Raw genomic sequence first — 57671 nt, forward strand, 5'->3', positions numbered from 1 at the left:
TTGGCAGTATGAGCTGTACCTCCGATGGCAATAAGCTGTGTTTTGGTCTCAACGAGGATTTGTCAGGCCGTATCCATATGGATATGTCCAACGGTTATACAGGGTTCGAAGCGTACTTCAGTGCGAAGCCGCATTGTATGATTATGGAGGTTTCGACTGCAAGTGGAGTGGTCCAGAAGCTGTATGAGGATCAGCTGTGGTTAGGTCATATCAATACCTCCCCCACGCAGCCGAACCTGCTTACCTTTTGCCATGAAGGTCCATGGGATATGATTGATCATCGCATCTGGGTGTTCGATATGAATTCCGGTCGTCATTGGAAGGTAAGGGACACAAAGCCTAATGAATATGTGGGCCATGAGTATTGGATGAAAGATGGTATCCATATCGGGTATCATGGCTATACGGGATCGCTGACGGATCATAACGGTAAAATTATCGGTTCGGTCCACTATGATAATAGTCATGTTGAGGAATACAGCTTTCCATTTCAAAATATGCATGTCCATTCGAATGACTTGAACCTCGTCGTTGGGGATGGACAACAAACAAATGCTTATCATGGGCAGCAGCTTCAGGATACGCTGCAGCTATGGAAACATGATGGTTCCGGCTTTCAGGGACCCCGTATTCTTTGCAAGCATCGTGGCAGCTTTCATACACAGAGTCTGCATGTGCATCCGAGATTAAGCCCAGATGGGCAGCGTGTGCTCTTCACGAGCGATATGTCAGGCTATGGCAATTTGTATATGGTTGATGTGCCTGAATTTGAGACACTGCCTGAACATAAGTTAGACTAGACGGTAAAAAACTGTATGACGAATGATTATGGTGACACCGCGGTTGTACAGCAGGACAATTTATGATAGTATGGTAATAATTTCAATTCGCCAGGGGAAGCACCTCTCTTACATCTCATGTAGGAGGGTGCTTTTTTTGCGTTTGAAATAACTTGTATAGGAGGGCTGTCGAATGAACTTATTATTTTTAAACAGCTTGGAGAAGCGGGTTTCGGAGGATCGTAGCGTAAGTGCACAGGTATCGATAGGTGAGAGTCAGGGAAGCTGGTACGTAGGCTGGCAGGAAACGAAACCTGATGGTCGTCAGGTACAGGAATCATGGTTTGAAGGGCACAGCTGGGAAGATATGCTGGCAGCATTTCGTCACAATATTTTCACCAAGCAGTGTGACGGTTTTCAGCCGTTGCTGGAAGTAGCGATGCTGCCGGAAATTACAGCGCTTGACCGCAAGACAGCACGAATTCAATTGCTCGCCTATTATAGCGAAATTCACGCCAATGAGGAGCTGTATGAAAAGCTGCGGCAGTGGCGGCTCAAGCAAGCCAGCAGAGAAAGCAAGGCGCCATTTCTGGTTGCAACGAACAGGCTGCTGCGAATGGTCAGTGTCTATTTGCCGCGCACAATGGAAGAGCTTAAGCAGCTGCCGGGCATGGGCGTTAATAAATCGAATGCCTATGGGACCGAGCTGCTCAGTATAATCCAGGATCAAGAGCGGTCAACACCATTCCCGCTGGATTGGGTTGAAGAGCAAGTGAATCCTGCCGAATTCAACAGTTGGCTGGAGCAGGAGAAGGGACGTAAACGCAAGCTGCAGGAGAATAAGCAGGAGATCCGCAGCAAGCTATTGGAAGCGATTACCCGAGGTGACGGCCTGGATGCATTAAGGGAGCAGACCCAGCTGGAGCGACGCGATTTGCTGCTGTGGATTGAGGAGTTGGACAAGGAGGGTTATGATATGGAGCCTTATATCGAGGCTATTCTTCATGATGTGCCTGCTGAAGAGCAATCACTGGCATGGACCGCTTTTGAACAAAAAGGCGATCGTTATTTGAAGCCTATTCTGCAAGCGGTATATGTACCGGAGGCGCTGCAAGGCAAGGAATTAGACCGGATGTATGAGTGGCTGAGAGTGCTTCGTATGAAATTTCGCCGCGTACATGCGGAGCAAGCGATTGAGGCTGGTTAAGGCTTACAGTATAATTAACCATGACTCTACTTGACATACAAAAAGAGGTCTTCTCCATGGAGATGGCCTCTGGTTTCTTAAGCTTGTACCTATTCGATATCGGAGCCCGCCTACTTAACAACCAGCACCGGTATTTTCGCATGATGGAGAATTTCCGAGCTGACACTACCGAGTAGGATTTCTTTAAAGGTGCCAAACCCTCGGCTGCCAACAATAATCAGGTCAGCATGATTAGCTTCCGCATAATCCAGAATGACTCTTGCCGGTGCCCCTCCATCCAATAAAGTAGCGGAGGTCTTGTCCAGATTCGAGATCAGCAGCTTTGCTTCATCTACGAGTTCATTTGCTGCTTGATACAATTCTGTTTGGACAACGGCAGGACCGGTAATGACGGCATCATTCAGCACCAGATTGGAGACTTGGAATACGTGAACAACCTCCAATTCTGAATCCGCAAATACTGATTTCATCTCGATTGCTTTATTTAATGCAATTTTTGCCGTTTCCGAACCGTCATATGCCACGATAATTTTATTGAACATAGAAGCTCACCTCTGTTAGTAGTATACCCACCTATTACCCTTAAAATCAGGATGTGAAGCGAGTGCAATCCAAATCATCCAAAACGGTTACTTATATGTATGAGAAACTCCTGTGCATTGGAATGAAGGTTCCAGGCACAGGAGTCAATTTGAGAACAACAAGTCGTTTCAACTCACAGCCATTCCTTTTTGCGAAACAAAACGAACATGGACATACCTACGATAAACATGAAAATAACGGCTGCAATCCCGCCATATTCCCAGTGAAGACCAGGGACATATTCGAAATTCATTCCATAAATACCGGTAATAAACGTCAGTGGCATAAATATGGTCGTCAGCGCAGTAAATATACGCATAATTTCATTTGCTCGGTTGGAAAGACTTGACTGATAAGCCTCACGTAAGTTACCCATCAGATCGCGAAAGGTGTCGAACGTTTCAGAAATTTTGACGGCATTTTCGTAAATATCGCCAAAATATTTTTTGAGCGGATCGCTGATCAGCTTCAGTTCTTTTTTATTCAGGGTTGAGATCACATCACGCTGTGGGCCGAGCACCTTTTTCAACCACAGGATTTCGCTTCGCAGACCAATAATCTCGTTCAAATGGGATTTCTTTGTATGCATCAAGATATCTTCTTCAAGCTTCTCGATCTTCGCTTCGATACGATCGCCTACATTGGTATAATTATCCACAACCAGATCTATTAAGTGATATAAAAAAGTGTCCGCAGAGGCAACCTCTTCTTCCCATAGTACAGGCTTCAGGGCACGCAGCTCATTAATCTTTTGACGGGTTACCGTTATAATATAATGCTTGCCAAGAAAAATATTCAAAGCCCGCAGGAAAATTTCTTCATCATCAAAACGAATGCTGTTGACCACGATAAAATAATTGGAGTCGTACAGCTCAATTTTGGGGCGCTGTTCCTCTTCCGTCAAGCAGTCCTCGACGGCCAGCTCATGAAGGTGATACAGCGGTTGTAAAATTTCCAAATCCTCGACATCTGCGTCGATCCAGTAGAACCCGTGTTCCGGCGCTTCCATGGCTGTCGTAATATCCTCCACCAAAGTGAAAATGCCGTCCTGCACCAAGCGTGTTTTCATTCTGATTCACCTCTTCACATGATTTACTTGAGAGGAAATACAGGCGGAAGAAACGACGCTAACTTCATGCGGACAGCTTTATACCGGGCAGACAAGGTTTTATATAGAGTGGATTTAGGTCCACGTCAAATACGCTTGTGTTGGCAAAGTATTGCTGGGCGCATGAGAATCAGCGGCGTAAGCCAACTGCATTCCTAACGATCTATTCGGTTGGTTGTGAACGTAGATACTACTCGTCGGGTCTCCGTCCATTCGTTGGTTGCACCCCTTTGCTATTGGTGTCGAATACTTGTCTAGTATAAACCTACATGCCTTGCACAGCAAGGTGGAAACGATAAAATTAATATGTTTTTTTGAGCCCTTGATACAGTATGCAAAATGCTGGCGGAGGTGCTCCTTCTATCCAATTGCATGAAATGTGAAAATGAAATTTATACGGCGCTCTTGACTTTAATGAGGTTGTAGTAAATAATATAAAGAAAAATATAAAATTACTTTTCTTATCAAGAGCAGGTGGAGGGACTAGCCCGATGACACCCGGCAACCGACAAACCGTTGGCATATCGCGTAAGCGTATGACAGTGGAATGCACGGTGCTAATTCTTGCGGAAGCGAACATAGCTTCTGAGAGATGAGAGAGGACATTGTTATTGATAACAAGGCCTTTCTCGTTCGCGCGAAAAGGTCTTTTTAGCGTCCTTTTGCGTAAAAAACGATTACTTACTCAAGAAGGAGTGAATTACCATGCCTATCAAAATCCCTGATCACTTGCCAGCCAAAGAAATTTTATTGAACGAAAATATATTTGTGATGAGCGAGACCGAAGCCTTTCATCAGGATATTCGTCCTCTGCGTATCGCTATTTTGAACTTGATGCCGACGAAGGAGACGACCGAGACCCAAATTTTGCGTCTGATCGGCAACACACCCGTACAATTGGAATTTGTACTGCTGCACCCGGGTTCGCATACCTCGAAGAATACATCTGCTGAGCATCTGGAGCAATTTTACAAAACCTTTAACGATGTTCGCAAAGAAAGATTTGACGGCTTGATCATTACCGGAGCGCCTGTCGAGCAGTTGGAATTTGAAGATGTGAATTATTGGGAAGAGCTGAAGCAAATTATGGATTGGAGCACGGAAAATGTGACTTCGACCTTGCATATTTGTTGGGCCGCTCAGGCAGGCTTGTACCATCATTTTGGAGTTCCCAAATATCCATTGGACAGCAAAATGTTCGGGGTATTCCCACACGTAACGAGCAAGCAAAATGTAAAGCTGCTGCGCGGCTTCGATGAGCTGTTCTGGGTGCCTCAATCCCGTCATACGGAGGTTCGCAGAGAGGATATCGAGAAGATTGCAGCCTTGGAGATTTTGTCCGAATCACCGGAGGCAGGCGTGTACATCGCGGCTACGCAGGACGGCAAGCATATCTTCGTCACGGGACATTCCGAATATGATGCGTGTACGCTGAAGTATGAATATGACCGTGATATTAATAAAGGCATGGAAGTGGCGGTTCCTAAAAACTACTATCCCAATGATGATCCGACCAAGGAACCGCTCGTTTCGTGGAGGGCACACGCCAATTTGTTATTTTCCAACTGGTTGAACTATTATGTATATCAAGAGACACCATACGATTTGTATAAAGGGGAGTATAGTATATGAGCAACGGGCAAGATCAAGATAAGCTATTGAAAATAGAAAGCAGATTAGCACAAATCGGTTCACAGGAGGAGCCGGTAACGGGAGCTGTCAGCTTCCCGGTATACCAAGCTACGGCGTTTCGTCATCCGAAGCTGGGACAAAGCACGGGGTTCGATTACTCCCGAACCAAAAACCCGACACGCAAAGTACTTGAGGATGCGATTGCCGAGCTGGAATCCGGAGACGCGGGTTTTGCCTGCAGCTCCGGTATGGCGGCCCTGCAAACGATATTTGCTCTATTCAGTCAAGGTGATCATCTGATCGTATCCCTGGATCTGTACGGTGGCACGTATCGGTTGCTGGAAAAAATTATGTCACGGTTTGGTGTAACTGCCTCTTATGTAGATACCAATGATCTGGATGCATTGGAGTCGCACTTTACCGCGAATACGAAGGCAATCGTGATCGAAACGCCGACCAACCCCTTAATGATGATTACGGATCTTGAGCTCGTATGTAGCTGGGCGAAGAAGAAAAATGTACTGACAATCGTTGATAATACGCTATTAACCCCGTTCTTCCAGCGTCCGATTGAGCTTGGGGCGGATATTATTATTCACAGCGCGACCAAATATCTGGGTGGACATAACGATGTGCTGGCGGGTTTGATCGTAACCAAAGGCCAACAATTATCTGAGCAAATGGCGTTCTTACATAATTCAATAGGCGCTGTATTAGGTCCCCAGGACAGCTGGTTACTGATGAGAGGTATGAAAACATTGGCTCTTCGTATGGAGCGCCATCAATATAATGCGACACGGATCGCTGAGTTTCTATTGACGCATCCTTGTGTAGACTCTGTATATTACCCGGCACTCACCAGCCATCCGGGATATGAAATACAGAAGAAGCAGTCCTCAGGTAACGCTGGAATTTTCTCCTTTAAGCTAAAGGATGCCAGATACGTCGAACCGATTCTTCGCCATATCAAGCTGATTGCTTTTGCCGAAAGCCTTGGTGGCGTGGAGTCGTTGATGACCTACCCTGCTGTACAGACGCATGCTGATATTCCGGTAGAGATCCGTGAAAGAATTGGATTGGACGACCGTTTACTGCGTTATTCTGTAGGTATAGAGCATGTTGAGGATCTAATTGCGGATTTATCCAGAGCGATTGATTTGGCCCAAGCAGAAATCGAAGGGGCTTGATAGCAGAGAAGTTAAGCAGCAGCCGTTAATAAAGAAGTTCTTATTCTTTGTCGAATAATGACAATTCATGTAGCCGATGGAATGACAGTTGACATTCATTGGCTATTTTTTTAATATTTGCAAAGAAACGCTTTCATTTTTTGCTTTTTTGTATTCACTCCGTGTTCATTCATGATATGATCAAAACTAGATAATTGAAATGATTTCAACCTTAGTCAGAGGGGGAGAACAATGCAGTCTGCCTTACAGAAGTGGAAAGAAAGATTGAAATACCTGTACCTTCTTCCTTTATCCAACGAGTCTTTGAAATATTTCCCCCCAGACTTTACTATCCGTGATCCCATTGTATCGATGATTAAGCAGTACCGTCGAAAAGGGCAGCCCATCGGTATGATTTTATTTTATATGGAGGAGTTTCACCACTTATTTGCTACTCATCCATACCCCTATATTCAAAATCTGCAGAAGCTTGTACGTGAAAAGCTGCTCGAAATACTACCCCGTTACTTCAAAAGCTCGAACCTTCTAGGCATTAAACAGTTCGCAAGCGATGATTTCTGCATGTTTATTAAGGAGTATCCTGGCTTTAGCTTTGACGATTTGCAGCGCAAAGCACTTTTAATGCGGCAGGAGCTGGAGCAAAGCCTGCGTATTCCGATGAGACCCAATGAGGATACGATCTATTCCTTTCAAACCGGATGCCATATCATAGGAATGGATATTGAAAATACGGAAGCCGCTATTCGCAGTTCTTATCATTATGCATTAGCGATTGCGACAAAGAAGCTGCCTTCACACTTTTCCAAGTCCAGACAAGAGCTGCTTGATATTATTGAGCTGGAAAAAATCACTGTGCTGGCTCAACCGATAATGAGTTTGAACAGCGGTGAAATTTTTGGATGGGAGATATTGACGCGCGGCCCATTGAATTCGGTTTTTCATACGCCTACAGAGCTTTTTGATTTTGCCTATCAAGCTGACTTATTGTCTAAAATGGAATTTATTGTAATGAAAAAAGCGTTCGAGGAAATAAGCAAACGTGGCATCCGTGAACAAGTATTCATTAATGTAACTCCTGTGACGTTATGTCATCCTTTATTTTTGAATCAACTTCTAATGGTTTTGTCGGCTTACGATAATATATCGGCTTCGCAGATTATATTGGAGATTACGGAGCGGCATTCAATTCGCGATTTTGCTTACATGGGCGCTTTGATGGCGAACTACCGCTCGCATGGCTTCCGATTCGCTGTGGATGATGCAGGAGCGGGTTACTCCAGCTTGCAATCGATATCCGAGCTTATACCCGATATCATCAAGATCGATAAATCCGTTATTCAAAATATAGATCAACTCGTGGTGAAGCAGTATCTGCTTCGTGCGCTGCTGTTATTCGCCGAGAATATAAACTGCCAGGTTATTGCCGAAGGTATAGAAAGTCAAGGAGAAGCGGATATTTTATATGAAATGCATGTACATATGGGACAAGGGTTTTATTTTGCAAGACCTGAACCGATCGTTGCTTATCAGGAACGTATGCTGCAATGCCGTTCTATTACGGAAAAAATCCAGCAAAACCGCCAAATATGCAGCGTAATCGCATAACCATGACTATGAAAAGTTTGTGAATGGTAAGCACTGCTTGCTCGTTCACAGGCTCTTTTTTAATGACGGGGCTTTTTTATTGTGATACGATAGTTATATGATAAACTTCAAAAGGAGTGAGCAGAGAATGAGTTCCATAGACCACATCCTTGATCGTGCTGTCGCGGGAAACAGAATCAGTCTGGAAGACTGTGTAAGCTTATATGAATCCGATCAGATCGAAAAGATGGGCCATGCCGCCAATCAGATCATGTTAAAGCACCATCCAGATCCAATCACTACTTTTGTTATTGGTCGAAATATTAATTACACGAACATCTGTGATGTATACTGCCGTTTCTGTGCTTTCTACCGTGCGCCTGGCTCCAAGGAAGGCTACGTGCTGCCGGATGAAACGATTTTCCAAAAGATACAGGAAACGCTAGATGTCAGAGGTACAGAAATATTGATGCAGGGTGGAACAAATCCGAATTTGCCTTTCACTTACTATACAAATCTGCTTCGTGAGATCAAGAAACGTTTCGATATTACGATGCACTCCTTCTCACCAGCCGAAATTATGAAAATGAAGGATGTCTCGGACGGTCTGACGCTTGAAGAGGTCATTCGTGAGCTTCATGCGGCTGGTCTGGACTCCCTGCCAGGCGGCGGAGCTGAAATCCTCGATGATCGTACCCGTAGAAAAATCAGTCGGCTTAAGGGCTCCTGGCGTGATTGGATGGACGTCATGGAAACTGCACATCGCATCGGGATGCATTCCACGGCTACTATGGTTATTGGCTTCGGTGAAACGTCTGAGGAGCGTGCTACGCACTTGCTGCGCGTTCGTGACGGACAAGATCTCTGTATCTCCAATGGTTGGAATACACCAGGCTTCCTGGCCTTTATCTCCTGGACATTCCAGCCAGATAACACCAACATGAAGGGTGAGAAGCTGGGTCCCGAGGCTTACCTGAAAAATCTCGCGATCAGCCGAATCATGCTCGATAATATCCCGAATTTCCAATCGTCATGGGTGACGATGGGGCCGGAGGTCGGCAAGCAATCGCTCCATTATGGATGTAACGACTTCGGAAGCACGATGATTGAAGAAAATGTCGTATCCGCCGCAGGCACCACACACAAGGTTAACATCGGATCGACGCTAGACCTTATTCGTCAGGCAGGCAAAATCCCTGCGCAGCGCAATACGAAATATGAGATTCTGCGTATGTTCGATGATGTCAACGAAAAGATCGATTTTGATTTTGTGATGCAGAACTAGACGCTTGATAAGGGAAGTACGGACGCAATAGGGTAGAAACTTCATCACGTGAAATACGTGTTCAAATTAGAACGCTTATCTATATGAATCCACTGGAGGGATGGTATATGGATAAGCGTTCTTTGTCGTTTGGCCAGAGGTGTTCGTGGCGACAATCCAGATGATACAATAGGAAAAACTCAAGGAGAAGCTGTCCATTATATATGTGACGGACAAATTGGCATATGCGGATGCAAAATCAGACTTCGTTCATTGTATGATGCAGAAACTTGGATTTGAAAACTGAACAAGTGAATAATGTGTACCACTTGTTAAACTGGATTTTATTAACTAAAGTTATTTAAATTTACGTCAAATTGCAGGGATATCACTTATTGTGTAGAATCTTGTAAAAAATAGCATACATATATTGTAGACAGGATTCATGGTTGCTATAACAGCGTTTATGCCAAGGAGACGAGATAAAAATGATCGTTCTGTATTTCATTTTTGCACTTATCTCATTCTACATATGTTATCGTTGCTACGAGACTATGCAAGTCGCGTTATTTTTATTTGGTTTTTATTCATGTGTCGCATGGCTGGTTGCTGTTACTAATGAGGTTGTTCAGTATTATAGATGATACAAGCAGGCCTGTAGTGAACAAAAAAGTAGGCAACGATCTCCAGCGATTACTGGACCGTTGCCTTTTTGTGACCTGTACAAATAATTGTTTGATTGCGACCGCTTCTTTTGGCTTCATACAGGGCCTCGTCCGTGCCCTTGAACAGCATTTCTTTCGTAATTCCCTTTTGAAAATCATAGACACCGATACTAATCGTTACAGCTTGTCCATTCAGCTCCTCATGAGGCTGTGCAGCGATTTGTTTGCGAATGTTCTCTAAGTTTAAAGTAGCCTCCTGCAGATCCATATCGGTAAAAATAATAGCGAATTCCTCACCACCATAGCGGGCAGGAAAATCGTTTAGGGAAACCATCGTTTTTATGGTGAGTGCTACCTTTTTTAACACGGCATCTCCTGCCCGGTGACCAAAGGTATCATTTACTTTTTTAAAGTGATCGATATCCAACAAGGCTAGCTGAAAGGAAAAGTTATACCTTTCTCCCTGTTCGATCAGTTTGTCCAGATATTCATGAAACGACATATGATTATACAGATCAGTCAGTGCATCGGTTTTGGCCAGCTTGTCCATAATCACGTTGCGAACTAGCAGGTCCTGTCCCGATTCCAACGAGGATTGAAGATGCTTCAGCAGTTCCTTGCCGCGGCTCATAATCCCAAGTGCTACTACTAGGCCCCCCAATAATACTCCTGTAACCGCGATTATATCCGATATGATCCATGTGGTTTGTTTATCCAATACTCCATATAGCACATAAAAGCATGACAAACTGAGCAAATAAGAAAATACCACTTTGCTGGTTTGGAAATAAAAGATGGATACGAGAATGGGAAGAAACAAGGTAGTCAATAAGGTATTGACGTGGGGAAATGAGTAGATCAGTCCGCTGGAAATAAAGGCAGCTCCGATAATAACGATGTAGTCTTTACCTCTCTTTGCCCATTTGTGAACGGCTTCAATGACTAGCAAGCCAAGGCACAGCCATAAGGTATTCAGAGTAATAATGGGGACGATAGCGAGGGTGGTGGTAAACCAGGCAATGACATCGTATACACACGTTGATAAGATAGCTAAAGCGATAATTAGCCAAAATCCGGTTAATAATTTTCGATTCCATCGTGGTAGATCAATTAATTGGAATAAATCAAAACCCATGTTTTCCAGTCACTCCATTAATTACACTTTTCTGATTTCTTAACTATACCATGGGAAATTGTTGTTTGTATATATGCCTGCTAGGGACCATATACTTTAACATGAGAAGTGTGAAAGAAAGGAGTGGATGAGATGAAGCTATTCGCCTTTACTCTTATGCAAACCCCCGATTCATCCATAAATCAGATAGAAAATCGGTTAGCGGCGGCTTTGAGAAAAACATACAAGGAGGATGCTTCGGTTAAGCTTTCGAGCTATCGTGAGTATACAGTAATCGAAGCAGCTGGGAACAGGACTCGTTTTTCCACAAAGCAACAAATAGATGCATTGTACCAATTAGCTGCGGAGACCGCGGCGGATTGGGTCATTCAGGATGTGGAAGAGAAACGGATTCGACAGCTTATTATCGATGAATTCCATTACGGAAAAGAAGAGGATATCAGGGATATTCTGAGTTATCTGAAGCCAGAGCTCAGTGAAGATAATCCGGAGCAGCAGGAAATGCGGACACGCCGTAAGCTTAAGGTTAGTCAGCAGCTATTCTCCTTGCTGAAGGATTGCAGCGATTTGAATCTGGATGGTTTTATGCGTTTCCGCTTCAATGACTATATGCAGGAGTTACGTGAAATTGTGGAATATGCCGTAGATGAGTTTTTGATGGATCGGCAGTACAAGGAGTTTATTTCACTGCTGCAATATTTTGTATACATCCAGGAAGCAAAAATTCCATTTGCACACCTGATACATAAAGGCGGCAATGAATTTGAACTGCTTAATGACCATATGGAAGCCATAGATACCAGTGATACGAATGCTACCTTGACAATGGAGTTGCTGGAGAAAGATGTTAATTTTGAAGATTTGATCGTAAGTACGCTCATTTCCGTATCACCGCAATTGATCTACATCCATACGAGAGAACCGGACCTGCAAATTATTCAAACGATCTCGCAGATTTTTGAAAATCGTGTTGAACTGTGCGAATATTGCGGATTATGTCATAATCTTGACCGTTTTGCGGTATCGGATTATAATAAGAGCTAAGACTAGAATCAAAGACAACGATGTATGGCGTGCTGTACAGAGATAGGAGACATTGGCTGCAAGCTCCTTCGGTTAACGACATTCATTTACCCCTTTGTAGTTGCGATATGGAACACGGATTGAACGATTAATGGACGATTCGTAAGTAAATATGGCCGGCTCATTCCCGTTATTGGATGCTTATGAGGATTCGTTCGGTTGGGTTTATACCTATGGACGAATTGAACTAGGGTGGAACCACGAGACCAAGCGCTCTCGTCCCTTACGGGATATGATGCGCTTTTTTTGTTGTCTAAAAACGGTAGATGCTTACGAAGTAAGTTTTCTACGAAAACCAGGTAGATGCTTACGAAGTAAGTTTTCTACGAAAACAGAGCAGATGCTTACGAAGCGAGTTTTCTGCGAAAACTTTTAGGAGGTCAAATCAATGGCGGTAAAGGTTACATTTCCTGACGGAGCGGTTAGGGAGTATGAGCAAGGGACTACGATTGAAGAGGTAGCAGGCTCGATCAGCTCGGGTTTGAAGAAAAATGCAGTGATTGGTAAAATTGATGGCAAATCGGTTGACTTGAACACACCTATCACACAGGATGCTGCATTGGAAATTATCGTATTGGACAGCGAGAGTGGTCTAGAGGTATACCGGCATAGTACAGCGCATCTGATGGCGCAGGCGATCAAACGTATTTATGGTGAAAAGGTTGTTAAACTGGGTATCGGTCCTGTAATTGAGGATGGCTTTTACTATGATATTGATTTGGAAACGCCGCTTACCCCAGAGGATCTGACTAAGATCGAAAAGGAAATGGAAAAGGTAGCTCAGGAGAACTTCCCGATTCGTCGTCGCGAAGTCAGTCGTGAGGAAGCCATTCGTATATTTACTGAAATGGAAGATCCTTTAAAGCTGGAATTGATCCGTGATTTGCCTGAGGACTCTGTGCTGACTATTTATGATCAAGGTGAGTTTTTTGACTTGTGCCGCGGCCCACATTTGCCTTCAACTGGACGTATTAAAGCGTTCAAGCTGCTTAGCGTTGCTGGTGCTTATTGGCGTGGTGATGCAAAGAATAAAATGCTGCAACGTATTTACGGAACAGCCTTTTTGAAAAAATCCGATCTGGATGAGCATTTGCATCTGCTGGAGGAAGCCAAGAAACGCGACCACCGAAAGCTGGGTAAAGAGCTGAAAATGTTCACTTTTTCCCGTGAGGTTGGACAAGGCTTGCCATTATGGCTGCCTCATGGAGCCAAGCTGCGTCGCACTATGGAACGCTATATCGTCGATCTGGAAGAGCGTCTTGGCTACCAGCACGTATACACGCCAGTACTAGCCAATGTGGAGCTGTACAAAACCTCCGGACACTGGGAGCATTACCAGGAAGACATGTTCCCCAAAATGATTATGGACAATGAAGAGCTGGTGCTTCGTCCTATGAACTGTCCGCATCATATGATGATCTATAAGAGCGATATGCGCAGCTATCGCGACCTGCCTGTTCGTGTGGCCGAGCTTGGGATGATGCATCGTTATGAGATGTCGGGGGCTCTGACGGGCTTGCACCGTGTGCGTGCAATGAATTTGAATGATGCTCACATTTTCTGTCGTCCCGACCAGATCAAGGAAGAGTTCAGCCGGGTTATTACTTTGATCCGTCAGGTGTATGAGGATTTTGGTATTAAGGAATATCGTTTCCGCTTGTCCTATCGTGATCCTAAAGATACCGAAAAATATTTTAACGACGATGCCATGTGGGAAATGTCTCAGCGTATGCTGAAAGAGGTTGTTGAGGAGTTGAATATTCCTTACTTTGAAGCAGAAGGCGAAGCGGCTTTCTACGGACCGAAAGTGGATGTGCAGATCAAGACTGCATTGAAAAAAGAAGAAACGCTCGGAACCGTTCAGCTTGACTTCCTGCTGCCTGAGCGCTTCCAGCTCGAATATGTGGGTGAGGATGGTCAAAAGCATCGTCCTGTCGTTATCCACCGTGGCGTAATTTCCACTATGGAGCGGATGACAGCATTCCTGCTTGAGAACTTTGCCGGTGCACTGCCGACTTGGCTTTCTCCGGTTCAGGCTAAGGTTATTCCTGTTTCTACGGCATTTGAAGATTATGCCAAGAAAGTCGAAGAAAAGCTTCAACTGGCTGGTGTTCGTGTTGAATCTGATTTGCGTAATGAAAAGCTGGGTTATAAAATCCGTGAGGCGCAGCTGGAGAAAATCCCTTATATGCTCGTTGTAGGTGAAAATGAAATGAACAACTCCAGTGTATCTGTCCGTAAACGCGGCGAAGGTGATCTGGGTGTTCAGAGCTTGGATAGTGTAGTAGCGATGATCGAGGAAGCTATTCGCAACAAGGTTATTGATTAATAAAGCTCAACGGACCAATCCTTCAGGGGGCTGGTCCGTTTTGTATTTCTGCTGGTGCTTGTATATGTTTAAACGCTAACACTTGCCAAATGCTTTATTCGCTGATTGATATGGTTTCCTTGATGTAGCCCGCCATGGTAGCAAATGACGTTCTGAATATCAAATGATTCCAGCTTCTGCAGCGATTGTATGGCTTGCCTGATATCCAGAGCATGCTCAGGAGTCGGTCCCTGCAATTGTCCATCAATAACGACCAGCGCATCGGCTGCAATTAAGGTTTTACTTGCTTTGTGATACAGGCTAATATGTCCCGGGGTGTGGCCGGGAGTATCGATAATGATAATACCCTCACAGTAAGGCAGCTCCTGCTCATTTTGAATGATATTATCGACCTGAGCTTTTGGTGGATTTTCAAGAGCTGATCTGAATGCTTTGCGCCATTCTAAGGGTACCTCCGCTGGCAAGGATGCGACAGCAAGCTCGATAGCTTCCGGTGTAATCTTTAATAATTGCTTTTCGCCTTGGATGTACGGCTGTTCCAGCTTGTTGGCTGAGACTGTAATGGTTTGAGGGCTGTCTGCTAATATATTGGCTAAACTGCCGATATGATCTATGTCCTGATGCGTAATAATAATATGATTGAGCCGATCCCAGGACACATCCTCTTGTTCCAAAGCTTCACGAAATTTGGGCAGCTGTCCCGGATAACCTGTATCAACCAATATGGCTGATTGATGGTCCCATAATAGTGTCGGATATATGGTGTCGAGCTTCCCCATTACAACTGCTGAAATTTCGAGCATCGCTATTCCTGCTGCTATTTTCATAGTATCCCTCCAACCATTTAATGAAGAACTAAGAACTATGTGTCTTGTAATCGGACAGAAATTTTGTGGCACAGAAACGATGCTGCGAACCCGGATACGGAATCCAGTTGGACGCGAATATGTTCGCCCTCGTATGCGAAGCTCAGCTGCAAACAAATATTGCATTCCTCGGCGGGGGATATGTTCTCCTGCTGGATGTCTTCGAAATAAAGATCAAAATGCTGTTCCAGCCCGCCTGTGGATGTATGCCTGATCGTCACGGACAGATTCTTCGGTATGTTACGCCGTTCCTCGGCTTCCATACATACCTTCGTAATTTCATCGTAATGAAACGAGGGGAATAAGCCAAACCTATCGATAACATTCTGAGCTCCTTTTATGGACATGAGCGGTGAGAACGTGCGTTCAAACCGACGTGCGCTCAATAGATGGGACTCATATTGGGGGCTCGTATACAGCAGGATGGAATCAGGACCGCACGCTACTGCCGTTCCGATAAAAGCTGCCCAGATGGGCTTATCCCATTCACCAACGGTTATCATAATCTGATCTTGAGCACGTAGATTTGGCAGATCCGTGTTGAAATGTAGTCGGAAGCATTGTGCCTGCACCTGCCAATCGGTGTTTGGGACAAAACAGATTTCTTCCCGTTCCACGGTTCGAACGCTAACGTTCCACACCCATTCATTTCTCATTCGTTCACCTCCAAGTTGTGTCGCGAAGACCATGAACTCTATGTATCATAATAGTGAACTGAATGAGAGTAGTCAATAATAAAATATTATATTATAACATAAAAATAATTATTTGTCAATAAGTAAAAATGCTTATTTGTGGAAGTTTTTAGTCGATTTGACGAAATGGTATATTTTTTTTCCATTTTGGAGAACCTCCTGTAGTAAGGGGTGGTATATTCAAGTATGTTACCTAAAGCGGTAAATCATGCAAAATGGATCTGCGTAGCAACGATTATGATGCTACTAATCATGATTTTTGAGAAGGAAGAACAAATGACAGTTTCAAGTTGGAGTATTATGGAGTCGGCTGTCATACAACAGCCGCATTCGGAGCCTGCCAGTGTTGCAGCTGTGGAGGTAAGAGATTCGGGGCCTGTGAAGGCGAAACCGGAACCAGTCGGGATTCAAACGTCTGAGATTAATTACTCACGTACGAACAACTATAGCAAATTGCCTAACTTGAATCAGGATTTGTCCAAATACACAGCGACAGAGGTTATTGCTACAGGCTATTTTGCGGGGAAGGAATCGACCGGGAAAAATCCGGGACATCCCGAATACGGGGTCACGTTCTCTGGCCTAAAGGTGCAGCGCAACAAAAATTCACTCTCAACCATCGCGGCCGATCCGACCGTATTCCCGATAGGTTCTGTGCTCTACATACCTGGTTACGGATATGGGGTTGTTGCGGATACAGGGAGTGCGATCAAAGGAAACAGGATCGATCTTTATTTTGAAACAAAGGATCAGGTCTATAAAGAATGGGGTAAAAAAACGCTGCATGTATTTGTCGTGAAAAAGGGTGAGGGCAAAATAACGACAGTGATGTGGAATCAATTAGAGGACGAATTATTGCTATGAGTTACCAAAAAATGATAACATAAAAAATTACCTCGCTACCCATACTATGTTTGTACGGGAGGTGATCATCCATGGCAAAAAACAAAAATAAGAAGCAACAAAATGATACCGAGTTTTCTCAAGAAATTCTAGCCAAAAACGGCAATAGTACAGCTGCAGGTTCTCAGAACGGAACCACTAATACGAAGCCAAATATGAATAGTAGTAAGTAAAGTTTACAGGAATAGCGGAATAACAAGGAGTCGGCAGGGAAAGCTTGCCGGCTTTTTTGTTGTTTTTAGATGATAAGGGCTATTTTCCGAGGATGGATTTCAAAAAAAGAGGTTTTCAAAGCTGAAAATTTAGTGTAAAATAACAATATTGTAATGAAAGTTCACATGGAAAGATAGGTGATGTTCCATGATTAATGCTATATTAACAGGGAGTTCGATTCCAGTGATTCAACGAAAAGCAGCCGAAGTATACCCCTTTTTAGAGTCATATATCGCTCGTAAGGAAACTCAAATTGCCGAGATTGAACAAATCATTGATCGATATGAGAAAAAAAGGCTAATGGAAGAAAGGAGCTATCAGTCTATGTCATCTTTACGCCGGATGTTTACAGGGAAAAAGCCTGATCATCATGCGGCGGTAGAGTATATCCATTACGTAAAAAGACCGATGGCTCAGATTCGACAGCTGCGTGTAGAGTTAGAACAAGCAAAAGCGATTATGACAAGCAGTAATCCGGGTGACTTGATTGCGATCAGTTATGATCTGGACAAGGAATTGCAATAGGTTATTATACTTGCATTCATATCGTTTGTTATAGTTAAGGGGATTTCCCAAAGTCACTTGGGAAATCCCCTTTTTATGATGATAGATTCTGTTATCCGCGGCTGTTTTTCAGCTTGGTTAGCTCGATGAAGTCGTCATCCTGGCTGTAGGCGGGAACGCCATGAATACCGACATCCAAACCTACTAGCTCTTCATCGCGGCTGACACGCACCGGAACAATCTTTTTGATTAGTTTGAAAGCAAGCCAGGTGAGGCCGAAGCCCCATACAGAGACCGTAATAAGGCCGAGAGTCTGGACACCGAGCAGGCTCCATCCGCCTCCGTAAAATAAACCGCTATAGCCTTGTCCGTATCCTGCTGTAAGCTCAGGCTTGGCGAAGAGTCCGATTGCAAGTGTTCCAATGCTGCCACTGACTCCGTGGACGGCAAAAGCGCCAACAGGATCATCGATTCGCTTGGACTCCAGGAATTCGGTTGCGAATACCATGGCAATGCCGCATACAGCGCCAATCAGAATTGCAACGATGTCGCTGACGAACGCACAGCCAGCCGTGATTCCGACGAGACCTGCTAACGAACCGTTAATGACCATAGGTGGATCTGCTTTGCGATAACGGAACATAGTGAACAGAATGCAGGTTGCGCCGCCGGCTGCAGCCGATAACATGGTTGTCACAGCGATGTGACCTATCGTTGCGTTTGTGGCGCTTAATGTGCTCCCTGAGTTGAAGCCGAACCAACCGAACCAAAGAATGAATGCGCCAACGGAGGCTAACGGTAAGTTGGAGGGTGGAACAATATTCGGAGTTCCATTATCGGCAAACTTGCCAATACGCGGTCCTATGAACAATGCCGCAGCTAAAGCAGCGAAGCCGCCGAGCGCATGAATGACGGCCGAGCCGGCAAAATCGATCATTCCGAGCTTCCCGAGCCATCCGCCAGTGCTCCATACCCAGTGTCCGGCGATTGGATAAATCAGTCCGGTCATCGCAATCGTGTATAAGATATAGGCGTGGAAGTTGATACGTTCCGCTACAGCTCCAGATACAATAGAGATAACTGCGATAACGAAAGCGCATTGGAATAACCAAAACGTATCATGTGAGATTGTGAGATCAATGTGAGAAAGATCACCGCCGAGCATAAAACCGCTAGTTCCGATAAGTCCGGATATATCCTTGCCGTGCATGAAAGCGAAGCCAATAAAGAAAAATACAAGGGCGCCAAAAGCGATGTCGACAAATACCTTCATGATGATGCTGACTGCATTTTTTTGTCTGACAAATCCGGCTTCCAGCAAGGCGAAACCGCCTTCCATCAGCAAAATCATTGCAGCGGTAAGAACAACCCAAATGGTGTCCAATCCACTGGCTAAAGTGGATAAATCCATATCGTTTCATCTCCTTATTACGTACATTCTAACCGTTCATCGCCCATAATTATACGTTTCTAATGATAGTTATGTCAACGGATTACGTAAGATAAAATGACATGTATAAGTGATTATTCGATGTTATGTAAGAAGGCTGCAGAGCGTACATATTTTGTCGGATTATTGCGTAGTCTAACATAAAATGCGTCTGGACTATAACTACGACTACTACTAGGAGTGAGCAGATGATACCGATAAAATCCGTTCTGACCAATTATGAGGAACCCTTTGATGAAGTAAGTCGACAATTACACCAATTTGAGTTCACGCTTGGTGGAAACTGGGATTATGATCATGGTTATTTTGACCGCTATTTGGATGACGCACATCAAGTATGGCTTCGTATCCCTTTTGAAGTCACCCACGGTACTCTGGATGGTGACACAGGTGCAACAGATGCGATCATTTGCATGGGTACACCTTTCGTATTGAAGCATATCTATAATGATGGTTTGGATAAGGAAGCGCATCTGAATGTATCCGGAGCATTAATTGATCAATTTCAGGAGCCAATCGATAAGGATGCTCCTGTCGAGGATAAGTGGGTAGCGGCAGCCAAGGATATGCTGGGTAAGGTGGAACGGGTCTGGAATGTACATTAGAACAACTAAACTGGTAAGCTACTGAGAACTTGAAAGTAGACTTTCAGAGTGCTTGCAATCATTTGTAAAGAAGATTGGCTGTGCCTCCTATCCGAAATCACGGATCAGGAGGTTTTTTTGCAATTTCATTTAGGCTCTTTTTATTTTTCCTTAAGGTTTCTTTAAGGTTTCGGGTCCAATATAAGAGCAAGAGAAGCAAACACATAACAATCTTAGAACCTTACCAAGGAGGGTTTTACAATGGAAGATAACAACAACAATAATGAATTTTTGCGCCGCCCCAGTGGCGAGTCCACGAATGCTTCATCCAATGATGGAGTTGAAGCGGACCAAGCAGGTTCTAACCAAATAAAGCAAGACCGTCCGTCCCACTACTATTCTTACGGGCCTTATAAATCAACTATGGGACATGACGAAATAGCTGCATCTGATACAACTGCCAATTCGAACGAAGGAACGACTCCAGTCGAAGTGACACCACCGCGTCCGGTTCGCCCTTTTTCCTACAATGGCTTCGAACCAAGCCAGGAGCATCCGAGTAACAATTGGCAGCATGATAACAGAAAGAAAGGTTCTTCTGTTAAAGCCGTCTTTTCCGCTTTTATGGCGGGTGCCGTATTGGTGGGCGGATTAATGTTCGCTTCCGATAAAATGAATTGGTTTACAAGTGGTCCAAGCGCATCGAGTAGTGCTTCCGCTCCAGTGGCAAGCAAAGCTGCCGCGGCTCCCGCAACTGGTAATGGGGGTGTTAAGGAAGCAGCCATCGATCTGGGCAGACCCACCAACATCGCTCAAATTGCTGAGCAATCGGGACCGGCAGTCGTTAAAATAGAGACAAAGGTAAAAGCCAAGAGCTCCCGTGGTGGCAGCTCCCTGATGGATGATCCATTCTTCCGTCAATTCTTTGGCAATAATGGCGGGGGTTCACAATCACAGCCGAAAAGTGGTGCGGACCAGCTTCAGCCTGCGGGGATGGGAACCGGATTTATTTTTGAAAAATCAGGCTACATCTTGACCAATGAGCACGTTATCGACGGTGCCGATGAAATTTGGGTAACGGTTGAAGGCTACGAAAAGCCATTTAAGGCGACGCTGTTGGGTAACAGCTACGATCTGGATTTGGCAGCTCTGAAAATTGAAGGCACCAAAGATTTCTCATCGCTGACACTGGGCAAAGCAGAAAATACCGCTGTAGGAGATTGGGTAGTTGCCATTGGTAATCCATATGGCTTCGATCATACCGTAACGGTGGGTGTGCTGAGTGCCAAAGAACGTCCGATTTCGATTCCGGATTCACAAGGTACTCGCAACTACCAGCATTTGCTGCAAACTGATGCTTCGATCAATCCGGGTAACTCGGGTGGTCCCTTGTTGAATTTGAATGGTGAAGTCATTGGGATTAACACTGCTGTTAGTGCGCAAGCCCAAGGTATTGGTTTTGCGATTCCGACAAGTACAATCTCTTCTGTACTCGATAACCTGAAAAATAATGTGAAAATCCCGAAAGAGCCAGCACCTTATATTGGTGTGAAGCTGTCGGATATCGATAAAGATTGGCTGACTGAGCTGAAGCTTTCCAACAATGAAGGTGCCATCGTATCCGAAGTGGAACGTAAGAGCCCTGGATTTGTAGCAGGTCTAAGACCTTATGATGTCATTACCGAGGTTAATGGAGCCAAAGTTAAAACATCACAGGAACTGGTTGACGCGATCAAGAAGCTTAAAGTAAAGGATCAGGCTACGTTAACGGTAATGCGTGACGGCAAGAAAGAAACTATCACAGTGACCATTGGCGACCGTAACGCGGAGTAAGGTTAGCAATTAGGTAAGATCGTAATAAGGTTTGCGGTAGATAGTCGTACAAGAAGCAGAGCGGAGCACACTTGCGGGTTGCTCCGCTTCTTTTTGTATCGAGTACATTTCTGCTACAATGTTAAGCATGGGGGGACTGTTATTGCATGAGGGAAAAAATACTAATTATTGATGATGACGAAAAAATCACTTCAATGCTGAAGCGTTCACTGGCATTTGAAGGTTATACAGTGTTTACCGCTCATCATGGGATGGACGGGCTCAAACAAATATTGGAGAACGACCCGGATACGGTTATTTTGGATGTTATGATGCCCCAATTGGATGGGTGGGAAGTCGTCCGCCGTATACGTGAGGGTGGGGCCTCTGTGCCCGTTCTGATGTTAACAGCGAAAGACGAGATCGGCGACCGTGTAAAAGGGTTGGATATGGGTGCTGATGATTATTTGGTCAAGCCGTTTGCGTTAGAGGAACTGCTGGCGCGGGTAAGGGTTCTACTGCGAAGAAGAAGCGCGGAGAAATCCGAACAGCCAACCAACAGGCTGCAGTATCAGGATGTATTTATGGATATGGACACACGAGAAGTATTTCGTGGTAGCCAGCTAATTGAGCTGACCACCAAGGAGTTTGACCTGCTGCACCTGTTTTTGCAAAACCCGAAGCGGGTATTATCTCGTGATGTCATTATGGAAAAAATATGGGGTTATGATTATAGTGGTGAATCTAACGTGCTGGAAGTATATATTGCACTCTTACGTCAAAAAACGGAGGAGTACGGTCACAAACGGATGATTCAAACCGTTCGTGGAGCCGGGTACGTGTTGAGAGGAGAGAGCTGACGTGTCAATTCGTCTGCGACTGACATTATGGTACTCAGGCATTTTGTCTGTTGTGTTACTTATATTTGGTTTAGGCTTATATGGCTTGGTTTACCATTACTATTTTCAAACGGTGGAAGAGGATCTAAAGGAGCAGGCTGAGAAGGTGCTCTCTCGCATAGAGCCACGGATGACCGTGACCTTACGCGGCGGAATCACTCCTGACTTTGGTTTGGCGGGGAGAGATATCATTAACAATACAGGTAAATATTACCAGGTTACCAATTTTGAAAATGGGAATATAAGCCGTTCGGAAAATTTGAACCAGCTTAATCTGTACTTGCCTGAATTAACGAACGCCAAGAAACAACGGTTGATAAATGAAGATTTTTTCATTGAACATACACGAATCGATAATTTAAATGTGTTTATCTACAATAGAGCGATTCCGCTAGTGTTGAATGGCCAGCCGCAGCTGGCTGGTGTATTTCAAGCTGCGGTGTTTTTGCAGGCGGATGAGAAGCTATTTACCTTGCTTCGGAATATACTGCTCATAACGGCACTCGTAACGGTGATGCTGGCTGCCTCACTGGGATGGTATTTGGCACGTAAAGCGCTGAGGCCGATAGAGCAGGTTATAGCTGCAACCAATTCCATTGAAAAAGGTACGGATCTGCACAATCGAATCAATTATTATGGTCCCAACGATGAGATTGGACGGTTAACGTCTACGATTAATGGCATGCTGGGTCGGTTGCAGCATACGTATTCGGAGTTGGAGGAAGTGAACCATACACAACGCCGATTTGTATCCGATGCTTCGCATGAGCTGCGAACTCCATTAACGACGATTCGCGGCAATGTTGATTTACTGGAAAAAATGTGGAAGCGAATGGCAGATAGCGGTATGCAGCAGGATTCGGAACAGATCGAGATGTCTTTGGAAGCTATGCATGATATTGCAAGTGAGGCGGCGCGAATGTCTCGGCTTGTTAACGACTTGCTGTCGCTAGCCCGTGCAGATGCAGGCTTTCAAATCGCCAAAATCGAACAGGATATTTTACCGATTGTCGAGGATGTTGTCCGCAAGGCGCATCTGCTTCCGAGGACGGTGGAATGGTCATCAGGTGATTTAAGTGCGCTGAATGGTGTTCAGGTTTATGGAAGCCGGGATTACTTGCAGCAGCTACTGTTTATTTTTATCGAAAATGCCTTCAAATACACGGAAGTTGGTTTTGTTAAGCTCGATTCCCTGCGCACGGATAACCAAATCGGGATTCGGATTGAAGACAGCGGATTAGGTATGGATAAAGAGGAAGTACCTTTGATTTTTGAGAGGTTCTACCGAGCTGATCTGTCACGCGGCAAAACGGCTGGAACCGGACTGGGCTTATCGATTGCCAAATGGATTATTGATGAGCACCAAGGTTCTATTGAGGTCAAGACAACACAGGGTGAGGGTAGTATCTTTATCATTTGGCTTCCTATTACAGTCCCTTCGGATTCATCTGATTTGGGCATTTCCATCCCAACGGATAATCAAGTATAATATAGGGGAAGGTGGGTGCCAATATGGACGTTATTAAAATTACGCCCCGCGGATATTGCTATGGAGTTGTAGACGCAATGGGGCTTGCTATGCAAACAGCCAAAAATTTGAATTTACCAAGACCGGTGTATATATTGGGGATGATTGTGCATAATGCACATGTCACCGAATTTTTTGATAATGAAGGTGTCATTACACTTGATGGGCCGAACAGGCTGGAGATTCTGGAAACCATTGAAAAGGGTACAGTCATTTTTACGGCTCATGGTGTTTCACCAGAGGTTCGTAAACGGGCCCGAGACAAAGGATTGACAGTAGTCGACGCGACTTGCCCAGACGTAACCAAGACCCATGATTTGATAAAAGAAAAAACTGCTGAAGGCTATCATATAATTTATATCGGCAAGAAGGATCATCCAGAGCCTGAGGGGGCTTTGGGCGTTGCTCCTGATTATGTGCATCTGATTGAACGGATCGAGGAAATCGAACATCTGGAGCTACCTACGGATCGGATCACGATTACGAACCAAACGACGATGAGCCAGTGGGATATCAAACACATTATGAATCGATTATTGGAAAAGTTCCCGACCGCTGAAATTCATAATGAGATTTGTCTGGCTACCCAGGTGCGTCAAGAGGCGGTATCTGAGCAAGCGATGGATGCCGATCTGGTAATTGTGGTGGGAGATCCGCGCAGCAACAATTCGAATCGACTGGCACAGGTATCCGAAGAGATCGCAGGTGTCAAAGCTTATCGGATCTCTGATGTTTCCGAGATTCAGACGGAATGGCTAAAATCGGTTCGTCGTGTTGGTTTGACCTCGGGAGCCTCCACACCGACACCGATCACCAAGGAAGTATTGACCTTTCTGGAAAATTACGATCCACAGGATGCAGCTACGTGGGAGATCAAGCGTACTGTGAATATGAGCAAATTAATTCCGTACACCAAAGAACGAGTGGTTGCCAAATCGAGTACGTAAGGGATGAAGGCATATGCAGCGAAAATTAGCTACTACCAAGAAGCCTTTTCAATTGCGGAATGTGAAGCGATGGTTTAAGTACAAATACTTGATGCTGACACGTGCTGAAGGAGGCCCTGGCCTTGTTGCCATGGGATATTCAATTGGGTTGGCGGTTGAAATGTTTACACTTCCCACTGCAGGTCTGGCTTTCTTTCTGATTTTTCCTTTGATCTATATATTCCGTGCGAGTATGGCGGCTGCTCTAATCGGGTTTGTTTTTGGCAAAATCATCTATCTGCCTATGACCTACTTCCATTTAAAGGTAGGTAACTGGTTATTGCCTCACGGGACTCGAAAGCAGTTGTGGGCTTTTTTACCGGATTGGATGGATTTCTTTGTGAAATCAAATTTGAAGCTGCTGGTTGGCGGGGTTGTCGATGGGATTATACTCGGTATTCTGTTCTATTTCCCGATCAAATGGCTGCTGATGCTCTATACGGCCAAGCGTAAGCAAAGACGTGAAGCGAAAAGAGCAAACCTTGTTAATGATAGTAACTAAGTTGACTTCAAGGGCTTCTTTATTTCGATAGATGTTTCTATTGACGAGAAGCCCCTCTCGTTGTACAATTGCTTTAGTGATTAAAAGCTTTGAAGCGTATAAGCGTTGAAGCGTGTTAGTGCTTGGACTTCATTAATTAAATTATTCAGGTTCATAATATATAATAGGAGTGATTAGTCATGATCGTAATTATATCCAACAAAACCTCGGAAGAGCGCATTCAAGAAATTGTCGCACAAATTGAGAAAAATGATGTTCAGGCTCATGTGTCCAAAGGCGTGGATCGCACAGTGATTGGAATTATCGGCAAAGCTCATCCCAAGCTGAGCGAACAAATTCAACAAATGTCAGGTGTTGAGCAGGTAGTAAAAATCTCGAAGTCTTACAAGCTGGCCAGCCGTGACTTTCATCCGGCAGATACCGTTATCAAGATCAAGGACGTGGAAATCGGCGGCGAGCAGCTCGTTATAATGGGCGGCCCCTGTGCGGTAGAAAATGCAGAGCAAATTGATGAAATTGCCCGTTTGGTCAAAGCGGCAGGAGCTCAGGTTCTGCGTGGCGGAGCATTCAAACCAAGAACCGGTCCGTACAGCTTCCAGGGCGTAGGTGTTGAAGGTCTGGTGATGATGGCTGAAGCCGGCAGGAAACACGGACTACTGACGATTACGGAAGTTATGACTCCCGAATATGTAGATGTATGTGCGGAGCATGCGGATATTCTACAGGTAGGTACCCGGAATATGCAAAATTTTGATTTGCTTCGCAAGCTGGGGACGATCAAGACCCCTGTACTGCTCAAGCGCGGATTCAGCTCTACCTATGATGAGTTCCTGAATGCAGCTGAATACATACTGGCTGGCGGCAATCCGAACGTCATGCTGTGTGAGCGGGGCATTCGGACCTTTGAAACCTACACACGGAATACGCTTGACCTGGCTGCGATTCCTGCCCTTCAAACGCTTAGCCATTTACCGGTTATTTCCGACCCAAGTCATGGAACAGGACGCCGTGAGCTGGTGGAGCCAATGTGCAAAGCATCTGTAGCTGCCGGGGCTAATGGATTAATCGTTGAAATGCATACCGATCCAGACAACTCGATGACGGGTGATGGGGTACAGTCCCTTTTCCCTGAACAGTTTGCCAAGCTGATGGTTGATTTGGAGAAGCTGGCACCTTTATGTGGAAGACGGTTCGATACCGTTAAAGAACCTTTTCAAGCTTAAGTTTATAGTCACTGTGACAACATTCGACTTGGTCTCCCGATTCTTGGGGGACCAAGTTTGTTTTTGTCGAAAATGTGAACAGAAGACAGGTCGGGTGTAAGCATACCTTACACCTAAACAAAAATACCTGACATAAGTATTGACGATTAGCGAGGGAAAGTTTTATAATATGAAAATGAATTAATAAAAAACTTGAACAATGTTCGAACAAACGATGTGAAATGTTCGGATTTTAGGAGGTCAATAGTCAATGTCAGCTCAAAATGTATTGAACATCATCGCAGAAAAAGGCATCGAGTGGGTGGATTTTCGTTTTGTGGATCTTTCCGGTAGAGCGCATCACATTTCCTTACCAGCTTCTGAAGTAGAAGAGGAAACGTTTGTAAATGGGGTAGCATTCGACGGTTCTTCCATCCCGGGCTTTAAAGGTATTGAAGAGTCCGACATGGTTATGCTTCCTGAAACAGATTCCGTGTACGTGGACCCTTTTACCGCACATCCTACTTTGATTGTAATCTGTAACATCGTTAATCCTGATGGCACATCTTATGATCGCGATCCTCGTGGAATTGCTGTAAGAGCAGAGGAATACCTCAAAACTGCAGGCGTTGGCACAACGGCTTACTTCGCTCCTGAATCCGAATTTTTCATTTTTGATGAAGTTCGTTTCAAAAGCGGACAAAATGAATCTTCTTACTTTGTAGATTCCGAAGAAGCACACTGGAATTCCAACCGTAAAGACGAAGGCGGCAATCTTGGCTTTAAAGTGGGTCACAAAGGCGGCTATGTTCCTGTAGGTCCAACGGATTCCCAACAAGATATTCGTAGCGAAATGTGTCGTTTGTTAATGGAAGCGGGACTTCGTATCGAGCGTCATCATCATGAAGTTGCAACTGCCGGACAAGGCGAAATCAACTTCCGTTTTGACACTTTAACTAAAACAGCTGATAACTTGATGAAATATAAATATATCGTGCAAAATACAGCTAGACAATATGGTAAAGTAGCAACTTTCATGCCAAAACCATTGTTCGGCGATAACGGTAGCGGTATGCACGTTCACCAATCCATCTTTGACGGTGGCAATCCCCTTTTCTACGAAAAAGGCGGCTATGGTAACTTAAGTGAAATGGCTTTGAACTATATCGGTGGTATCCTGTACCATGCACCAGCTTTGATCGCTTTGACCAATCCTTCAACCAACTCGTTCAAACGCCTGGTTCCTGGATACGAAGCACCGGTTAATCTGGTATTCTCCAAAGGTAACCGTTCGGCTGCAGTTCGTATTCCGATTGCTGCTGTTACACCTAAGGGCTGTCGTATCGAATTCCGTACGCCTGACTCCACAGCTAACCCGTACCTGGCATTCTCCGCAATGCTGATGGCTGGTCTGGATGGAATCAAGAAGAAAATCGATCCTCGTGCTCTGGGCTATGGTCCACTGGACAAGAACATCTACGATCTGACAGATGCTGAAAAAGGCGAGATTCGCAGCGTACCAGGTACGTTGGATGAAGCTCTGAATGCTCTTGAAGCTGACTATGAGTTCCTTGTAGAAGGCGGCGTATTCACAAAAGACTTTATCGACAACTACATCGGCTTGAAACGTGAAGAAGCAAAAGCAGTATCCATTCGCATTCATCCGCATGAATATTCCTTATACTTTGATCTGTAAGATTTCGCAATTATATGATGTTGAAAACCCCGGAGTTTCTCCGGGGTTTTTTATGTTAGCTTTTCTTCCTAAATAGCCCTGATACATATGCTATTAGCCCTATTTCAGCGAATTTGCTAAAACCGAAGGAATTCTTTACCGATATTATATATCAATAGCCGGACTCGTCACTTTTTTGTAATAAATCACCAGTATAATGAAGACTAACAAACATCAGCGGGATGGTGGTACGGAGTATGGGAGCAGCCTGGACAGAAAAAGAAGTGGTCCATCTATTAAACCGCACTGGATTTTATACGAGTAAAACTGATATAGAAGCTTGCTTGTCTCTGGGGCAGGCAGAAACCGTAAGACGGCTTGTAGCCGGGGAATCGTTGACAGGCAAGACGGTTTCACTGCAATCCATCACCGAGTTGACGGCTGACGGCAAAGAAATGAAGGCGGATTCCATTGGTGATCAGCAAACCTATTGGCTGTACCGAATCTTGAATACAGAGGCGCCGTTGATCGAGAAGATGACGCTCTTCTGGCATGGGCATTTTTCCACCTCCTTTTCCAAGGTTAACGATATTCCGCTTATGTTAAGGCAAAATGAGCTGTTTCGTAATTATGCATTGGGTAATTTTCATGAGCTTGTCCTTCAGATCGGCAAAGATCCGGCGATGATGATCTATCTTGATGTGAACAGCAACCGCAAAGGTAAACCGAATGAAAACTATGCGCGTGAAGTGATGGAGCTATTTACGCTCGGCATTGGCAATTACACGGAGCAGGATATTAAAGAAACCGCACGTTCGCTGACAGGCTGGTCCTATGACCGTAAGGAAGGTCAAATTAAATTTAACAAGGGTCAATACGATGCCGCCAACAAAACGGTTCTAGGAGAAACCGGTGCTTTTAACGAGACCACTGTAGTCGATGTTTTTTTCAAGCAGGAGGCATTGCCGCAATTTATAGCCAAAAAGCTGTTGAAGTGGTTTGCAACGGATGAGCCACCACAGGAATGGGTGGATCTGGTTGCGGGTGATGTGTCCAAGGACCAGACCATCGGAGAGGTATTGACGAAGCTGTTTATGTCAGACGCCTTTTATAATCCGGATATACAGGGTGCCCTGATCAAGACACCGATCGAATATGTTGCCGGAATTTTGAAGGCTTTTAATATTCCATTATCGAAGGGTTTTACACAATCGGCGCGCAAGATGGGGATGGAGCTGTTTCTTCCTCCTGATGTAGCGGGGTGGAGAGGGGGGACGACCTGGCTCATGACGACCAATCTGCTCTCTCGCTTCCAATTTGCCGAATCGATAGCGAAGCGTTTGAACAACAATCTGCTGACGAGTAAGGAATATGCGTTGGACCCGTTGTCCAAGCCGGAGGATTATGTACGCCAGTATGCGCAAAATGCGGGTGTGTGGAATATGGGAGAGCTGTCCGCGAAGACGCTGGCCAAATATGCGAACGATACCTTTGTATATGCCAAGCAAAAGAACAACGGAATGAAGGGGCTGCTGCAGCTTATTATGATCAGTCCTGAAGCCCAAATGAAATAAGAGGGAGTGGAATCGCTTGAAGCTAACGAGAAGAGATTTTTTGATCAAAGGGACTGCGCTTCTGGCTTCATTGGGTTTACGGGGGCCGATGATTTTTGCTGAAGATGGCTCTGCTCTGCCAAGCACTTCTATCGATGATGCGAACGTAGAGTCTCCTGTTCTTGTCGTGATCCAGCTGTCCGGAGGTAATGACGGGATTAATACATTGATTCCTTATGGAATGGGCGGATATTTTGACGCTCGTCCAACATTGAAAATTACCCAGAATGAAGTGCTGGCCATCAACAATGAAGTTGGCTTCCATCCGAGTCTCATTCAGCTCAATGAGTTGTATAAAAGCGGCAAGGTGGCAGTCGTCCAGGGCGTAGGTTATCCAAACCCGGATCACTCCCATTTTCGTTCCATGGAAATATGGCAAACGGCTGAACCGGAGAAAATGATTCGTTCCGGCTGGCTGGCGCGCTATGTCGAGTCCTCCCTTTCCCAATCAGTCAACCCTCTAAAGGTGCTGAAAATCGGCAACAACGCCAACAAAGCCTTTATCTCGGATACGGTCAATGTGCCTGTTATTCAATCCATTGAGAGCTTTAATATATTTGATCCCAAAACACCGAAGCCGGACCAAAATCGCTTGGCAGCGGCCTTTCTCGATATGTATGACCCGTTTCGTCAAGGGACTCAGGTGAAGGTTACCTGTGAGCAGGGGAAGGATGCGTTTCAAAGTGTGGAGGCGCTGCACAACTTATCGAACACGTATCAAAATAAAGTCGAATACCCCAAAACAAATATTTCCAGGGACTTACAGCTGGCTTCCAAGATGCTGGCCGGAAAATCGGGTACCCGCGTATTTTATTTGGAAATCGGTGGCTTTGACGACCATGCGAATGAGAAAGAACAGCAAGCCCGTGTGCTTAAGCAGCTGGATGAGGGACTGGGTGCGTTCTATAAGGATTTGGAGGCACAAGGTCTGCAGGATCGAGTTATCACGATGGCATTCTCTGAATTCGGACGCAGGGTCAAGGAGAACAGCAGCGGAGGTACGGATCATGGAACCGCGGCTCCTATGTTCATCATTGGGGGTAAAGTAAAGGGCGGTCTATACGGGATACAACCGAGTCTGACGAATCTGGATAAAGGCGGTGACCTGAAATATGAGGTTGATTTTCGTTCCGTCTACTACACGGTTGTAGACAGCTGGCTGCAAGGCGATGCCAAGTCGGTATTAGGGAAAACATACGAGAAGATCAATTTCATATAAATCGTTGTGTCGGCGTTTGTGCATAGACCTTTCTTAATTAGGAAAGGTCTTTTCTTGCGGTTTATAGTATATAATGCTATATTTAAAAACATAAATGATTATGATTCTCATTATCAATAGAGAGAGGTTTAAGGAGAGATTATGAAAACCAAATTGATTATGATTGTGGGTATGGTTTCCTTGCTCGTATTATCAGCTTGTGGGCAAGCGACCCCACAATCAAGCGCAGCAACGACAATACCATCCGCTTCATCAACACCAGCGAAACCAGCAATGAATACGGCAAACAATGATCCAAGATTCGCTTCGATTTCTATATTTCTGACAAGTGACCTGCTTGCACTGGGTATTTCTCCGGCGGGCTCAGCTACAAGTGATTATTTGCCTACTGTGCCTGAGCGATTTAAGGACACAAAGTTTCTCGGATTTACTAAAGATCCGGATATGGAAGCTTTATTAGCCTTAAAACCAGATGCTATTTTTATTGATGCAGAATTTGCCGGCAAGCAAGGCCTGGCCAAATTCGAGAAAATTGCCAAAACACATGTCATTAACCTCGATGAAGGGACATGGAGAGACCATTTGAAGGCGATCGGCAAGCTTGTTAATCGCGAACAAAAAGCGGAAGATTTTATTAAAGATTATCAAGCACAGACGGAGCGTGTAAAAATACTTATACATAACAAAATTGGTGACGGTACTGTCATGGCTGTTCGGATTTCTGCGAAAAACTTGCGAGTATACGGAATGGGACGTCCTTTGGGACCTATCCTGTTTAATGATCTGGGCTTGAAGCCAGCAAAGGGTGTCGAGAAAATCACCAAAAACTTTGAAGTGATTTCTCAAGAAGTGTTTCCGGATTATGATGCAGATGCAATCTTTGTCCTTGTCGGTTTTGAAGATGGTAGTGATAAAATATTTGAACAACTGAAAAACAACCCGATTTGGCAAGGGTTGAAAGCCGTGAAAGCGAATAAAGTTTATATGATCACGGAACAACCATGGCTTGATTATTCAGCCCTTGGCAATAAATTGGCACTTGACTCTTTAGAGAAACTTTTTGCGAAATAAGCAGACTCAAAGTAAATTGTTGATGATCTATTCATGAAGCGGGGAATCACTCCCGGTTCTTTTTTTTGAGTTCAGAATTAACGTATTTAACGACAAAATGTATCAAGGGTGTGAAGATTGTACATAGCTACTTGCTGTACAGGGATAAACTTTGCTATCATAGCGATATCATTAAAAGATACTGATCCCAAATACAAGTTGAAGGTGTGAAACTATGACGAATCGAGCTTATAATTTTAATGCGGGTCCAGCGGCGCTCCCGTTAGAAGTGTTGCAGCAAGCGCAGGAGGAATTTGTAGAGTACAACGGTATTGGTATGTCATTGATGGAGATTTCCCATCGCAGTAAGGAGTATGAGGCGATTAACGCAGAAACGCAGCAGCTCTTATTGGAGTTGTTGGGCTTGGAATCCGGCTATCAGGCCTTATTTCTCGGTGGTGGCGCAAGTACACAATTCGCAACGATTCCATTGAACTTCCTGAAGCCTGGCAAGGTGGGCAGCTACATCATCACAGGCAGCTTTTCCGAAAAAGCCTATCAAGAAGGTCAGGTTGTCGGTGAAGCGGTAATTGCAGCTTCCAATAAAGCAGGCAAATGGAGAAGCTTGCCGAAGGCCTCCGATATCCAGCTCGATCCGAATTCCGCCTATTTACATATGACGACGAATAACACGATAGAAGGCTCGCAATTCTCGTACATCCCTGAGACTGGCGATATTCCTTTGATCGGTGATATGACAAGCGGGATACTGAGCCGTCCTATTGATAGCAAGAAATTTGCGATGATTTATGCTGGTGCACAGAAGAATCTCGGGCCGTCCGGAGTTACCGTTGCAGTCATTCGCGATGATCTGCTGCAGGAAGAGCCTAAGCATATTTCTTCAATCCTGCGCTATACAACACACGCGAGCAATGGCTCCTTGTATAACACCCCTCCGGTTCATTCTATTTATATGGTGAATCTGGTTCTGAAATGGGTGAAAGCACAAGGTGGAGTTGTACAGCTTGAGAAGCAAAATGTTGCCAAAAGCAATCTGATTTATGATGTGATCGATGCCAGCGGCGGTTATTACACCGGCAATATCGATCCGGATAGCCGTTCGATTATGAATGTGACATTCCGGTTGCCAAGTGAAGAATTGGAAAAGAAATTCGTCAAAGAATCCCAGCAGCACAATTTTGTTGGTCTTGCAGGACACCGCAGCGTTGGAGGCATCCGTGCTTCCGCTTATAATGCCGTTCCTTACGAAGCTTGTAAAGCGCTGGCTGACTTTATGATCGATTTCCAAAAAAATAACGGTTAACATTTACAAGGGCAGCCCTGTTGTCTATGGCAGGGCTGTTTTTATATGAAAAAAAGCCGTATGCGGCAAAGATCTGCAGCACTCGGCTTGATAGTTGGGGCTTAGGCGAAGGATTCTTTCATAGCCGGTTCTGTCAGCTTATAGCCAACGTTACGGATGGTAACAATATATTCAGGGTTACGGGCATTGCTTTCGATTTTATCACGCAAATGACTGATATGGACATCGACGATACGGGTATCACCAAGGAAATGATAGTCCCAAACGCCGTGCAGCAGCTGTTGTCGGCTGAGTACCTTGCCGCGGTGCTTGCAAAGGAACAACAGGAGATCAAATTCCTTGGGAGTCAGTTCAATGAGCTCGCCTTTGATATGCACCTCGCGTTGATCGGGTTGAATCGAGATCTGTCCAATCGTGACCGGAGCGTTGTCATTGGTAGAAGGCAAGGTTTGTATGCGACGAATAATGGCTTGTATCCGTGAAATCAGCTCCTGCGGTGAAAAAGGCTTCGTCATATAATCGTCGGCACCGTTATCCAGACCGGCGATTTTATCAGACAAATCCTGCATGGCGGTCAGCATGATAATCGGCACGAGATTGTTTTGACTGCGCAGCTTACGGCATACCTGAATGCCATCCATTTTGGGAAGCATAAGATCAAGTACAATCAGATCAGGGCGAAAATGCTGGATTGCCGTAAATACGGCTTCGCCATCATATACACAGTGTACTTCATATCCAACAAGCTTAAGATTGAACTCTATCAACATTGAAATGGAAGGTTCGTCGTCAACGACAAGAATTTTCTTCTTCATCCATCGAATCTCCTTTGTATAAACACATGATAACCCTATTATCGCAGGGGACTATCATCCTCATATTAAGAATAAGTAAAATGTATGTAAAATCTGCCCGAATCCGACAAGGTGATGGCATATATAATCGAGGTGGCTGCTTATTATGGCATTTCATATTGTTTTGGTTGAACCGGAAATTCCTGCAAATACAGGCAACATATCGAGAACCTGCGCGGCTACTGGAGCTTGGCTGCATTTGGTGCGCCCATTGGGCTTTAATACGGATGATAAAACCTTAAAACGCGCTGGTCTGGATTATTGGCATGCCGTTCATATTGAATATCATGATTCATTTCAGGAAGTTAAGGATAAATACAAGAGCGGGCGTTTCTTTTTTGCAACTACTAAAGCGCAGCAGCTTTACACTGAGTTTACATTTCAGGATGGCGATTTTTTTGTCTTCGGCAAGGAAACCAAAGGGCTGCCACCCGAGATACTGGCTGAGCACCCCGAGCACTTGATCAAGCTGCCAATGACCAAGGATGTGCGTTCGCTGAATTTGTCGAATTCAGCTGCGATTGTTTTATTTGAAGCGCTAAGACAAACGGGATTTGAGGGTCTTGACTAACAAATCTAGGTTTTTAGCAGGATTTTGAGCAAACATAGCGAATAATAATAAAAGACAAGATTCGACATTTTGTGGAGTGGTTCAGGGCTTGTCTATAGGTTCCATTTTTGGTGAAGGTGAGGTGAATTTATAGTGAAGCCAGCAGGTGTTGTGAGAAAAGTAGATCAATTAGGTAGAATCGTGCTTCCGAAATCGCTGCGCAAGCGATATCAAATGAACGAGGGCGATCCTGTTGAAATATTAGTAAGCGGCGATCATATTATTCTGGAAAGATTTCGTCCACGCTGCGTATTTTGCAGTTCGATGGAGCAGGTGACCGAATTTAAAGGGCGCCAGGTTTGTGCGGAATGTATGGGCGAGATCGTTGAAATGAGAGATAAGGAGTAGGCTTCGGCATACTTCGCCCCCATTGGGATACTAATTTTCATGCGGACTTATAAATCAGTTATAACAAGCCAGTTATCCTATAAACAAAGAAAGCATCACGTATTCCCGCTGAGGGAACGTGATGCTTTTTCATTTAACTATTAATTATCATAGATGCGGGATTATCGGCGCTTAAAGGCCTTTAGTCTTGTCATCATTATAACTTGACGTGCACATAGCTACGATAAAGATTAAGAATACCAGATTAATGATCCAAAATGTTGCTGACATCGGCTGCACCCCCTATTGTCTAGTATAACCATGTACTGGGCAAAAGAAAACGGATAAAAGTGAACAATTATTTAAAAAACAAGAAATGTGTCGGCAAAGGACGAAGCTTTCCATCTGAGGGCCGATTAATGACTTGTCCCTCATAGATCAGGCTGGAAGATCCGCCGCCGTCCAGATTGTAAGCATCCTTGACTCCCAGCTGTAACAGCTTGTCCTGAAGCTCCGCCAGTGTGGCGCCGGAACCGCCGCGCTCGTCGTATCCGTCTGTGACGAGGAAAAGCAATTGATCGTTTTTGAAATTGCCGATGACGGTGCGCGGTGCTCTTGCCGGCGAATTTTGCCATTGCGCGGGAATGGCTTGTTTTTTACCATTTTGCAGCAGGACAGGTACGAAGGTAGCCCCGAAAGACGGCTTGAGCTTGTCCAAATCCTCCTGCCGCGAGAACCTGCCGCCAATGAGCTTACGATCGGTGTTCATACCAATGAAAGCAAGGTCCTCAAAGGTCGGTTCAAAGCCATACACGTATTTGCCGTTTAGCATGGTCGTGCTGAGCGGGTATCTTTTGCCTGAACGATCATCCGCGAAGCCGCCGGCATTAATACCGGCTACAGCGCCGTAACGTCGTGCTGCTTCCAGAGTCGTTTCACTGCTGCCCACCTTGTCCTTGCCGAGTACCATTTTCAAAGCTTTATCTGATTTAACATCGACCTTGAGGGCATAGGCCTTATAATTCGGTTCATTCAAATAAAACAACTTCATATCCAGATTGGCGCTGATAGTCTGCTTGGCAGGCTGGGCACCCAGCTTGGTGCTGATTCGACTGTCGAATATGGCCGCCGGACGGTTGGATACGGTATCTGCGGATTGGGCCATGGCGGCCACATCAGCGGTACTTTGCGCATAAAGCTGATAAAATCGTTCAATAGTGGTCCGGGTTTGAACCGCTGCCGTCTTGGCGAGCTCCAGCTTCTGCTCGGACTTTAGCAGCTCATTTTGAATAGAAAATTCTGTTTTTACGTAACTTTGCAAATCAGGGAGCTCAACAGATAGGTGGCTGACCATCAGAAAACAAAAAATGCCTATAAATGGAGCAGCGGCCAAAATAAAGGTGCGGTTAATCAGCTGAATCGGGTTCAAAAGGGAACACTTCCTTATGTGCGCTTATTGCAAGGTATCCAGGTTCTTCTTCAATTCATCCAGCTTTTTCTTCACTTCCGCAAGCTGTGTGTACAATTGGTTACTATTGTCGGTTTTACTATTAGCGCTGTCTTTGGTAAATGCCAGCAATTCATTCAACGAATCGATTTTCGTCTGCATTTTATTCAGATCACCGCTGACGCTTTCTTTGAGCTGGCCCAGCTGCTTCTGATAATCCTGTTGGACTACAAGCAGCTGCTGCTCGGTCTGCTGAGCGATTTGTGCGGTGATCTGCTGACGCATGTAGTCGGTATACAGCTTGGCACCATACAGTCCACCTGTGATGAGCAGCGACCATGCCATAAATAAAAAAAGATACGTTCTTCCTCTGACTTTACTTTTGCTCTTAACTTGTTTCTCTGCTATTGTGCTTGGTTTGCTTGTCCGCACCAAGGGCTGCTGGGTTACCGCAGGGTCAAGGGGCGTATTCATAGTTGACTCACCTTCCTATATTCATTCGGCGAAAGACCGATCCATTTCTTAAATACTTTACTGAAATATTTCTCATCGTCATAACCAACCATGCCTGCGATCTGGGCAATTTTCAAATGAGGATTCAGCAGCAGCAGCTTCGCCTTGTCCACCCGCAGTTGGGTAATGTAATCCGACACATTGATTTGAAATTGCTGCTTGAATTTACGGGAAATATATTCACGGCTTAAGTAAAAATGCTGGGCAATCTCGATAAGCGTAATATCCTGATGATAATGGTTTTGGATATACTTTGCAATCTCAAAAATGGCATTGTTATCCTGCTGTTGGTGCTCCAGCATCTGATTGGATAACTGGATCAGACTATCGGTTAATTGCTCCTGCCACAAGGACAGGGAAAGCTTGCCTTCATCATCAAGCGGAAGGACAAAATCGGAACGGGAAGCATCGATCATGAATTCCGGCTGCCGATCACCGAACCATTCGATCAGCCAGCGGCTGCGCAGAACGGTATATTCATGGCGCCAATGCTCAAGCTCCTCTATGCTGATAGTACTCAGCTTGCCAAGAGCCTGTATCCAGCCTTGAACTGCTTTACCGATCTCGACGGCACTTCCACTGCGTACGGATAAACGAATAGGCTCTGCATAATCGGTAAATACAAGGGCAGGGTGCTGAACGGCGGTCTGCTCCTGATATACGTGTAATTGATTATCCTTGCGCAGCAGATTACGGTGACGCAGAGCGGCCTTCGCTTGCTTGTAAGCAAATGGCAGGCCCGCTGGAAAGGGATGTGCCGGACTCATTCCAATATCCAGATTTCCTTTAATAGATGTCCAGATCCCATTCGCGATATCGTTAAGCAACTCTTCACCCGTGTTGGCTCCATATAACAGCACAATGATTTCATCCTCACTGTTCCAGTAACGGTAGGCAATACCTTGTGGCGGCTTTTGCTGCAGAAATTCATTACAAATGTTCGTAAGCGAAAAAAATAATAGGTCCAGATTGGACTGGAATTTACGCTTCAGACTGCCGCTCATGGTTTCAAGACTAATAATAGCCAGTCTGCATTCCTTCATGTCGCGATCGAGACCGAATTCCTGGGAAAGTGCTTCAGCGGCAGCTTCAAAGCCGTGCGGTTCCATAATGAAGTTGGACAACACTTTATCCCAATATACCGGTCGAATCTGGTTCATCTCGATATTGCGCTGCTGCTGCCGCAGACGTTCAGCTTCTTCCTGCTGCCAGCATTGAGCGGCTTTACGAACCGCTGCCTCCAACTGATCGGCGTCGATCGGCTTTAAAATATAATCCATACCCCCATACTGAACCGTATGACGTACCAGCTGAAAATCATCGAACCCGCTGATTACAATTGTTTTTCCTGAAGGATGATTGGTTTGAAGCCATTCCAGCAGCTTAAGACCGTCCATCAAGGGCATCATCATATCGGTAAAAATAATTTGTGGTTTGTGCAAAGTGATTAGTTCCGTTGCTTCCTGTCCATCGTGTGCTTCATATATGTGATCAATGCCAAGCTCTTCCCAAGGGACCAGCAGCTTAATGGCTTGTCGTACATGTTTTTCATCATCAATGATGATGGCTTTCATAATCCATCCTCTTTTCATGGTAAAACTTGCTTCGGTACAGGGAATAACAATGTAATTCGAAAACCGCCCTGCTCAGGCTGATCCAAACGCATATCCGCTTCACCGTTAAAGTAGAGCAGCAGCCTGCTCTTGACATTATAAAGCCCAATGTGACTGGCTTGCTCATTATCAAAGGGATCCAGGTTCTGCTTCAGCTGCTCCAGCAAAGCATCGAACTGTTCTTGTGGCATTCCTCTTCCGTTATCTTCAATGACAAGCTTGACATGTTTGCCATCCCCTGTCCACGTACTGGAAACAATGAGCTGGCTGTGCGGATTTCGATGATCAAAACCGTGTTTAAAATAGTTTTCGACAAGCGGCTGCAGCAGCATTTTGGGGATTTGCAAGGACTGAGTCGATTCCTCTATATCATACCTTACTGTCAGCTCATTCTCAAAGCGCTGAAGCTGCAGCTGCAAATAAGCTTTTACATGGTTCAACTCCTGCTGCATCGTCACAATGCTCTCATTCGTGTTCATGCTGTAACGCATCATTTTGGCTAGCGCAGACAGCAGTTGATAAATTTTGGGGGCCCCGTGCTGAAGTGCGAGTGTTCCGATCGATTGCAGTGCATTATATAGAAAGTGAGGATTGATTTGTGCCTGCAGCGCTTTGAGCTGATTGGTTTTATTGGCAATATCAAGCTTGTATTCGCTCATGATCAGATTGTTGATCGTCTGCATCATCAAGCGGAAGCGCCGAGCGAGAATACCGATCTCATCATTGCTGGTCGCTTGAATGTCAACGTCCATATTGCCCGTCTGGATTTTACTGATATACCCGAGCAAATTACGGATAGGGGCCGTAAACCGGAAGGATATATAGAGTGTTGCCGAAATGACGACAATTAGAAACAGGCTGAAAATCATCGCATTGATAATCGTAAGCTCTCTGGCATTTTTGTAGAGACTTTCATATGGAATGCGTTTAACCAAGGTCCAGTTCATATAAGGTGCGGTCATACGTTCATAAATGTGGACACCGGAAAACTGCTTGCTTTTGAATTCAAAGCTGCCGCTGTTTGCATTCTGCGAAATCAGATGTTGAACCCACTGCTCATTCAGGACATGCCCCAAGGAGGCTGTATCCGCGGAATAAATAATGGTTCCCTTTTCATCGAGGATGTAGAGCTCCTCCTGCTCCTGTGAATACAGCTCTTCACAGATTGAGCTAATGACTTCCAGATCAAAATCAATGGAAAGAGTACCGAGCTCCTTTTGGGTAATGGCGTTGCGTATGGAACGATGTAGCGTGATGACTGTGGAAGGTGGCGCGTAAAACAATCTGCCGGTTCCGTAATCATGACTGACATGGGTGGGTTCCATAAAAACCTCCGCATTGTTTGCCTGCGTGTATTTGGGAGGTGGGCCTTCACTGGGAACCGGATTTCGTTCTGAGATCAAGAGGGAACGTTCGCTTTTGGCCATATATAAATACACTTGTCTGATTTCCTTGACGGAGTTGGCAATACCAAGAACACCTCGGGTGATTTCGCTTCTGCTGAGGTAATCGGTATCGCCATTTTCGATAATGCTATATAAAGTACTGTTATTGTAGATGGATAATGAGCTTTGCTCGATGACATTCAAATAATTCATCATGTTTTTGTTGGCTTGGTGAATCAGATTTGAATTACTTATAACGGATTCATTAGAAACCGTTTGTTTGGTAAAGAAATAGGTGATAATAATGGAGGTCGAAATGGGTACGATAGTGGCGACTAGCAGAAAAACAATAAGTTTATTGCGGATACTGCTGCGAATCATACGCGTCCTCCTTAGGGTTTCGCTTTAGCGAAACCGACTTCGTAAGCATCTGCTCAGGGTTTCGCTTTAGCGAAACCGGCCTCGTAAGCATCTGCTTAGGTGTAACTCGACAAGTGCACAACCATTGTATCAAGGGGTATCAATAAATTCCACCTGTTGCGTCACCATTGTCAGTGTTCTAGTGTGTCAAATCTTTCTATACTGAGAACATAACTCGCATCGAAAGGAGAAGGATGCCATGAAAGCAAAACAAAAAGGCACGGGTTGGCTCCCTCAATTGGTCTTTGTTGGTCCGGCCGTATTTTTCTTCATAATCATCGTTGTCATACCGTTCCTGATGAGTATTTACTACTCTTTTACTGAATGGAATGGGGTCTCAACAACAATAAAATGGGTAGGATTCGATAATTTTAAGCAAATTATAGTGGGGGATCAAGATTTTCACAAGTCATTCTGGTTCACAACCCGCTTTAGTGTCGTTATGGTTATTTTAACCAATGTCGTTGGATTTGCACTGGCTTTACTACTGACACAGGCGCTCAAGACCCGTAACGTATTACGTACCGTGTTTTTTATGCCCAATGTTATCGGGGGTCTGCTGTTAGGCTTTATCTGGCAGTTCATCTTCGTAAAAGGCTTTGCAACGATCGGCGAGATTACGAATATCGGGTTTTTCCAGCTTCCATGGCTCGGCGATGCGCCAACAGCGTTCTGGGGTCTCATTATCGTCAGCGTATGGCAGACTGCCGGGTATTTGATGATTATCTATATCGCGGGATTAGCAAATGTACCCAAGGATATATTAGAAGCTGCTTATCTCGATGGTGCGACTCGCTGGCAAGTATTGCGTTCCATTACAGTCCCATTGATTATGCCATCGGTTACCGTCTGTCTGTTCCTGGCGATCTCCTGGGCATTCAAAATGTACGATCTTAACGTTTCCCTCACGAAGGGTGGCCCATTCAACTCGACGGAATCGGTCGCACTCAATATATACAATGAGGCGTTTTCGAATAACAGATATGGTCTGGGGACAGCCAAATCACTGATTTTCTTTGTAGTGGTTGCCGTGATTACGGTCATTCAGGTGTGGGTAACGAAGAAAAGGGAGGTTGAAGTGTAATGGAAGCGAAAAACACCTACAATCTTCGGATATTCGGCCTTGAGATTCTCGGTATTCTGCTGGCTGTGCTGTTTCTGGTTCCTTTTTACTTTGTTATTGTGAATTCGATGAAATCCTTTGGTGAGATACTGATCAACTCGGCTAATTTGCCAACGTCGCTTAATTTTATGAATTACACCAAGGTATGGAGTATTATGAAGTTTCCGCAGGTGTTCTTGAATTCTTTGCTGGTTACGGTTTTCAGTAATATCGGGTTGGTTATTATCAGTTCCATGGCAGCATATCGATTGGTACGCTCTCCGAGCAAGTTTAATAACCTGATTTTCCTTGCTTTTGTAGCGGCAATGGTTATTCCCTTTCAATCGATCATGATCCCGCTGGTTCGTGTAGGCAGCCAAATTGGTATTATGGACAGTATTCCGGGTCTGGTGATCTGCTATTTCGGATTTGGAGTTTCATTGAATGTGTTCCTGTACCATGGGTTCATTAAATCAATCCCTATTGAAGTGGAAGAATCGGCAAGAGTGGATGGCTGTTCACCGTATGGTGTATTCTGGAAAATTGTGTTCCCGCTGTTAAAGCCGATGACTGTAACCGTTGTACTGCTGAACAGCTTATGGATATGGAACGATTTCCTGCTGCCGATGCTGGTGTTAAGCAGTCCGGATCTTAGAACGATTCCGCTTGCAACGTTCTCCTTCTTCGGCCAATATACGAAGCAATGGGATTTGGCTTTGGCTGCATTGGTGCTGGGTGTGCTGCCGATCGTAATCTTTTTTCTGGCGATGCAAAAGCACATTATTGAGGGGATTACGGCGGGCTCTGTGAAGGGCTAAGCTTGTGTGTGATGTGTGAATGAACTTGCTTTTGGGGGTCATACCTGGGTGGCGCTGCATCATTTGTCACCCGTTAAATAAATTAAATTCTAGGGAGGCTAATTAAGATGAAAAGAATGAAAAAAATGACTGCAATCAGCTTAACCGCTTTGTTATTCGGATCTGTACTAGCTGGGTGTGCGAAAAGCGAACCTGCACCAGGCGCGACAGGTGGTACCAACACAGGAGCTGCAGGCGGGGCGAAAAATATTACGCTTAAAATGTTCCAATTCAAAGTGGAAATTGCTGAACCATTGGGTAAGCTTGTTGCTGAGTACGAGAAGGCTAATCCAGGCGTGAAGATTCAAATCGACACTGTAGGCGGTGGCACGGATTATGGTGCGGCGCTGCTGGCCAAGTTCAACTCAGGCGACAAGCCGGATATTTTCAACAACGGTGGTTTCTCCGATCTGGACAAGTATATTGAGCATCTGGAGGATTTGTCCGATCAGCCTTGGGTAAAGGATTTGGTTACAGTGGCTAAGGAGCCCATGACGAAAAACGGCAAGCTGTACGGTCAGCCGTTAAACCTTGAGGGCTATGGATTTATTTACAATAAAGACTTGTTTAAACAGGCTGGTATCACGGAAACACCGAAGACGTTATCTCAGCTTGAAGCCGCGGCTCAAAAGCTGCAGGATAAAGGCATCACGCCTTTCGTGAATGGCTATGGCGAGTGGTGGGTACTGGGTAACCATTTTGTTAACCTTCCGTTTGCTTATCAATCCGATCCAAACGCATTTATCGATGGCTTGAACAAAAAAACAGCCAAAATTACCGGCAATGCTGCTTTTGATAACTGGGTTAAGCTGTTTGATCTGCAATTAAAATACGGCAACAAAAACCCGCTGCAAACCGACTACAAAACTCAAGTAACTGAATTCGCAACAGGTAAAGCGGCTATGACGCAGCAAGGTAACTGGACACAGCTGCAAATTACACAAACGAATCCGAACATCAACGTCGGACTTATGCCAATGCCGATCAGCGAAGATGCTGCAGCCAATGACAAGCTGCCAGTAGGTGTGCCAAATAACTGGGCTATCAATAAAAATTCGCCGAACAAGGAAGAGGCCAAGAAGTTCCTTAACTGGATGGTTTCCTCCGATATCGGTAAAAAGTATATCACTGATGAATTCAAGTTTATCCCTGCCTTCACGAACATTACTGCCGATGAGAAGATTCTTGGACCTCTAGCTGCAGACATTATGAAGTACAGCAAAGAAAACAAAACATTAAGCTGGAACTGGTTCAAATTCCCAGGCGGAGAAGCATCCAGCAAGAAATTCGCTGCCACCATGCAGGCTTATGTAGCCAAGCAAAAAACGAAGGATCAAATGTTCGACGAATTCCAAAAAACTTGGGATAGCCTGGGCAAGTAATGCAATATCGTAATATACAGCAGATTGTGTAAGTAAACTAGTATTGAATGGCCTCAGCGCTTGCGCTGGGGTTTATTTTTTTTGCAAGGGGGTTAGCATCTGGGAGGAAAGAGGGAGAAAGTGTCCGTATTCTATGCATGTTGAAAACAAATGCCTGTATATCCCTATATACGTGGCTATAGGCGGTTTATTGGCGATTTGTTCATTTAACATAGACAGGTGCACGCTGGTACAATAACAAATGAACAAGCGCAGATGACATATATATAAAGAAATCAGGTAAACCTGCTGACGGGGGACATGCATGATAACAAGGCTGGGATCAGGTGTTAAAAATTGGGTGGATTCAAGGCGATTGCATATTCCCGCGGAAAAGCGGCTGTCCAAGGATGCAACTACGTCCTTGTTCATTCATTTTTGCTTTCAATTCGGAGCTTCGATGTCCGGAGTGTTTCTCACCTTGTATTTGTGGAGGCTTACACATAGTCTGTGGATTAACGGTATGTATAACATCATCAACTATGCGGTTGCCCCATTTGCTTTTATGCTGGGTGGCCTGCTTATCAAAAAAAAGGACCGTATGGTCACCTACCGCTTCGGAATCGCGCTAATCGCTTTATTTTATCTGGTTGTCGTTCTGGCCCAGGAGCGGGTTGTTGATTATTATGTGTTATTTGCTATTTTTGGCGGCATGGCAGGGGCCTTTTACTGGGCAGGATATTTAACCTTGATGTATGATGTGTCAACGGAACAGAACCGTATCCGATATTTGGCTATGAATATGATTGTGTTTACGTTGGCGGGTCTGATTGGTCCTGCTTTGGCTGGGTATATCATTCGTCAAAACAGCGGTTTGCAAGGATATACGATTGTATTTTCTATCGCTTTCCTGATGTTCCTGATGGCCGCGATCGGGAGTCTGCGGATCAAAACAAAGGCAACGCATCACAAGGCCTATTATTTGAAATACGTCGGTCTGCTCATGAACAAAAACAGGCTGTGGTTCAAATCGCTATTTTGCTTCAGCATTCTTGGTATTCTCCAGGGGATGATGATGTTTTTGCCAAGCATTTTACTGTTTAAAATTGTAGAGCGAGAGGATCTGGTCGGTTATCTGGGGATGCTGTACGCAAGTCTTGGTATAGCAACAGGCATGTATATTTCACGTTACGGCAGAGATGGTTGGGCCGGGCGGTTTATTATTATTTCGACGATTGGCTGTGTAGCAGGGAGCCTGTTGTTAGTATGGAAGCTAAACTTGTATACGGTAATTTTGTTCATGATCCTGTACTCGATCTGTGCACCGCTGCAGGGGAATACCATCACCTCCTATTATTTTCGAATCATGGGCACACTTCCATTAAAGGGACAGCTGCGTGTGGAGTCCGTTGTGATGAGGGAAACATTTGTGAATGTGGGACGGATTGTTGCGATATTTGTGCTGATTATTTTGAACCGCTATGCAGGAGATTGGACCTTGCCCTGGGTACTGCTGGGTGCATCAATTGTCCAAATCGGGATTTATTGGTTGATAGAGCCGTTACGGCAAACTGCAGTGGACTCGGCAGCTGATTAAAGCATGATCATGAATATAACGATTAAGGCTGACTCAGACGGCGACGAACGCTGGCAATTGCCCATAACAAAATAGGAAACACGACAAAGCCTGTTAAAATATAAAAGGTGCCGCTGGTTGAAATAAAATGAGCCAGCTCCTGCAGGTTGTTCGATACCCAAATCGACATCACGGTAATGAGAACCCCGAGTGGCAGTACAATCGAGCGATAGCTGGTGAGCTTCAGCCAGTCGGCAGCACCTACTGCAAACGTGTAATAAAATAGTGACAGCTTGGAAAAGGTCCCAAGTACCCATATCATCATGATCATGGCCTCGACATGCTCGAAGAAGTCGGCCAGCATAATGTACCGGGAAGCAAACAAAACAGGATATATAATACGTCCTGCCAGCGTTCCCATCAATAGAAGAATCGCAAGATTCATAATAACCATCGTGAATGTGACCGCGGCTACGGAGATATGGGCCCATTTTAAGGCTTTGTGCGGGTCTTTCAGTGTTGGGTACAAGTACGAAATCAACACAAATTGACAGAACCAGCCCTGTACGACAAGGGAGCCTTTGATTGGAGGAACCAGACCATTCTCCAGAAATGGCTGTAAATTCGTCAGCTTCATATCAGGGATAATAAAAAAAATCGTAAGCAGCAGCAGCAGGAGCACGATCGGTATAAACAGCTGGACACATCTTGCAATGACCTCGATCCCTGCGCGGACTGCAAATGCACATACCAGTACCATGCTTGCAGCAACGACTATAAGGGGTGTTTTTTTGAAAAAGTTACCGACGATGAACTCGGAGTAGTCCCTAACGGTAGCCCCGAGGATATGCAGATTAAATAATAAAAACACGAATCCGACGATTTTGCTTATGTATTTACCAAGAATCGACTCCATATACCCAAAAATGCTCTGATCGGGATAATATTGATGCAGCCGATAGGCCACCCATACCATCACAAATCCGCAGACACTGCCGATTATCGGTGTGAGCCACATATCGCGACCCGCTAAAGCGGTTGTAGCAGAGGGCAATAAAAGAATAGCCGTTCCCAAAACGGTTTGATACATCAAAATAGCCATCTGGGCGGATGAGATCTGTTCCTTTGCATTCATAAGCTTAAAATTCTCCTCCTTCTGCCCACCGTTTCCATCTTGATGCATACAGATCAGGCAAAGGTCAACTTGGAGGAGGCTTCAACAGCTCTCCAAGAGGTTTGTAGACGGACTCAATAAACTGAGTAGGTCCAGGTAAACCTGTCTTAACTATCAAAAGTATAGCTAATATCCATCCTATAGCTATAATCCATAGAAATGCCCACTTATCCTTCGTCTGCTGCTGAAGTTTCCCCCACTCAGCTCCTACAATCAACGCTATGGCCACAGTTACATAAATAATATTTGTCCATATTATTGGGAATCCACTCCTTTTTCTGGTGAGGTTGCATCGGGATTAGAGATTCCGGGTCTGACAATATGAGAACGGGAAACGATCCTGACCTCCATCTTGGAGAATATATCACTCCAATTCGCCTTCGCTGTTTTCCAGGCTTGTGGATGCTTTCTGTGAAAGGCATCGGCAAATCCAAAAATATCGCTGTGGAATCGCTCCTGTGCGGGCTGCAGAGCTCTTTTTGCCCGATTTTCAATCAATTTATCTACACTGATCTCAATTGTTTTGACCCATTCCGGCTCCATAAGGCTGATTCCGGTCGTATTCTGCTGTACATCTTCCTCGGTCTCGATATGTACGTCCATATGCCAAACACCATTCACAATGCTTGGAAGCAGCTGGGTGTAGCTGCGGATCATACGCAAAGACACGGAGCCTTTGGAATGACTTGGAGCTACGGTAATGACGGAGGTTTTGAGCTCGTCTTTTAACCATAAAATACCGCGTGCTGCCTGGCTGTCTAATTTTCCGACCATTTTTCCATCCTTGAGAATAGCACTTCCCTGAATATAAGCAATAGTTTGGTTAGGTTGCTTATCCGGTTCGGGAGGCAGTATGACGATATAGGGAAGCGCTGCGGCATTGGCGTCTCCCGTCAGCATTTCTGCCAATTCTTTGATGGTTACCTGCAGGCCTGTATGAAATTTGGATATTTCCCGCAGTACCTCTGACGAATTTCGCTCCAGAGGTGGTATTAGTTGCAAAGAATCCTTACCCATGCCCTTACTAATAAATACATTGGCCCGTTCCCGTGGCTCCGGTGATCGCAGCATGTAATCGACATCTTCGCGAATTCCCTGCTGAGCCCGTGCTTGTCCAAAAATGTACACCTCGTTATGTCCCCAAAACACTTCCCGCGGCAGCCTTTCTTGAAGATGTGACATTGCATCGGCAATGGAGACGCCTTCAGCGGAAATGACCATCGTTTCTGCTTGTGTACCTCCTTTGGATGAGGTTCCTCCCAAGGAAGCACTTCCTCCGCCTTCTGCTTTTGGTATGAACACCTGAACGGACAGCTCCATCTGCCCTTCGCTTTTTTGATCGATTGCAGCTCCCATAACAAAAGCCAGATCATTAATTTCTTTTCGGTCCCAACAGCCTGTGGTAATGATCAACACAAGAATGTAAAGGAGCAGTATCATGAGGATTCGGATAAACCGATGACTGAGAGTGGCATCAGGTTTGCTGCTCATGCTAAGATGCCCCGCCTTTGTCAGATCCTGGTTTGTTGTTGGCGGATTGTCGAATGCTGTCAGAATTGCCTGTCAGATCAGGTCTGGTATTCAAGCTCCATAGGGGAGCACGGATGAGCACATCCTTCCATTCGCCTTTTTTCATGGGAGCCATTGCAGACAGATAAGGTACTCCGAAGGAACGAAGCGAGCTGAGATGAATCACGAGCATGATGACTCCCAGCATCAAACCAAGCAAGCCAAGCATACCTGCCAGCAGCATGATCGGAAAGCGCAGCAGCCGTATCGCAATGCCAAAAGTGAAATGAGGAATCATAAAGGAAGCGATTCCGGTCAAAGCAACAACCATAACCATTGGGGCCGATACCAGACCTGCCGAGGTAGCCGCTTGTCCAATAACGAGTGCGCCTACAATGCTCACGGCCGCACCCACCTGCTTAGGTAACCGAACGCCAGCCTCGCGTAAGCCCTCAAACGTAATTTCCATTAGCATAGCTTCGACCAGAGCGGGAAACGGAATATCCTCACGGGATTTGGAAATGCTCAACAGGAGTGTGGTAGGAAGCATTTCTTGATGATAGGTTAGTACAGCCACGTACATGGAAGGGCCTAACAAGGCAAATACCAGAAAAAAATACCGCGTCCAACGAATGAAAGAACCGAGCAAATAGCTTTGATAGTAATCTTCAGGTGACTGCAGCAGGGAATAAAGGGTAGTCGGAGCTACTAATGTAATTGGAGTCCCATCCACCAGCACGGCAACACGCCCTTCCAGCAGACCGGCCGTCACGACATCGGGGCGTTCGGTGGATTGGACCTGTGGAAATGGAGATTTTCTGGAGTCACGGATGAGCTCCTCTATATATCCGCTTTCCAAGATTCCATCGATATCAATACGTTCCAGCCGCTCCGTCATTTCTTGTAACAAGACTTCATCTGCCAAGGTATCGATATAGGCGATAGCAACCTGAGTCTGGGTATAGCGCCCGATCTGAATCGTTCTCAGCTTGAAGGAAGGACTGCGGAGCTTGCGGCGCAGTAAGGACATATTGGTGCTCAAGGTTTCGGTAAAGCCTTCTCGGGGGCCGCGGATAACGGATTCAGACATCGGCTCTTCAATGTTTCGTTTCTCCCATTTGCTTAAACCAAAAGCTAACCCAAAGTTCTCTCCATCTAAAAGAATGACGGGCATACCTTTCGAAATAGAGGCTACGACCTCTTCAAAGGTAGTCACGTTTTCAGATTGAGAGACTGGCAGAATCTCCTTAAGCGCGGATAAAAGCTGACCGTCCTCCAGCTTTTGCTCTTTCATAAGGGAAGTTAGCACTTGTCGGTCCAGCGCTATCGCATCCGTCAAACCCTCGATATAAAACAAAACCGCATCAATTTGGCTGCCAAATGAGAATGGATGAACGACCAGATCCGGGCAATCGACATAAATCGTTTGCAGGTGCTCGGTATTCGCCTTCAGTATAGCCGATAACGGCGTACTGGATTGAGGCGTGAATTCAAATACAGGATTTTTGTTCGGGTGTATTGGGCTCATGGGACTCTTATCCTATTCATGAATGATATGGAGGTTATTATCTCCTGCATCGCCCATTTCTATTACTATCCAGATTATCAAGCAAGTCATGATTTGACTTTGACTGATCCCTGCTCAAGTCGGGCTATCCAGGGTTCAATAGATTCCTCGCCATTCACAAATAAGCGCTTTAACAGCAGGCGGTTCTGGTCACGTGTGGTTAAGCCTTGATCAATGGTGAAGGCATAACGGAAGCCATGCTCTTGAAGCAGTTTCAGTGTAGTCTCATTTTTTTCACCATAAGGATAGCAAAATACAGTCGTATTGATCTTCAACTGTTCATCAATTTGACGTTTGGCTTCACTGATTTCAAAGGCTTGGCTTTTTGCAGATAGCTTGGGCAGGTGAGGATGCGTCATGCCATGAGGTTGTATATCCCAGCCTGCTTCATGCATTTCCTTGATTTGATCCCAATTGAGGAAATACCCGTCCTCAGTTGTGCCGGGGGATACAAAGAGCGTAGCGTGAAAGTTCAGTTGTTTTAACAGCGGCAGGGCATGCTCGTAATTATCCGCGTATCCGTCATCAAAGGTGAGCAGAACAGGTTTCTTCGGAAGCGAGGTTGTTGTCCCATCCATATAATCGATAAATTGCTGCAGCGTAAGCGTATGGTAGCCGTTTTTGGATAAATAGAGCATTTGCTCCTCGAATTTAGCTGGTGTAATGACAGCGCGATTGCCGGGATCAATAGTAATGCTGTGATAGTTTAATACGGGAATGTGCTGGGGCTGCTGCTGGGTAGTTGCCTGAGCAACTACTGTTTGGGCAGTTTCTGATGCAACCGAAGCCGAAGTCTCAGTTGTAGATATAGGGTCATTTGCTGGAGCAGCAGGTACTGTTGAGGCATCAGGAAACATAGACATATAAACGGAGGGCTTCAAGGGTTCAGACATTTGGCTGTCAAAAGGCGTTTGTATTTGCAGCGGTATATCGGATTCAGCAGAACGTACAGACGGTGAGATGAGCCGTGACCAAGATAGACTGATCAACAGCACTAGACAGCATAGTAGTAAAGCATACCATTTATAGGAAATGAAAGAGCTCTTCAAAGGTCCTTCAGTTGGTTTTAGCAGACGATTCATAGCCCTTGGACAACTCCCTTCGGGAAAATCTACTACTATGCATATGGATTGTGTACACTTTTATACCTGTATCTAATTGCCTGATGTGCTTGAAAGTACAGGCAACGGCGGAAGTTCAGCCACCACGTGCCCATAAGTAACAAGCGCTTCTTCTCCAAGCGGGCTCAGACGATAAACACCTCGTTCGACTCGCTGGAACCATCGATAATAATTTTTTTGTAATAAGCCGGCGGCCTTGGAGTTACCCGTTAATTGACGCAGGCGAAGGGGACTTAAGGTGCCGTGGTGATGAAGCAATTGTGCCAAATGGAGTGCCTTCTCACGGTACGAAGTCATCAGCTTTCGCTTGCTGCTGCCGCCTACATTGTAATCTGCCCGACGCTCTTTGAATTCCTTCACAATGCCTTCTGCCGCCCTTTTATTGAGACGAGGCAGCTTGGTTGGCGTGTACAGCGTAGCGTCAGACACACAACCAGTCACACTGATGGTCTCATCTATTTCATCCAATGCAGCTATGTAGGACAACGAGGGTGAGGTCAAGCTTAAATCCGGTGAAGAAGCTGCTGCTGTTAAAGGAAGCGAGGCTGTTAACATGTCCTCAGGAGCCTTGGATGGATGGCATTCGATATGTACAGCCGGCTGCTTTCGTTTAAAAAATTGTACGGTTATCATGCCAATTCCGAGCATTTGGCACAGCTTGCGCAGCTCCGGCCAACTGGCTCCATGAGGAGCGCGTCCCTTATTCGGAAGCTCAAAAGCGACGTATACACAACGGCTTAGACGAAGCCGATCAATGCCCTGTAGGAGCAGTGGGATCGAAAAGTATCTTTTTAATTCAACAATAACTGGCTGCTCTTCACCACGGATAGCGACGAGATCACAATGGCGAACTTCACCTCTGACTGAATAGCCTTGCTGCTCGAAGAAGGATTTAACCGGTGCATAGAGCTCGGTCTCGGTTTTGATCGGCACGGTTGTCGCTCTCCTTTGTATAGGGTTATTTACCCAAATTACAACTATTATAGCACAGATCGAATCGTTGAAATCTTATACGGCTGCTTTTTCAATATTGAAATTTTTGTCTAAAATTTTAGGTCAACTTATCCTCCTTCATTGCATACTTATTTATTACACTTCAATTTTGATGGTACCGCATAGGCGACGTCCCTAACGTAAGAAGTCAGCTCTCTTTTCAAAAAACGGTTTATGCTTGCGAAGTCAGTTTTCCTTCGGAAAACTTGGCACATGCTTACGAACGGCACATGCTTACGAAGTCAGTTTTCCTTCGGAAAACTCTTAGGAGGTTAACCCATGGACATATTCAAAAAAATTTCGGACCATCGCACGGAAATCGACCGATTGGCATGGACGGGAACGTTTGCCGAATATATTGAGATGGTTCGTCAAAGGCCCTACCTCGCAATGACCGCCCATAGCAGGGTATATCGCATGCTGGCTGCACAGGGAATCGGGGACGAGGCTAATAAACGGCGGTATCGCTTTTTTGATCAGGACATTTTTGGTCTTGACAATGCGATAGAAAAGCTTGTGGAAGAGTATTTCCATTCTGCAGCAAGGCGTCTGGATGTCAGGAAGCGGATTCTGCTGCTGATGGGTCCGGTGAGTGGAGGCAAGTCCACCATTGTGACGCTGCTCAAGCGGGGCCTGGAGCAATTTTCACGAACTGACGAGGGAGCCGTCTATGCCATTAAAGGTTGCCCGATGCATGAAGAGCCTTTGCATTTGATTCCACAGCAGCTGCGCTTTGATGTGGAGCAGGAGCTCGGTGTGAAGATCGAAGGGAGTCTCTGTCCTTCCTGCCAAATGAGGCTGCGTACAGAATATCAAGGCCGGATCGAGGATGTGATGGTCGAGCGGGTGTTCATTTCCGAGGAAAGCCGCACAGGCATAGGCACGTTCAGCCCATCGGATCCCAAGTCGCAGGATATTGCTGATTTGACGGGCAGCATTGACTTTTCAACCATAACGGAGTACGGCTCTGAATCCGACCCGCGTGCCTATCGGTTCGATGGAGAGCTGAACAAAGCGAATCGGGGCATTATGGAATTCCAGGAGATGCTGAAGTGCGATGAGAAATTTTTGTGGAATTTGCTGTCACTGACACAGGAGGGGAATTTCAAGGCAGGACGTTTTGCGTTAATTTCTGCTGATGAGCTGATTATTGCCCATACGAATGAATCGGAGTACAAATCATTTATTGCCAACAAAAAGAATGAAGCTTTGCAGTCGCGGATGATCGTGATGCCGATTCCATACAATTTGAAGGTATCGGATGAAGTGAAAATTTATGAAAAGCTGATCGGGCAAAGCGATATGGCCCATATTCATATTGCGCCTCACTCTTTGCGCGCAGCGGCGATCTTTTCCATACTGACACGGCTTAAGGAATCGAAAAAGCAAGGTATGGATTTAGTGAAAAAAATGCGGATGTATGATGGTGAGGAGGTTGAGGGCTACAAGGAAGCTGACCTTAAGGAAATGCAGAACGAGTATCTGGAGGAAGGGATGTCAGGCATTGATCCGCGTTATGTCATCAATCGGATTTCCAGTGCTTTGATTCGTCAGGGCCTGCAATTTATTAATGCGCTTGATGTGCTACGTGCTCTAAAGGACGGATTGGATCAGCATCCTTCCATTACGAAGGAAGAAAGAGAACGTTATTTGAATTTCATTTCGGTAGCCCGCAAGGAATACGACGATCTGGCCAAAAAAGAAGTCCAAAAGGCCTTTGTGTATTCGTTCGAGGAATCTGCCAAAACCTTGTTCAACAATTACCTCGATAATATTGAATCGTACTGCAATTGGGGGAAAGTGAAGGACCCGATGACAGGCGAGGAAATGGATCCGGACGAAAGGCTGATGCGTTCGATCGAAGAGCAAATCGGTATTTCCGAGAATGCCAAAAAAGCGTTCCGCGAAGAGATCCTGATCCGTATGTCCTCCTATTCACGTAAAGGTCACCGCTTTGACTACAGTAGTCATGAGCGGCTTCGTGAAGCGATCGAAAAGAAGCTGTTCACCGACCTGAAGGATATTGTGAAAATTACGACTTCGACCAAAACACCGGATGAAACGCAGCTGAAGCGAATTAACGAGGTGATCAGCAGACTGGTGGAAGAGCATGGGTATACCGCCTCGTCAGCCAATGAGCTGCTGCGTTATGTGGGCAGCTTGTTAAATCGATAAAAGTTAAGCTTTGAACCAGCCCCGCCGTTGTTCCCAGGAGGACACGGACGGTGCTGGTTATTTGCGATTACGGGTTTCTTGAGTTTCCGGTATGATATGACCTGGGAATTTGAATTAAGCGAAGAGCTCGATGGGCGGAAAACATGTTATGAAGGCACATCGCGGCGAAATTGGTAGAATCCTTAAGGGGAAAAGGCAGTGTATTCACGATCAAGCTTCACAAACAGGAGCTGTCTAATCAAGGGTAAATGTAAATGTAAATTCAAGTTGCCATGCAGCGCCCATTTTCCTTCACAAACTCACCTAGTAGGCGAATGTACATATGATGTACGGTGAGAATCGCCATTCCAGATGGATAAGGGAGAGTTAAAATGACTAAACAAAATGGAACACAGGAGCAGGCCCAGCTTCAAAATGAAATGCTGCCGATATCTATTTCACGTGAGCCCGTAGGTGGTGGCTTTCATGGAGGTGGACATGGAGACGGACATGGCGGCGGACATGGTGGCGGCGGACATCATGGGGGTGGGTTTCATGGCGGTGGTGGATTTCACGGTAATGATTTCCATGGTAATGGCTTTCATGGAGGATTCAACAACTCGTTGTTGCTCCCGCTTGCATTGACGCAGGCTTATAATTATCCATCCTATTATCCGGTACCCTATCCGTATCCGTACCCCTATCAGGCGTATCCATATCCCTATCCATATCCGTATCCATATCCGACGCAACAGCCTTATTATCCGCCTTACCCTGGTAATGTATATTAATCGATGTTTATGACATGGCAGGCATCGTGATTTCAACAGTGGTGCCTGCGCCGATCTCGCTTGTTATTCGCAGTTTGCCACCATGATTTTCGATGATTTTGAATGTGACCATCAGTCCAAGGCCTGTGCCTCTTTCCTTCGTGGTGTAGAACGGCTCTCCGAGCCTCGGAATTCGCTCCTCCGGGATGCCACAGCCTTGGTCAGTAAAGCGGATCATAATTTGGTTCGCTTCTTTCATTTGCAGCTCGATCAGGATCAGGCCGCCTTCGTTCATCGATTCGATGGAGTTGTTCAGTACATTAATAAATACTTGTTTGATCTGATTTTCATCACAATTAATTAATGCCAGATTAGCCGAGGCCTCCGTGATCAGCTCAACATTGTGAAGTGCTGCCTGTGAGCCTACGAGAACTATCGTATTTTGCAAAATAACTCTCAAATCCCTCGGCTGATAAACAACCGACTGCGGTTTCGCAATCACAAGAAATTCACTGACGATAAAGTTGATTCGCTCCAGCTCGTCCTGCATAATCTCGAAATAGGATTCGTATCCTGATATTTTGGACTTCATCAATTGAACGAAGCCCTTTAAGGAGGTTAACGGATTGCGGATTTCATGCGCAACTCCAGCGGCCAGTTGACCAACAATCGACAGTTTCTCGGAGCGGATCAGCATTTCCTCGGCACGCTTGCGCTCACTGATATCTTTGCCGATCATGTATACGCCGCTCATCTGACCGTTGACTACTATGGGGACGTTCAGTATGCTCAATTCGACAATCCCACCATCTTTATGTAGAAAGCTGATCTCATACTGATGGGTTTCTCCGCTCATCGTTCCGGTAAATTGCTTATGCCAACGGTCCAGATGCTCAGGAATAATCAGATGATGAATCGACTTATTTAATAGCTCGATTTCGGAATAGCCGGTTATGGAGAAGATAGCAGGATTAGCGCTGGTGCAATGCCCATGGCTATCAAAAGAACAGATAGGATCGGGGTTATTCTGGAATAATGATTTGTATCGAAGCTCGCTTTGCTCCAGTTGCTTCTCCGCTTTTTTTCGCTCATAGATTGCCTGAATCATCGCATAAGAGCGGGCAAAACGGTTGTCCTCCTCCTGCGCGAGAATAGTTTCAAATATATCATCCTGAAATTCATCCGGGTTATTGCTTTTGTCAAGCTTTTTCAACTCACCGAGCATGCTCTTCACGTTGATAATATGATCTTTATGAATCCACGCGGCAGATGCAGTTTTCGAGAAGGTCTCATTCTCGGGTTTCAAATATACTACCGCTTTTTTGATGTCATATTCGGTAACATGGTTCATATTGACCACATTCATTTGATCGATTAGTCGGAAGCCTTCCTCATACATAGCTTCTTCAAAAGCTTCAAGCGAAGCAGCCCAATAATATTTATCGGTAGCCGTATGAATAACGAATTCCTTGTCCTTGATTTGCTCCAGCTTGACCACCTCATCAGATTGGACGATTAAAATATCGGAGCCTCGTTTTCCATCACGTGTGACTGGGATTTTCTGCATATGTTTTTTCACCTGCCTGCATCGTTTCACAAAAGGTTTAGCACTTTCGATATTGTAGATGGTATGAAGGAATTTGAGGTGTAATCGAAGAGTTAGTCATAAATCTACTGTGGTTTAAATCTCAACGAATAATGAATCCATTATATAGCTACTCGTTTTCATAAGTAAATGGAATCTTTTAAAAAAATGAACAGAACACGCCGCTGTCGCACTTAATGTCGATAATACGTCGCAAATTGGCTGCAGCGTGTAATCAATAATAGGAAGCAAGTCAATAGCGTGTATATTTAATAGGAAAAAGCTATAATATTGATTAATTTAATATATTTAACTTATTAAGTTGTAGGTTGCATAATGGAATAAAAGGAGCTGAAGGAAAATGAATAAACAGGTTAATGGTAAATGGGATGCCGATCATTATGACAGCAATATTAGCTATGTGTCACGGTTAGGAAAAGGTGTTGTCGGGCTGCTGGCGCCGAAGCGGAATGAGCGGATTCTGGACCTTGGCTGCGGGACTGGTGATCTGGTTCAGGAAATTGTGCAGCTCGGCGCAGATTGTATGGGAATTGACGGTTCGGAGGAGATGATTGCTCAAGCGAGAAGCAAATATCCGTCATTAAGGTTCGCAGTAGCTGACGGTCACACCTTTCGTATGGAGGAGTCCTTCGATGCTGTGTTCTCCAACGCCGCGCTGCATTGGATGACAGAGCCCGAGCGTGTGATTCAGTCGGTCAGACTGGCGCTGCGGGAACATGGACGGTTTGTGGCCGAGTTTGGAGGCAAAGGTAATATAGGTGCGATAGCTCAGGCTATATCGGAGGTTCTTGGCACATGGGGTATAGATGCTGATAAGCTCAATCCCTGGTACTTCCCGGCAATCGGTACGTACAGTGCCCAGCTGGAGAAGCATGGCTTCGAAGTGTGCTCCATGGAGCATTACGACAGGCCGACACCGCTTGATGGAGGCGTGAACGGGCTTAGATATTGGTTGGACGCGTTCGCGGGCATGTTCTTTGTCAATCTGGACCCGGAACAACGGGAGGAAGCTTATGTGCGCTGTGAACAGCTGCTGCATACGCAGTTGTTTGACGGTGAACGATGGATCGCGGATTATCGTAGACTGCGGTTTGCAGCAACTGTGATTTAGGAGCAGCAGAAACCAGCAATT

49 protein-coding genes and 1 riboswitch (1 of these 50 only partly in view) are annotated in these 57671 nt (G+C 45.2%); of the genes, 32 read left to right on the top strand and 17 right to left on the bottom strand.

Annotated features, from left to right (window positions below):
* Positions 1 to 800, top strand: partial view of an oligogalacturonate lyase family protein gene (locus OB236_RS29645; protein WP_262687166.1) — the 3' portion only. It extends 394 nt beyond the left edge of the window; 800 of the gene's 1194 nt are visible here — the last part of the coding sequence; its start codon lies off the left edge, out of view; the stop codon is at positions 798 to 800.
* Positions 801 to 972: 172 nt separating this feature from the next.
* On the top strand, positions 973 to 1986 hold the full coding sequence (locus OB236_RS29650) for an HRDC domain-containing protein (protein WP_262687167.1): 1014 nt from the start codon (positions 973 to 975) through the stop codon (positions 1984 to 1986).
* 110 nt (positions 1987 to 2096) lie between these two features.
* On the opposite strand, the gene OB236_RS29655 is transcribed toward OB236_RS29650, so the two are convergent.
* The gene (locus OB236_RS29655; protein ID WP_262687168.1) at positions 2097 to 2528 is read right to left on the bottom strand and encodes a universal stress protein; all 432 of its coding nucleotides are present in this window, start codon (positions 2526 to 2528) and stop codon (positions 2097 to 2099) included.
* Between the two features lie 173 nt (positions 2529 to 2701).
* Complete coding sequence (gene corA, locus OB236_RS29660) at positions 2702 to 3637, bottom strand: magnesium/cobalt transporter CorA (protein WP_076236345.1); 936 nt, start codon at positions 3635 to 3637, stop codon at positions 2702 to 2704.
* A 497-nt stretch (positions 3638 to 4134) separates the two neighbouring features.
* A riboswitch (SAM riboswitch) is annotated at positions 4135 to 4275 on the top strand.
* Positions 4276 to 4381: 106 nt separating this feature from the next.
* Between corA and metA the strand changes: the two genes are divergently transcribed.
* The 4 genes from metA (at position 4382) to mqnC (ending at position 9364) form a co-directional block, all read left to right on the top strand.
* Positions 4382 to 5308: a homoserine O-acetyltransferase MetA gene (metA, locus tag OB236_RS29665; protein ID WP_076236344.1), complete on the top strand. Its 927-nt coding sequence runs from the start codon at positions 4382 to 4384 to the stop codon at positions 5306 to 5308.
* On the top strand, positions 5305 to 6495 hold the full coding sequence (locus OB236_RS29670) for an aminotransferase class I/II-fold pyridoxal phosphate-dependent enzyme (protein ID WP_262687169.1): 1191 nt from the start codon (positions 5305 to 5307) through the stop codon (positions 6493 to 6495). Before metA ends, OB236_RS29670 begins: the two co-directional genes overlap by 4 nt.
* Before the next feature lie 231 nt (positions 6496 to 6726).
* On the top strand, positions 6727 to 8100 hold the full coding sequence (locus OB236_RS29675) for an EAL domain-containing protein (RefSeq protein ID WP_262687170.1): 1374 nt from the start codon (positions 6727 to 6729) through the stop codon (positions 8098 to 8100).
* Positions 8101 to 8227: 127 nt separating this feature from the next.
* On the top strand, positions 8228 to 9364 hold the full coding sequence (gene mqnC / locus OB236_RS29680; RefSeq protein ID WP_076236341.1) for a cyclic dehypoxanthinyl futalosine synthase: 1137 nt from the start codon (positions 8228 to 8230) through the stop codon (positions 9362 to 9364).
* Between the two features lie 672 nt (positions 9365 to 10036).
* Here mqnC and OB236_RS29685 read toward each other — a convergent pair.
* The gene (locus OB236_RS29685; RefSeq protein WP_262687171.1) at positions 10037 to 11143 is read right to left on the bottom strand and encodes a GGDEF domain-containing protein; all 1107 of its coding nucleotides are present in this window, start codon (positions 11141 to 11143) and stop codon (positions 10037 to 10039) included.
* Between the two features lie 132 nt (positions 11144 to 11275).
* Here OB236_RS29685 and ytxC point away from each other — a divergent pair, with 132 nt between their 5' ends.
* Both ytxC and thrS read left to right on the top strand, forming a co-directional pair.
* Positions 11276 to 12187 carry a putative sporulation protein YtxC gene (ytxC, locus tag OB236_RS29690; RefSeq protein ID WP_076234625.1) on the top strand — a complete coding sequence of 304 codons (912 nt, stop codon included), beginning with the start codon at positions 11276 to 11278 and terminating at the stop codon, positions 12185 to 12187.
* Between the two features lie 427 nt (positions 12188 to 12614).
* On the top strand, positions 12615 to 14555 hold the full coding sequence (thrS, locus tag OB236_RS29695; protein WP_262687173.1) for a threonine--tRNA ligase: 1941 nt from the start codon (positions 12615 to 12617) through the stop codon (positions 14553 to 14555).
* A 68-nt stretch (positions 14556 to 14623) separates the two neighbouring features.
* On the opposite strand, the gene OB236_RS29700 is transcribed toward thrS, so the two are convergent.
* Together OB236_RS29700 and OB236_RS29705 are read right to left on the bottom strand one after the other, a co-directional pair.
* Positions 14624 to 15382 (bottom strand): MBL fold metallo-hydrolase, encoded by a 759-nt coding sequence (locus tag OB236_RS29700; RefSeq protein WP_262687174.1) that lies wholly within the window; start codon positions 15380 to 15382, stop codon positions 14624 to 14626.
* A 35-nt stretch (positions 15383 to 15417) separates the two neighbouring features.
* Positions 15418 to 16077 carry an immunity 50 family protein gene (locus OB236_RS29705; RefSeq protein WP_262687176.1) on the bottom strand — a complete coding sequence of 220 codons (660 nt, stop codon included), beginning with the start codon at positions 16075 to 16077 and terminating at the stop codon, positions 15418 to 15420.
* 315 nt (positions 16078 to 16392) lie between these two features.
* Here OB236_RS29705 and OB236_RS29710 point away from each other — a divergent pair, with 315 nt between their 5' ends.
* The 3 genes from OB236_RS29710 to OB236_RS29720 all read left to right on the top strand — a co-directional run bounded on the left by OB236_RS29710 (position 16393) and on the right by OB236_RS29720 (position 17757).
* Complete coding sequence (locus OB236_RS29710) at positions 16393 to 16980, top strand: 3D domain-containing protein (RefSeq protein ID WP_262687177.1); 588 nt, start codon at positions 16393 to 16395, stop codon at positions 16978 to 16980.
* 71 nt (positions 16981 to 17051) lie between these two features.
* Positions 17052 to 17192, top strand: coding sequence for a hypothetical protein (locus OB236_RS29715; RefSeq protein ID WP_179097608.1), 141 nt, complete (start codon positions 17052 to 17054; stop codon positions 17190 to 17192).
* A gap of 223 nt (positions 17193 to 17415) precedes the next feature.
* Positions 17416 to 17757, top strand: coding sequence for a hypothetical protein (locus OB236_RS29720; protein WP_240416418.1), 342 nt, complete (start codon positions 17416 to 17418; stop codon positions 17755 to 17757).
* Between the two features lie 91 nt (positions 17758 to 17848).
* On the opposite strand, the gene OB236_RS29725 is transcribed toward OB236_RS29720, so the two are convergent.
* Positions 17849 to 19147 carry an ammonium transporter gene (locus OB236_RS29725; RefSeq protein WP_262687178.1) on the bottom strand — a complete coding sequence of 433 codons (1299 nt, stop codon included), beginning with the start codon at positions 19145 to 19147 and terminating at the stop codon, positions 17849 to 17851.
* 227 nt (positions 19148 to 19374) lie between these two features.
* Between OB236_RS29725 and OB236_RS29730 the strand changes: the two genes are divergently transcribed.
* The 12 genes from OB236_RS29730 to serC all read left to right on the top strand — a co-directional run bounded on the left by OB236_RS29730 (position 19375) and on the right by serC (position 33580).
* On the top strand, positions 19375 to 19791 hold the full coding sequence (locus OB236_RS29730) for a YugN-like family protein (protein ID WP_262687179.1): 417 nt from the start codon (positions 19375 to 19377) through the stop codon (positions 19789 to 19791).
* Positions 19792 to 20031: 240 nt separating this feature from the next.
* A complete protein-coding gene (locus OB236_RS29735) occupies positions 20032 to 21603 on the top strand; it encodes a S1C family serine protease (protein ID WP_262687180.1) in 1572 nt (523 codons plus the stop codon).
* Between the two features lie 146 nt (positions 21604 to 21749).
* On the top strand, positions 21750 to 22442 hold the full coding sequence (locus OB236_RS29740) for a response regulator transcription factor (protein WP_076234602.1): 693 nt from the start codon (positions 21750 to 21752) through the stop codon (positions 22440 to 22442).
* Between the two features lies 1 nt (position 22443).
* Positions 22444 to 23970 (top strand): sensor histidine kinase, encoded by a 1527-nt coding sequence (locus tag OB236_RS29745; protein ID WP_262687181.1) that lies wholly within the window; start codon positions 22444 to 22446, stop codon positions 23968 to 23970.
* A gap of 23 nt (positions 23971 to 23993) precedes the next feature.
* Positions 23994 to 24956 carry a 4-hydroxy-3-methylbut-2-enyl diphosphate reductase gene (locus tag OB236_RS29750; RefSeq protein ID WP_262687182.1) on the top strand — a complete coding sequence of 321 codons (963 nt, stop codon included), beginning with the start codon at positions 23994 to 23996 and terminating at the stop codon, positions 24954 to 24956.
* Between the two features lie 13 nt (positions 24957 to 24969).
* Positions 24970 to 25497, top strand: a complete 528-nt coding sequence (locus OB236_RS29755) for a DUF2062 domain-containing protein (RefSeq protein WP_076234593.1) — start codon at positions 24970 to 24972, stop codon at positions 25495 to 25497.
* Between the two features lie 179 nt (positions 25498 to 25676).
* Positions 25677 to 26720 carry a 3-deoxy-7-phosphoheptulonate synthase gene (aroF, locus tag OB236_RS29760; protein WP_262687185.1) on the top strand — a complete coding sequence of 348 codons (1044 nt, stop codon included), beginning with the start codon at positions 25677 to 25679 and terminating at the stop codon, positions 26718 to 26720.
* A gap of 250 nt (positions 26721 to 26970) precedes the next feature.
* A complete protein-coding gene (glnA, locus tag OB236_RS29765) occupies positions 26971 to 28395 on the top strand; it encodes a type I glutamate--ammonia ligase (protein WP_076234587.1) in 1425 nt (474 codons plus the stop codon).
* A 236-nt stretch (positions 28396 to 28631) separates the two neighbouring features.
* Positions 28632 to 29948, top strand: coding sequence for a DUF1800 domain-containing protein (locus tag OB236_RS29770; RefSeq protein WP_262687186.1), 1317 nt, complete (start codon positions 28632 to 28634; stop codon positions 29946 to 29948).
* A 16-nt stretch (positions 29949 to 29964) separates the two neighbouring features.
* Entirely contained in the window at positions 29965 to 31206 is a 1242-nt protein-coding gene (locus tag OB236_RS29775) for a DUF1501 domain-containing protein (protein WP_262687187.1), read from the top strand.
* Positions 31207 to 31347: 141 nt separating this feature from the next.
* The gene (locus OB236_RS29780; RefSeq protein WP_262687189.1) at positions 31348 to 32277 is read left to right on the top strand and encodes an ABC transporter substrate-binding protein; all 930 of its coding nucleotides are present in this window, start codon (positions 31348 to 31350) and stop codon (positions 32275 to 32277) included.
* Positions 32278 to 32491: 214 nt separating this feature from the next.
* Positions 32492 to 33580 carry a 3-phosphoserine/phosphohydroxythreonine transaminase gene (gene serC, locus OB236_RS29785; RefSeq protein WP_262687190.1) on the top strand — a complete coding sequence of 363 codons (1089 nt, stop codon included), beginning with the start codon at positions 32492 to 32494 and terminating at the stop codon, positions 33578 to 33580.
* A gap of 101 nt (positions 33581 to 33681) precedes the next feature.
* On the opposite strand, the gene OB236_RS29790 is transcribed toward serC, so the two are convergent.
* Positions 33682 to 34395, bottom strand: a complete 714-nt coding sequence (locus tag OB236_RS29790) for a response regulator transcription factor (protein WP_076234575.1) — start codon at positions 34393 to 34395, stop codon at positions 33682 to 33684.
* 145 nt (positions 34396 to 34540) lie between these two features.
* Here OB236_RS29790 and trmL point away from each other — a divergent pair, with 145 nt between their 5' ends.
* Complete coding sequence (gene trmL / locus OB236_RS29795; protein WP_076234572.1) at positions 34541 to 35005, top strand: tRNA (uridine(34)/cytosine(34)/5-carboxymethylaminomethyluridine(34)-2'-O)-methyltransferase TrmL; 465 nt, start codon at positions 34541 to 34543, stop codon at positions 35003 to 35005.
* A 132-nt stretch (positions 35006 to 35137) separates the two neighbouring features.
* A complete protein-coding gene (locus OB236_RS29800) occupies positions 35138 to 35392 on the top strand; it encodes an AbrB/MazE/SpoVT family DNA-binding domain-containing protein (RefSeq protein WP_091167444.1) in 255 nt (84 codons plus the stop codon).
* A 337-nt stretch (positions 35393 to 35729) separates the two neighbouring features.
* Here the strand turns inward: OB236_RS29800 and OB236_RS29805 are convergent, their stop codons facing one another.
* From OB236_RS29805 to OB236_RS29820, 4 genes are read right to left on the bottom strand one after another with little or no spacing between them, the layout of a single operon-like run.
* Positions 35730 to 36800: a phosphodiester glycosidase family protein gene (locus OB236_RS29805; protein WP_076234566.1), complete on the bottom strand. Its 1071-nt coding sequence runs from the start codon at positions 36798 to 36800 to the stop codon at positions 35730 to 35732.
* Between the two features lie 24 nt (positions 36801 to 36824).
* Complete coding sequence (locus OB236_RS29810; protein WP_262687191.1) at positions 36825 to 37292, bottom strand: hypothetical protein; 468 nt, start codon at positions 37290 to 37292, stop codon at positions 36825 to 36827.
* Positions 37289 to 38905 (bottom strand): response regulator, encoded by a 1617-nt coding sequence (locus OB236_RS29815; protein WP_262687192.1) that lies wholly within the window; start codon positions 38903 to 38905, stop codon positions 37289 to 37291. Before OB236_RS29815 ends, OB236_RS29810 begins: the two co-directional genes overlap by 4 nt.
* Before the next feature lie 14 nt (positions 38906 to 38919).
* A complete protein-coding gene (locus OB236_RS29820) occupies positions 38920 to 40710 on the bottom strand; it encodes a sensor histidine kinase (RefSeq protein ID WP_076234558.1) in 1791 nt (596 codons plus the stop codon).
* 238 nt (positions 40711 to 40948) lie between these two features.
* Here OB236_RS29820 and OB236_RS29825 point away from each other — a divergent pair, with 238 nt between their 5' ends.
* From OB236_RS29825 to OB236_RS29840, 4 genes are all read left to right on the top strand, one after another.
* On the top strand, positions 40949 to 41833 hold the full coding sequence (locus OB236_RS29825) for a carbohydrate ABC transporter permease (protein ID WP_076234556.1): 885 nt from the start codon (positions 40949 to 40951) through the stop codon (positions 41831 to 41833).
* Complete coding sequence (locus tag OB236_RS29830; protein ID WP_076234554.1) at positions 41833 to 42669, top strand: carbohydrate ABC transporter permease; 837 nt, start codon at positions 41833 to 41835, stop codon at positions 42667 to 42669. The genes OB236_RS29825 and OB236_RS29830 overlap by 1 nt, the downstream gene beginning before the upstream one ends.
* A 116-nt stretch (positions 42670 to 42785) precedes the next feature.
* The gene (locus tag OB236_RS29835) at positions 42786 to 44090 is read left to right on the top strand and encodes an ABC transporter substrate-binding protein (RefSeq protein WP_372237379.1); all 1305 of its coding nucleotides are present in this window, start codon (positions 42786 to 42788) and stop codon (positions 44088 to 44090) included.
* A 304-nt stretch (positions 44091 to 44394) separates the two neighbouring features.
* A complete protein-coding gene (locus OB236_RS29840; RefSeq protein ID WP_262687195.1) occupies positions 44395 to 45666 on the top strand; it encodes an MFS transporter in 1272 nt (423 codons plus the stop codon).
* A gap of 22 nt (positions 45667 to 45688) precedes the next feature.
* On the opposite strand, the gene OB236_RS29845 is transcribed toward OB236_RS29840, so the two are convergent.
* The 5 genes from OB236_RS29845 to OB236_RS29865 form a co-directional block, all read right to left on the bottom strand.
* Positions 45689 to 46780 (bottom strand): GerAB/ArcD/ProY family transporter, encoded by a 1092-nt coding sequence (locus OB236_RS29845; protein ID WP_262687196.1) that lies wholly within the window; start codon positions 46778 to 46780, stop codon positions 45689 to 45691.
* 294 nt (positions 46781 to 47074) lie between these two features.
* The gene (locus OB236_RS29850; RefSeq protein ID WP_262687197.1) at positions 47075 to 48310 is read right to left on the bottom strand and encodes a Ger(x)C family spore germination protein; all 1236 of its coding nucleotides are present in this window, start codon (positions 48308 to 48310) and stop codon (positions 47075 to 47077) included.
* 1 nt (position 48311) lies between these two features.
* On the bottom strand, positions 48312 to 49856 hold the full coding sequence (locus OB236_RS29855) for a spore germination protein (protein WP_262687199.1): 1545 nt from the start codon (positions 49854 to 49856) through the stop codon (positions 48312 to 48314).
* Positions 49857 to 49942: 86 nt separating this feature from the next.
* Positions 49943 to 50977 carry a polysaccharide deacetylase family protein gene (locus OB236_RS29860; protein ID WP_262687200.1) on the bottom strand — a complete coding sequence of 345 codons (1035 nt, stop codon included), beginning with the start codon at positions 50975 to 50977 and terminating at the stop codon, positions 49943 to 49945.
* Between the two features lie 72 nt (positions 50978 to 51049).
* On the bottom strand, positions 51050 to 51949 hold the full coding sequence (locus tag OB236_RS29865) for a DUF2161 family putative PD-(D/E)XK-type phosphodiesterase (RefSeq protein ID WP_262687201.1): 900 nt from the start codon (positions 51947 to 51949) through the stop codon (positions 51050 to 51052).
* Between the two features lie 339 nt (positions 51950 to 52288).
* On the opposite strand from OB236_RS29865, the gene OB236_RS29870 reads away from it, so the two are divergent.
* Both OB236_RS29870 and OB236_RS29875 read left to right on the top strand, forming a co-directional pair.
* Positions 52289 to 54184, top strand: a complete 1896-nt coding sequence (locus OB236_RS29870; protein ID WP_262687202.1) for a PrkA family serine protein kinase — start codon at positions 52289 to 52291, stop codon at positions 54182 to 54184.
* 371 nt (positions 54185 to 54555) lie between these two features.
* Complete coding sequence (locus tag OB236_RS29875; protein ID WP_262687203.1) at positions 54556 to 54954, top strand: hypothetical protein; 399 nt, start codon at positions 54556 to 54558, stop codon at positions 54952 to 54954.
* Between the two features lie 7 nt (positions 54955 to 54961).
* Here the strand turns inward: OB236_RS29875 and OB236_RS29880 are convergent, their stop codons facing one another.
* On the bottom strand, positions 54962 to 56500 hold the full coding sequence (locus OB236_RS29880) for an ATP-binding protein (RefSeq protein WP_076234538.1): 1539 nt from the start codon (positions 56498 to 56500) through the stop codon (positions 54962 to 54964).
* 379 nt (positions 56501 to 56879) lie between these two features.
* Between OB236_RS29880 and OB236_RS29885 the strand changes: the two genes are divergently transcribed.
* Positions 56880 to 57650, top strand: a complete 771-nt coding sequence (locus OB236_RS29885) for a class I SAM-dependent methyltransferase (RefSeq protein WP_262687204.1) — start codon at positions 56880 to 56882, stop codon at positions 57648 to 57650.
* Positions 57651 to 57671 lie beyond the last annotated feature (21 nt).

The organism is Paenibacillus baimaensis, from assembly GCF_025567575.1.

What these genes read in the sequence shown, in the direction of transcription:
- OB236_RS29650 (WP_262687167.1), top strand. Translation starts at nt 973, where the DNA reads ATGAACTTATTATTTTTAAACAGCTTGGAGAAGCGGGTTTCGGAGGAT.
- OB236_RS29655 (WP_262687168.1), bottom strand. Translation starts at nt 2,528, where the DNA reads ATGTTCAATAAAATTATCGTGGCATATGACGGTTCGGAAACGGCAAAA.
- corA (WP_076236345.1), bottom strand. Translation starts at nt 3,637, where the DNA reads ATGAAAACACGCTTGGTGCAGGACGGCATTTTCACTTTGGTGGAGGAT.
- metA (WP_076236344.1), top strand. Translation starts at nt 4,382, where the DNA reads ATGCCTATCAAAATCCCTGATCACTTGCCAGCCAAAGAAATTTTATTG.
- OB236_RS29670 (WP_262687169.1), top strand. Translation starts at nt 5,305, where the DNA reads ATGAGCAACGGGCAAGATCAAGATAAGCTATTGAAAATAGAAAGCAGA.
- OB236_RS29675 (WP_262687170.1), top strand. Translation starts at nt 6,727, where the DNA reads ATGCAGTCTGCCTTACAGAAGTGGAAAGAAAGATTGAAATACCTGTAC.
- mqnC (WP_076236341.1), top strand. Translation starts at nt 8,228, where the DNA reads ATGAGTTCCATAGACCACATCCTTGATCGTGCTGTCGCGGGAAACAGA.
- OB236_RS29685 (WP_262687171.1), bottom strand. Translation starts at nt 11,143, where the DNA reads ATGGGTTTTGATTTATTCCAATTAATTGATCTACCACGATGGAATCGA.
- ytxC (WP_076234625.1), top strand. Translation starts at nt 11,276, where the DNA reads ATGAAGCTATTCGCCTTTACTCTTATGCAAACCCCCGATTCATCCATA.
- thrS (WP_262687173.1), top strand. Translation starts at nt 12,615, where the DNA reads ATGGCGGTAAAGGTTACATTTCCTGACGGAGCGGTTAGGGAGTATGAG.
- OB236_RS29700 (WP_262687174.1), bottom strand. Translation starts at nt 15,382, where the DNA reads ATGAAAATAGCAGCAGGAATAGCGATGCTCGAAATTTCAGCAGTTGTA.
- OB236_RS29705 (WP_262687176.1), bottom strand. Translation starts at nt 16,077, where the DNA reads ATGAGAAATGAATGGGTGTGGAACGTTAGCGTTCGAACCGTGGAACGG.
- OB236_RS29710 (WP_262687177.1), top strand. Translation starts at nt 16,393, where the DNA reads ATGACAGTTTCAAGTTGGAGTATTATGGAGTCGGCTGTCATACAACAG.
- OB236_RS29715 (WP_179097608.1), top strand. Translation starts at nt 17,052, where the DNA reads ATGGCAAAAAACAAAAATAAGAAGCAACAAAATGATACCGAGTTTTCT.
- OB236_RS29725 (WP_262687178.1), bottom strand. Translation starts at nt 19,147, where the DNA reads ATGGATTTATCCACTTTAGCCAGTGGATTGGACACCATTTGGGTTGTT.
- OB236_RS29730 (WP_262687179.1), top strand. Translation starts at nt 19,375, where the DNA reads ATGATACCGATAAAATCCGTTCTGACCAATTATGAGGAACCCTTTGAT.
- OB236_RS29735 (WP_262687180.1), top strand. Translation starts at nt 20,032, where the DNA reads ATGGAAGATAACAACAACAATAATGAATTTTTGCGCCGCCCCAGTGGC.
- OB236_RS29740 (WP_076234602.1), top strand. Translation starts at nt 21,750, where the DNA reads ATGAGGGAAAAAATACTAATTATTGATGATGACGAAAAAATCACTTCA.
- OB236_RS29750 (WP_262687182.1), top strand. Translation starts at nt 23,994, where the DNA reads ATGGACGTTATTAAAATTACGCCCCGCGGATATTGCTATGGAGTTGTA.
- OB236_RS29755 (WP_076234593.1), top strand. Translation starts at nt 24,970, where the DNA reads ATGCAGCGAAAATTAGCTACTACCAAGAAGCCTTTTCAATTGCGGAAT.
- aroF (WP_262687185.1), top strand. Translation starts at nt 25,677, where the DNA reads ATGATCGTAATTATATCCAACAAAACCTCGGAAGAGCGCATTCAAGAA.
- glnA (WP_076234587.1), top strand. Translation starts at nt 26,971, where the DNA reads ATGTCAGCTCAAAATGTATTGAACATCATCGCAGAAAAAGGCATCGAG.
- OB236_RS29770 (WP_262687186.1), top strand. Translation starts at nt 28,632, where the DNA reads ATGGGAGCAGCCTGGACAGAAAAAGAAGTGGTCCATCTATTAAACCGC.
- OB236_RS29780 (WP_262687189.1), top strand. Translation starts at nt 31,348, where the DNA reads ATGAAAACCAAATTGATTATGATTGTGGGTATGGTTTCCTTGCTCGTA.
- serC (WP_262687190.1), top strand. Translation starts at nt 32,492, where the DNA reads ATGACGAATCGAGCTTATAATTTTAATGCGGGTCCAGCGGCGCTCCCG.
- OB236_RS29790 (WP_076234575.1), bottom strand. Translation starts at nt 34,395, where the DNA reads ATGAAGAAGAAAATTCTTGTCGTTGACGACGAACCTTCCATTTCAATG.
- trmL (WP_076234572.1), top strand. Translation starts at nt 34,541, where the DNA reads ATGGCATTTCATATTGTTTTGGTTGAACCGGAAATTCCTGCAAATACA.
- OB236_RS29810 (WP_262687191.1), bottom strand. Translation starts at nt 37,292, where the DNA reads ATGAATACGCCCCTTGACCCTGCGGTAACCCAGCAGCCCTTGGTGCGG.
- OB236_RS29815 (WP_262687192.1), bottom strand. Translation starts at nt 38,905, where the DNA reads ATGAAAGCCATCATCATTGATGATGAAAAACATGTACGACAAGCCATT.
- OB236_RS29820 (WP_076234558.1), bottom strand. Translation starts at nt 40,710, where the DNA reads ATGATTCGCAGCAGTATCCGCAATAAACTTATTGTTTTTCTGCTAGTC.
- OB236_RS29825 (WP_076234556.1), top strand. Translation starts at nt 40,949, where the DNA reads ATGAAAGCAAAACAAAAAGGCACGGGTTGGCTCCCTCAATTGGTCTTT.
- OB236_RS29830 (WP_076234554.1), top strand. Translation starts at nt 41,833, where the DNA reads ATGGAAGCGAAAAACACCTACAATCTTCGGATATTCGGCCTTGAGATT.
- OB236_RS29835 (WP_372237379.1), top strand. Translation starts at nt 42,786, where the DNA reads ATGAAAAAAATGACTGCAATCAGCTTAACCGCTTTGTTATTCGGATCT.
- OB236_RS29840 (WP_262687195.1), top strand. Translation starts at nt 44,395, where the DNA reads ATGATAACAAGGCTGGGATCAGGTGTTAAAAATTGGGTGGATTCAAGG.
- OB236_RS29845 (WP_262687196.1), bottom strand. Translation starts at nt 46,780, where the DNA reads ATGAATGCAAAGGAACAGATCTCATCCGCCCAGATGGCTATTTTGATG.
- OB236_RS29850 (WP_262687197.1), bottom strand. Translation starts at nt 48,310, where the DNA reads ATGAGCAGCAAACCTGATGCCACTCTCAGTCATCGGTTTATCCGAATC.
- OB236_RS29855 (WP_262687199.1), bottom strand. Translation starts at nt 49,856, where the DNA reads ATGAGCCCAATACACCCGAACAAAAATCCTGTATTTGAATTCACGCCT.
- OB236_RS29860 (WP_262687200.1), bottom strand. Translation starts at nt 50,977, where the DNA reads ATGAATCGTCTGCTAAAACCAACTGAAGGACCTTTGAAGAGCTCTTTC.
- OB236_RS29870 (WP_262687202.1), top strand. Translation starts at nt 52,289, where the DNA reads ATGGACATATTCAAAAAAATTTCGGACCATCGCACGGAAATCGACCGA.
- OB236_RS29875 (WP_262687203.1), top strand. Translation starts at nt 54,556, where the DNA reads ATGACTAAACAAAATGGAACACAGGAGCAGGCCCAGCTTCAAAATGAA.
- OB236_RS29880 (WP_076234538.1), bottom strand. Translation starts at nt 56,500, where the DNA reads ATGCAGAAAATCCCAGTCACACGTGATGGAAAACGAGGCTCCGATATT.
- OB236_RS29885 (WP_262687204.1), top strand. Translation starts at nt 56,880, where the DNA reads ATGAATAAACAGGTTAATGGTAAATGGGATGCCGATCATTATGACAGC.